Source organism: Flavobacterium ammoniigenes, assembly GCF_020886055.1.
GTDB classification, from domain to species: domain Bacteria; phylum Bacteroidota; class Bacteroidia; order Flavobacteriales; family Flavobacteriaceae; genus Flavobacterium; species Flavobacterium ammoniigenes.
On sequence record NZ_AP025184.1, the window covers coordinates 461,373 to 519,043 of the forward strand.

49 protein-coding genes, 1 tRNA gene and 1 pseudogene (1 of these 51 only partly in view) are annotated in these 57,671 nt (G+C 35.1%); 28 read left to right on the forward strand and 23 right to left on the reverse strand.

Going from position 1 to position 57,671, the window contains the following annotated elements:
* Nucleotides 1-622: 622 nt before the first annotated feature.
* Nucleotides 623-1,998, forward strand: a protein-coding gene (locus LPC21_RS02025) for an IS3 family transposase (RefSeq protein ID WP_420828058.1) whose coding sequence is annotated in 2 segments (ribosomal slippage) — nucleotides 623-958 and nucleotides 961-1,998 — 1,374 coding nt in all. Because the reading frame shifts where the segments join, the coding sequence is not laid out codon by codon here.
* Nucleotides 1,999-2,018: 20 nt separating this feature from the next.
* Here LPC21_RS02025 and LPC21_RS02030 read toward each other — a convergent pair.
* Nucleotides 2,019-2,177, reverse strand: coding sequence for a hypothetical protein (locus LPC21_RS02030; protein WP_229317844.1), 159 nt, complete (start codon nucleotides 2,175-2,177; stop codon nucleotides 2,019-2,021).
* 210 nt (nucleotides 2,178-2,387) lie between these two features.
* On the opposite strand from LPC21_RS02030, the gene LPC21_RS02035 reads away from it, so the two are divergent.
* The 7 genes and pseudogenes from LPC21_RS02035 to LPC21_RS02065 all read left to right on the forward strand — a co-directional run bounded on the left by LPC21_RS02035 (nucleotide 2,388) and on the right by LPC21_RS02065 (nucleotide 7,854).
* The gene (locus tag LPC21_RS02035; protein WP_229317845.1) at nucleotides 2,388-2,756 is read left to right on the forward strand and encodes a hypothetical protein; all 369 of its coding nucleotides are present in this window, start codon (nucleotides 2,388-2,390) and stop codon (nucleotides 2,754-2,756) included.
* A 93-nt stretch (nucleotides 2,757-2,849) separates the two neighbouring features.
* Complete coding sequence (locus LPC21_RS02040) at nucleotides 2,850-3,710, forward strand: DUF3347 domain-containing protein (RefSeq protein WP_229317846.1); 861 nt, start codon at nucleotides 2,850-2,852, stop codon at nucleotides 3,708-3,710.
* Nucleotides 3,711-3,827: pseudogene (locus LPC21_RS10295) on the forward strand (TlpA family protein disulfide reductase); the annotation flags it as partial.
* Nucleotide 3,828: 1 nt separating this feature from the next.
* A complete protein-coding gene (locus LPC21_RS02050; protein WP_338030344.1) occupies nucleotides 3,829-4,197 on the forward strand; it encodes a DUF2911 domain-containing protein in 369 nt (122 codons plus the stop codon).
* A 25-nt stretch (nucleotides 4,198-4,222) separates the two neighbouring features.
* On the forward strand, nucleotides 4,223-4,783 hold the full coding sequence (locus LPC21_RS02055) for a helix-turn-helix domain-containing protein (protein ID WP_229317848.1): 561 nt from the start codon (nucleotides 4,223-4,225) through the stop codon (nucleotides 4,781-4,783).
* A 93-nt stretch (nucleotides 4,784-4,876) separates the two neighbouring features.
* On the forward strand, nucleotides 4,877-5,590 hold the full coding sequence (locus tag LPC21_RS02060) for a heavy-metal-associated domain-containing protein (RefSeq protein WP_229317849.1): 714 nt from the start codon (nucleotides 4,877-4,879) through the stop codon (nucleotides 5,588-5,590).
* 11 nt (nucleotides 5,591-5,601) lie between these two features.
* On the forward strand, nucleotides 5,602-7,854 hold the full coding sequence (locus tag LPC21_RS02065; RefSeq protein WP_229317850.1) for a multicopper oxidase family protein: 2,253 nt from the start codon (nucleotides 5,602-5,604) through the stop codon (nucleotides 7,852-7,854).
* A gap of 173 nt (nucleotides 7,855-8,027) precedes the next feature.
* On the opposite strand, the gene LPC21_RS02070 is transcribed toward LPC21_RS02065, so the two are convergent.
* Nucleotides 8,028-8,101 (reverse strand) — tRNA-Ile (locus LPC21_RS02070).
* A 122-nt stretch (nucleotides 8,102-8,223) separates the two neighbouring features.
* Complete coding sequence (mce, locus tag LPC21_RS02075) at nucleotides 8,224-8,625, reverse strand: methylmalonyl-CoA epimerase (RefSeq protein ID WP_229317851.1); 402 nt, start codon at nucleotides 8,623-8,625, stop codon at nucleotides 8,224-8,226.
* Nucleotides 8,626-8,764: 139 nt separating this feature from the next.
* Here mce and LPC21_RS02080 point away from each other — a divergent pair, with 139 nt between their 5' ends.
* Complete coding sequence (locus tag LPC21_RS02080; RefSeq protein ID WP_229317852.1) at nucleotides 8,765-10,438, forward strand: Ig-like domain-containing domain; 1,674 nt, start codon at nucleotides 8,765-8,767, stop codon at nucleotides 10,436-10,438.
* On the opposite strand, the gene LPC21_RS02085 is transcribed toward LPC21_RS02080, so the two are convergent.
* The 5 genes from LPC21_RS02085 to LPC21_RS02105 all read right to left on the reverse strand — a co-directional run bounded on the left by LPC21_RS02085 (nucleotide 10,433) and on the right by LPC21_RS02105 (nucleotide 17,346).
* Nucleotides 10,433-11,197 carry an amidohydrolase gene (locus tag LPC21_RS02085; protein WP_229317853.1) on the reverse strand — a complete coding sequence of 255 codons (765 nt, stop codon included), beginning with the start codon at nucleotides 11,195-11,197 and terminating at the stop codon, nucleotides 10,433-10,435. The genes LPC21_RS02080 and LPC21_RS02085 overlap by 6 nt on opposite strands.
* 10 nt (nucleotides 11,198-11,207) lie before the next feature.
* Nucleotides 11,208-13,619, reverse strand: a complete 2,412-nt coding sequence (locus LPC21_RS02090; protein WP_229317854.1) for an alpha-L-rhamnosidase-related protein — start codon at nucleotides 13,617-13,619, stop codon at nucleotides 11,208-11,210.
* Nucleotides 13,620-13,719: 100 nt separating this feature from the next.
* A complete protein-coding gene (locus LPC21_RS02095; RefSeq protein ID WP_229317855.1) occupies nucleotides 13,720-14,481 on the reverse strand; it encodes a succinate dehydrogenase/fumarate reductase iron-sulfur subunit in 762 nt (253 codons plus the stop codon).
* An 8-nt stretch (nucleotides 14,482-14,489) separates the two neighbouring features.
* Nucleotides 14,490-16,499 (reverse strand): fumarate reductase/succinate dehydrogenase flavoprotein subunit, encoded by a 2,010-nt coding sequence (locus LPC21_RS02100; RefSeq protein ID WP_229317856.1) that lies wholly within the window; start codon nucleotides 16,497-16,499, stop codon nucleotides 14,490-14,492.
* A 19-nt stretch (nucleotides 16,500-16,518) separates the two neighbouring features.
* Nucleotides 16,519-17,346, reverse strand: a complete 828-nt coding sequence (locus LPC21_RS02105) for a succinate dehydrogenase cytochrome b subunit (protein ID WP_229317857.1) — start codon at nucleotides 17,344-17,346, stop codon at nucleotides 16,519-16,521.
* Between the two features lie 351 nt (nucleotides 17,347-17,697).
* Between LPC21_RS02105 and LPC21_RS02110 the strand changes: the two genes are divergently transcribed.
* The 3 genes from LPC21_RS02110 (at nucleotide 17,698) to LPC21_RS02120 (ending at nucleotide 21,307) form a co-directional block, all read left to right on the forward strand.
* Complete coding sequence (locus tag LPC21_RS02110; protein WP_229317858.1) at nucleotides 17,698-19,059, forward strand: hydroxymethylglutaryl-CoA synthase family protein; 1,362 nt, start codon at nucleotides 17,698-17,700, stop codon at nucleotides 19,057-19,059.
* A gap of 28 nt (nucleotides 19,060-19,087) precedes the next feature.
* Nucleotides 19,088-20,380: an aminopeptidase P family protein gene (locus LPC21_RS02115; protein ID WP_229317859.1), complete on the forward strand. Its 1,293-nt coding sequence runs from the start codon at nucleotides 19,088-19,090 to the stop codon at nucleotides 20,378-20,380.
* Nucleotides 20,381-20,518: 138 nt separating this feature from the next.
* Nucleotides 20,519-21,307, forward strand: a complete 789-nt coding sequence (locus LPC21_RS02120; RefSeq protein WP_229317860.1) for an alpha/beta fold hydrolase — start codon at nucleotides 20,519-20,521, stop codon at nucleotides 21,305-21,307.
* On the opposite strand, the gene LPC21_RS02125 is transcribed toward LPC21_RS02120, so the two are convergent.
* The 4 genes from LPC21_RS02125 to LPC21_RS02140 form a co-directional block, all read right to left on the reverse strand.
* Nucleotides 21,304-24,069 carry a PD-(D/E)XK nuclease family protein gene (locus LPC21_RS02125; RefSeq protein WP_229317861.1) on the reverse strand — a complete coding sequence of 922 codons (2,766 nt, stop codon included), beginning with the start codon at nucleotides 24,067-24,069 and terminating at the stop codon, nucleotides 21,304-21,306. The two genes, LPC21_RS02120 and LPC21_RS02125, sit on opposite strands and share 4 nt — an antisense overlap.
* Nucleotides 24,070-24,132: 63 nt before the next feature.
* Nucleotides 24,133-25,545 (reverse strand): OmpA family protein, encoded by a 1,413-nt coding sequence (locus tag LPC21_RS02130; RefSeq protein ID WP_229317862.1) that lies wholly within the window; start codon nucleotides 25,543-25,545, stop codon nucleotides 24,133-24,135.
* Between the two features lie 208 nt (nucleotides 25,546-25,753).
* Complete coding sequence (locus LPC21_RS02135; protein WP_229317863.1) at nucleotides 25,754-26,401, reverse strand: hypothetical protein; 648 nt, start codon at nucleotides 26,399-26,401, stop codon at nucleotides 25,754-25,756.
* A 181-nt stretch (nucleotides 26,402-26,582) separates the two neighbouring features.
* Nucleotides 26,583-29,732, reverse strand: a complete 3,150-nt coding sequence (locus LPC21_RS02140; protein ID WP_229317864.1) for a UvrD-helicase domain-containing protein — start codon at nucleotides 29,730-29,732, stop codon at nucleotides 26,583-26,585.
* A gap of 178 nt (nucleotides 29,733-29,910) precedes the next feature.
* On the opposite strand from LPC21_RS02140, the gene rbfA reads away from it, so the two are divergent.
* Nucleotides 29,911-30,303 (forward strand): 30S ribosome-binding factor RbfA, encoded by a 393-nt coding sequence (rbfA, locus tag LPC21_RS02145; protein WP_229317865.1) that lies wholly within the window; start codon nucleotides 29,911-29,913, stop codon nucleotides 30,301-30,303.
* Between the two features lies 1 nt (nucleotide 30,304).
* The gene (locus tag LPC21_RS02150; RefSeq protein ID WP_229317866.1) at nucleotides 30,305-31,504 is read left to right on the forward strand and encodes an FtsX-like permease family protein; all 1,200 of its coding nucleotides are present in this window, start codon (nucleotides 30,305-30,307) and stop codon (nucleotides 31,502-31,504) included.
* A gap of 6 nt (nucleotides 31,505-31,510) precedes the next feature.
* Here LPC21_RS02150 and dusB read toward each other — a convergent pair whose 3' ends face one another.
* On the reverse strand, nucleotides 31,511-32,503 hold the full coding sequence (dusB, locus tag LPC21_RS02155; protein ID WP_229317867.1) for a tRNA dihydrouridine synthase DusB: 993 nt from the start codon (nucleotides 32,501-32,503) through the stop codon (nucleotides 31,511-31,513).
* A gap of 172 nt (nucleotides 32,504-32,675) precedes the next feature.
* Here dusB and LPC21_RS02160 point away from each other — a divergent pair, with 172 nt between their 5' ends.
* From LPC21_RS02160 to LPC21_RS02180, 5 genes are all read left to right on the forward strand, one after another.
* A complete protein-coding gene (locus tag LPC21_RS02160; RefSeq protein ID WP_229317868.1) occupies nucleotides 32,676-33,032 on the forward strand; it encodes a hypothetical protein in 357 nt (118 codons plus the stop codon).
* 12 nt (nucleotides 33,033-33,044) lie between these two features.
* Nucleotides 33,045-33,707, forward strand: coding sequence for a GIN domain-containing protein (locus tag LPC21_RS02165; RefSeq protein ID WP_229317869.1), 663 nt, complete (start codon nucleotides 33,045-33,047; stop codon nucleotides 33,705-33,707).
* A gap of 156 nt (nucleotides 33,708-33,863) precedes the next feature.
* A complete protein-coding gene (lepA, locus tag LPC21_RS02170; RefSeq protein ID WP_229317870.1) occupies nucleotides 33,864-35,660 on the forward strand; it encodes a translation elongation factor 4 in 1,797 nt (598 codons plus the stop codon).
* A gap of 121 nt (nucleotides 35,661-35,781) precedes the next feature.
* On the forward strand, nucleotides 35,782-36,828 hold the full coding sequence (gene thiL / locus LPC21_RS02175; protein ID WP_229317871.1) for a thiamine-phosphate kinase: 1,047 nt from the start codon (nucleotides 35,782-35,784) through the stop codon (nucleotides 36,826-36,828).
* Between the two features lie 75 nt (nucleotides 36,829-36,903).
* Nucleotides 36,904-37,437: a DUF3575 domain-containing protein gene (locus LPC21_RS02180; RefSeq protein ID WP_229317872.1), complete on the forward strand. Its 534-nt coding sequence runs from the start codon at nucleotides 36,904-36,906 to the stop codon at nucleotides 37,435-37,437.
* Between the two features lie 66 nt (nucleotides 37,438-37,503).
* Here the strand turns inward: LPC21_RS02180 and LPC21_RS02185 are convergent, their stop codons facing one another.
* The gene (locus LPC21_RS02185) at nucleotides 37,504-39,051 is read right to left on the reverse strand and encodes a glycine--tRNA ligase (RefSeq protein WP_229317873.1); all 1,548 of its coding nucleotides are present in this window, start codon (nucleotides 39,049-39,051) and stop codon (nucleotides 37,504-37,506) included.
* 98 nt (nucleotides 39,052-39,149) lie between these two features.
* Here LPC21_RS02185 and LPC21_RS02190 point away from each other — a divergent pair, with 98 nt between their 5' ends.
* Together LPC21_RS02190 and LPC21_RS02195 are read left to right on the forward strand one after the other, a co-directional pair.
* Nucleotides 39,150-39,833, forward strand: coding sequence for a ComF family protein (locus LPC21_RS02190; RefSeq protein ID WP_338030345.1), 684 nt, complete (start codon nucleotides 39,150-39,152; stop codon nucleotides 39,831-39,833).
* A 91-nt stretch (nucleotides 39,834-39,924) separates the two neighbouring features.
* A complete protein-coding gene (locus LPC21_RS02195; protein WP_229317875.1) occupies nucleotides 39,925-40,533 on the forward strand; it encodes a superoxide dismutase in 609 nt (202 codons plus the stop codon).
* A gap of 236 nt (nucleotides 40,534-40,769) precedes the next feature.
* On the opposite strand, the gene LPC21_RS02200 is transcribed toward LPC21_RS02195, so the two are convergent.
* The 4 genes from LPC21_RS02200 to purN all read right to left on the reverse strand — a co-directional run bounded on the left by LPC21_RS02200 (nucleotide 40,770) and on the right by purN (nucleotide 44,885).
* Nucleotides 40,770-42,668, reverse strand: a complete 1,899-nt coding sequence (locus LPC21_RS02200) for an amidophosphoribosyltransferase (RefSeq protein ID WP_229317876.1) — start codon at nucleotides 42,666-42,668, stop codon at nucleotides 40,770-40,772.
* A 73-nt stretch (nucleotides 42,669-42,741) separates the two neighbouring features.
* Nucleotides 42,742-43,665 carry a PfkB family carbohydrate kinase gene (locus LPC21_RS02205; RefSeq protein WP_229317877.1) on the reverse strand — a complete coding sequence of 308 codons (924 nt, stop codon included), beginning with the start codon at nucleotides 43,663-43,665 and terminating at the stop codon, nucleotides 42,742-42,744.
* A gap of 106 nt (nucleotides 43,666-43,771) precedes the next feature.
* The gene (gene rnhA / locus LPC21_RS02210; RefSeq protein ID WP_229317878.1) at nucleotides 43,772-44,251 is read right to left on the reverse strand and encodes a ribonuclease HI; all 480 of its coding nucleotides are present in this window, start codon (nucleotides 44,249-44,251) and stop codon (nucleotides 43,772-43,774) included.
* Nucleotides 44,252-44,318: 67 nt separating this feature from the next.
* On the reverse strand, nucleotides 44,319-44,885 hold the full coding sequence (gene purN, locus LPC21_RS02215) for a phosphoribosylglycinamide formyltransferase (RefSeq protein WP_229317879.1): 567 nt from the start codon (nucleotides 44,883-44,885) through the stop codon (nucleotides 44,319-44,321).
* 175 nt (nucleotides 44,886-45,060) lie between these two features.
* On the opposite strand from purN, the gene LPC21_RS02220 reads away from it, so the two are divergent.
* From LPC21_RS02220 to LPC21_RS02245, 6 genes are all read left to right on the forward strand, one after another.
* Nucleotides 45,061-45,297: an acyl carrier protein gene (locus LPC21_RS02220; RefSeq protein ID WP_007137004.1), complete on the forward strand. Its 237-nt coding sequence runs from the start codon at nucleotides 45,061-45,063 to the stop codon at nucleotides 45,295-45,297.
* A 178-nt stretch (nucleotides 45,298-45,475) separates the two neighbouring features.
* Complete coding sequence (fabF, locus tag LPC21_RS02225) at nucleotides 45,476-46,729, forward strand: beta-ketoacyl-ACP synthase II (RefSeq protein ID WP_229317880.1); 1,254 nt, start codon at nucleotides 45,476-45,478, stop codon at nucleotides 46,727-46,729.
* Between the two features lie 9 nt (nucleotides 46,730-46,738).
* On the forward strand, nucleotides 46,739-47,479 hold the full coding sequence (gene rnc / locus LPC21_RS02230; RefSeq protein WP_229317881.1) for a ribonuclease III: 741 nt from the start codon (nucleotides 46,739-46,741) through the stop codon (nucleotides 47,477-47,479).
* A gap of 113 nt (nucleotides 47,480-47,592) precedes the next feature.
* Nucleotides 47,593-48,078 carry an IPExxxVDY family protein gene (locus LPC21_RS02235; protein WP_229317882.1) on the forward strand — a complete coding sequence of 162 codons (486 nt, stop codon included), beginning with the start codon at nucleotides 47,593-47,595 and terminating at the stop codon, nucleotides 48,076-48,078.
* A 5-nt stretch (nucleotides 48,079-48,083) separates the two neighbouring features.
* Complete coding sequence (gene pyk / locus LPC21_RS02240; protein ID WP_229317883.1) at nucleotides 48,084-49,517, forward strand: pyruvate kinase; 1,434 nt, start codon at nucleotides 48,084-48,086, stop codon at nucleotides 49,515-49,517.
* A 125-nt stretch (nucleotides 49,518-49,642) separates the two neighbouring features.
* The gene (locus LPC21_RS02245; protein ID WP_229317884.1) at nucleotides 49,643-50,404 is read left to right on the forward strand and encodes a Bax inhibitor-1/YccA family protein; all 762 of its coding nucleotides are present in this window, start codon (nucleotides 49,643-49,645) and stop codon (nucleotides 50,402-50,404) included.
* Nucleotides 50,405-50,460: 56 nt separating this feature from the next.
* On the opposite strand, the gene dinB is transcribed toward LPC21_RS02245, so the two are convergent.
* Nucleotides 50,461-51,543 carry a DNA polymerase IV gene (gene dinB, locus LPC21_RS02250; RefSeq protein WP_229317885.1) on the reverse strand — a complete coding sequence of 361 codons (1,083 nt, stop codon included), beginning with the start codon at nucleotides 51,541-51,543 and terminating at the stop codon, nucleotides 50,461-50,463.
* Nucleotides 51,544-51,610: 67 nt separating this feature from the next.
* On the opposite strand from dinB, the gene LPC21_RS02255 reads away from it, so the two are divergent.
* Nucleotides 51,611-52,078: a CYTH domain-containing protein gene (locus LPC21_RS02255; protein ID WP_229318527.1), complete on the forward strand. Its 468-nt coding sequence runs from the start codon at nucleotides 51,611-51,613 to the stop codon at nucleotides 52,076-52,078.
* Nucleotide 52,079: 1 nt separating this feature from the next.
* Here LPC21_RS02255 and LPC21_RS02260 read toward each other — a convergent pair whose 3' ends face one another.
* The 4 genes from LPC21_RS02260 to pgi form a co-directional block, all read right to left on the reverse strand.
* The gene (locus LPC21_RS02260) at nucleotides 52,080-52,562 is read right to left on the reverse strand and encodes a septal ring lytic transglycosylase RlpA family protein (protein WP_229317886.1); all 483 of its coding nucleotides are present in this window, start codon (nucleotides 52,560-52,562) and stop codon (nucleotides 52,080-52,082) included.
* A gap of 62 nt (nucleotides 52,563-52,624) precedes the next feature.
* Entirely contained in the window at nucleotides 52,625-53,047 is a 423-nt protein-coding gene (locus tag LPC21_RS02265; protein WP_229317887.1) for a hypothetical protein, read from the reverse strand.
* Nucleotides 53,048-53,151: 104 nt separating this feature from the next.
* Nucleotides 53,152-55,905 (reverse strand): TonB-dependent receptor, encoded by a 2,754-nt coding sequence (locus LPC21_RS02270; RefSeq protein WP_338030346.1) that lies wholly within the window; start codon nucleotides 55,903-55,905, stop codon nucleotides 53,152-53,154.
* A gap of 202 nt (nucleotides 55,906-56,107) precedes the next feature.
* Nucleotides 56,108-57,671: the 3' portion of a glucose-6-phosphate isomerase gene (pgi, locus tag LPC21_RS02275; RefSeq protein ID WP_229317889.1), read on the reverse strand. 80 nt of this gene lie beyond the right edge of the window; only the last 1,564 of its 1,644 coding nucleotides appear in the window; the start codon falls outside the window, past its right edge — the gene reads right to left on this strand; the stop codon is at nucleotides 56,108-56,110.

Here is a 57,671-nt window from a genome sequence, read left to right on the forward strand (position 1 = left end):
TCGGCTTTCTATATCAGTTTTGATTTCCAAATTTTTTTTCATTTTTTTTGGAAACTAGCCCTTTTTAATTGGCAAAAAAAACACCTCTCAATCAATGAGAAGTGTTTGAAATGTTTAAATTTTATTTTGGATACATCTTAATTAAATGAAATTAATCGGTTACCCTTAGATTGTTCAGATTGTTCAATTATCGATTGTTTCATCACTGTATCAATTAATTTCTTTACTTGGGTCTCTGTTAAAATGATCTTCCGGATTTTTGATTGATTTTTCATAGTACTATTTGTTTTACTAATAAATAGCTATAAATATGAAATATGTAAATTTTCATAAGATTATTTCAACCTATTTAAGTTGATTTATATTATTAATCGTTAAAATTAAACCTGCTGCTTTTATTATTTTTTAAACATCTAATCGACATCCCAAAACCTTTTTCAGGAAGAAAAAAAGTAGCTTCTGGGGATCCATTATCTAAATTCAAAACTTCTATCATAGATTTTAAATATCTTGTTGTTGACCAGAAATTACCTAAATTCCCAATGTAAATCGCCAGCAAAAAGTGGACTGATTTAGATCAAAACTAAGAGAGTGTTTTCAAAATCTTTAAATTTGAATTATCATGAAAACACCAAAGAAAAAAACAGCAGAAAATTTCATCAAAGACATTCGTAGAAACACACGAAGAATCTTTAGTTCTGAACAGAAAATCCAAATCGTAATGGAAGCTTTACGAGCAGAAATGTCAGTTGCAGAATTGTGTCGTAAGTATTCCATTAATGAATCTCAGTTTTATAAGTGGAATAAAGAGTTTTTAGAAGCTGGTAAAAAGCGATTAGCAGGCGACATAACAAGAGAAGCCACGAGTGATGAAGTAGCAGAACTCAAGAAAGAAAACCAGGCATTAAAAGTCATGATTGCTGATTTGGTTTTACGATACGATCTTGTAAAAAAAAGCTTAGACATGCTGGATTAACTGAAAAGTTTAAGAAATATATGCGACTTACAGTATCCGAAAAGCAAGAAATCATTCATATGGTTACTCGCTCTGAAATTGGTGTTAATCGAACACTTCGTGAGATTGGAATCAACAAGAGTACATTTTACAACTGGTATCATGCGTACAGCGAAAATGGTGTTGAAGGTTTAATTCCAACTCAACGAACATCAAAACGACAATGGAATAGTATTCCACAAGAACAGAAGAATTTAGTTGTAAAATTAGCTTTGGATTATCCTGATTTATCTTCACGTGAATTAGCTTATAAAATAACCGATGAGCAACAAATATTTATATCAGAATCAAGTGTTTACAGAATTTTAAAATCAAGGGGGTTAATTACGGCTCCAGCTCATATTTTTCTGAGTGCGGGAAATGAATTTAAAGACAAAACAGGCTTTGTTCATCAAATGTGGCAAACTGATTTTACCTATTTTAAAATAATAGGTTGGGGCTGGTATTATCTGAGTACGGTTTTGGACGATTATAGCCGATATATTGTGCACTGGGAACTTTGCTCTCACATGAAAGCTGATGATGTAAAAAGAACTGTTGACACGGCAATAAAAAAGGCAAAATTAATCACTAAACAGAAGCCCAAACTTTTGTCAGACAATGGTTCGTGCTACATTGCAGGCGAATTAAAATCCTATTTAAAAGACAATTATCAAATGGAACAAGTGCATGGTAGACCCAATCATCCGCAAACACAAGGAAAGATTGAAAGATACCATAGAACCATGAAAAATGTGGTAAAACTCGATAATTACTTCGCTCCAGAAGAATTAGAAGCTGCTTTGAAAAAGTTTGTTGAACGATACAATAATGAACGATATCATGAATCATTAAACAACTTAACACCTGCAGATATTTATTTTGGAAGAGGAGAAATGATATTAAAAGAAAGAGAAAAATTAAAGAAAATTGCAATTATTAATCGCAGAAATGAGTACCAAAAAATAAAATTAACAACAAATAATAAAAACATTTATCTTTGAATTATTAACTAAATACTCTCTTAGGAAAAGTCCACTTTAGTTTGAAGACATACAGTCAACTTAAAAGTTTTAGGTTTTTTAGATTCTTCCAAAACGGATTCTTTGGTTATTGTGTCCAAAAGGCGTTTTACCTGATCCTCGTTCAAAATGATTTTCAGTCTTTTTTGTTTTGTTTTCATAGCGCTATTTGTTTACCTATAAATAGTCTGAAATAAAAGAAAGGTGTCAATTTACAGGAAGTTTACCTGCTCAATTTTTCATATTGCTTATTGCTTGCTAATAAGTCATTCTTGAAATTAAAACAAAATCTAATTTACAACTTAAAATATAATTAATTGAAACATAAATTTTAACATAAAATTAAAAAAAAATGTTGTTACATTTGTCTTGTGAATAAACAGATACACATACTCATCATAATTCTAGCGATTGGTTTCTTTATGCTTCCAGATTCTACTTATGCGTGTGGAACTAAAGCAGAAAAATCGTGTTGCAAAAAGGAAACAACTTCTAAAACAGAAAAAAAAGACTGTTGCAAAAATAAACAATCAGAAGACAAAGACAATAGCTGTGGTGGAAAATGTGGTCATTCAAACTGCACATCATCTTCAGTAAACTTTAGCATAATTTCGTTGTACGAGATTGAATTTAAAAATGATATTTTTGCTTTTTCTATCGAAAAGCCAAAATTTTATCATTCAAAAACCTTCATTTCTTCGGATTATTCTTCCGTTTGGCTACCTCCTAAAATAAAATAATTCCAAACTTTGACAGCCATAAATCTGTCAAATCAATAGTAAATACTTTACTATCAAAATTATTTATTTAACACAAATTAAACTTTTATAATAATGAAACTAACATCAAATATATTGGTGGCAATCACGGTATTGTTATCATTCACATCCTGCAATGCACAAATTAAAAATGCAACAACTGAAACCGTTAAAATTTATGGAAACTGTGGAATGTGTGAAAAAACAATTGAGAAAGCAGGAAACCTTAAAGATATTGCCAAAATAGACTGGAACGTAGACACAAAAATGGCTACAATTACTTACGATACTAAAAAAACTAATCAAGATGAAATTCTTAAACGTATTGCTTTAAGCGGGTATGATAGTGATAAGTTTCTAGCTCCTGACGATGTTTATAATAATTTGCACGGATGTTGCCAATATGATAGAGTCGCAAAAGTCCCTGTAAATACTAGTGTGAATACAGAGAGCCATACCAATTACGAAAAGCAAACAGAAAAACCAAAAGCTGAGATTCAAGATTTAAATCAACTAAAAGTAGTTTTCGACAATTATTTTGCCTTAAAAGATGAATTAGTAAAAACAGATGGTAACACAGCATCTGCAAAAGCAGCAACATTACTTTTAACAATTAACAAAGTTGAAATGCAAACTTTAAAAACTGAAGAGCATAATGTTTGGATGAAAATTGTTAAAAACATAAAAGAAGATGCTGAACATATATCTGACACAAAAGATATTAAACATCAAAGAGAACATTTTGTCACGCTTTCAAAAAATATTTATGATTTAATCAAAGTTTCAAAACAAGAAACTCCCACTTATTATCAATTTTGCCCAATGGCTAATAATGGAAAAGGTGCTAACTGGTTAAGTAAAGAAAATACAGTTAAAAATCCTTATTATGGTTCAATGATGTTGAATTGTGGGAAAGTTATAGAAACTATCAAATAAATGAAAAAGATAATCATTTTACTTACCCTTTTTACTTTTACAATTCAAGCACAAGTAAAAGTTGGTGATACAATCCCAGCTTTTACTTTATTCGATACTAACGATAATAAAGTTCAAAGTGACACTTTTAAAAACAAAATTATTCTCATCGATTTTTGGGCATCGTGGTGCACACAAAGCTACTTGGATAGAATTTTCGCAGGATGTAATAATAAACTCGCAATTAGTTCCTAAAGGTAAGTATGGGTTTTTTACCATTCCTGATAAAAAAGAATGGACGATTATACTGAATAAGGATTGGGATATGCATCTAGCCGATAACTACAATTCAGAAAATGATGTGATTAGGCTCAAAGTAAATCCAAATAAAAATAAAGATATTACAGAGGCTCTGACCTATAAAGTAAAATCTTTAAATAATAAAAAAGGGCAAGTTAGTATATGTTGGGAATACCTGACTGTTTCATTCCAATTTGAAAATTTTTAAAATAGTTTTTAGAACCTACAAAATAATGAAACTCTACATCAAAAATATGGTCTGCAGCCGTTGCAAAATGGTTGTAAAGTCCGAGTTAGAAAAACTTGGACTTTCACTACTTTCTGTCGATTTAGGCGAAGTGGCAACCGTTGAAACAGTTTCAGAAACTCAAAAGAAGAAAATACAAAAGCAATTAAAACCGCTTGGTTTTGAATTAATAGACGATAAAAAAAGCAGAATTATTGACAAGATTAAAACATTGATTATTGATTTAGTACATAATAAGAATAATGATATTAACGTCAATCTATCTGAATACTTGTCAAGCCACATCTTTCAAGATTACAGCACTTTAAGCAATCTGTTTTCAGAAGTAGAAAACACGAGTATCGAAAAATATTTCATAAATCAAAAAATCGAGAAAGTAAAAGAACTACTAATGTATAACGAAATGACTTTAAGTGAAATTGCTTGTCACCTCAATTACAGTAGCGTTTCCTATTTAAGTAACCAGTTCAAGAAAGTAACAGGCTTTTCGCCTACCTACTTTAAGCAATTGAAGATTAATAAGCGAAAACAAATTGAAGATTTATAAATGTTACAAATCAAAGCCAAAATTTAGCAACAATAAAAAAGTACAAGTGCCGAGATTTGCAACAGTATAAACAAACAATTAAAATTTAAAAAAATGGTACACCAATATCAAGTAATAGGAATGACTTGCAGTAGTTGCGAAGCCAAAGTAAAATCGGCTTTGCTAACTATCGAAAATATTAATGATGTTGCCGTTTCAAAAGATTTAGAAACCGCAACTATCACAATGGATAAACATATTGCATTATCCGACTTGCAAAAAGTTTTAGACAACAAATACCAAATAGCAGCAATCAATCATAACGAAATTGCAGAACAAACAAAATCGTGGTTTGACACCTACAAACCCATTTTACTAATATTTTTCTACATTACAGTAGTTACAACATTAGTACAAACACAAAATACAAAATTCGATTTTATGCAAGCAATGAGACATTTTATGTCAGGTTTCTTTCTAATTTTTTCTTTTTTTAAATTACTAAACCTTAGAGGTTTTGCCGAAAGTTATGTGATGTACGATGTTTTAGCAAAACAAATTCCAGTTTGGGCGTATCTGTATGTATTCATCGAATTAGGTTTAGGAATTGCTTTTCTAATCAATTTCAATCCAATCCTTACTAATTCAATTACAGTAATTGTAATGAGCATTAGTATCATTGGTGTTTTACAATCAGTACTAAACAAAAAGAAAATTCAATGTGCGTGTCTGGGTGCAGTTTTCAATTTACCAATGAGTACGGTGACTATTATAGAAGATGCTTTGATGATTGCTATGAGTGGAATTATGTTATTTATAATGATATAAGAAAAACCTAAATGAAAAATAAAAAAATAAATAAAATATCAATAGTACCCACAGCAATATTGATATTGTTTCTATCTCAATCTATTTTCGCTCAAAAAATTGTACGTTACGATTTATACGTTCGCGATACAATAGTAACTTTTGGCGACAAACCAAAACGTGCTATTGCAGTAAACGGACAAATCCCGATGCCAACATTAACATTTACAGAAGGCGATATTGCCGAAATTTATGTACACAACGAGTTAAAAGAAAGTACCTCATTGCATTGGCACGGATTGATGTTACCAAACAAAGAAGATGGCGTTCCTAATTTGACCCAAATGCCAATAGAACCCAATACTACGCACAAATATACTTTTCCAATTATACAAAACGGCACACATTGGTATCACAGCCATTCAGGTCTACAAGAACAAATCGGAATGTACGGAAACTTTGTTATGCTCAAAAAAGAAACCGACCCAACTTTTAGAAAAGGAATAGACGATTTACCAACAGTTCCCATCATTCTAAGCGAATGGACAGATGTAAATCCTAATAATGTTCACCGAATGTTGCACAACGCAACCGATTGGTTCGCTATTCAAAAAGGCACGACTCAAAGTTATGCCGAAGCAATTCAACAAGGACATTTCAAAACCAAAGTTACCAACGAATGGAAAAGAATGAACGCAATGGACGTGAGCGATGTGTATTACAATAAATTTTTAATAAACGGAAAAAACGAAAGCCAATTGTCGCGATTTAAAGGTGGCGATAAAGTCCGTTTAAGAATTTCAAACGGTGGTGCATCAACCTACTTTTGGCTAACGTATGCAGGCGGAAAAATTACGGTTATTGCCAATGATGGTAATGATGTCGAACCTGTAGAAGTCGATAGATTAATTGTCGCAGTTTCCGAAACCTATGATATTATTGTAACCATTCCAGCCGACAAAACCGCTTACGAACTTTTAGTAACTTCGGAAGACCGAACTAAATCTGCATCATTATATATAGGAGATGGCATCAAACAACTTACTTCCGCCTTACCAAAATTAAAATATTTTGAAGGTATGAAAATGATGAACGATATGATGAAAATGAATGGCAATCTTGACGATATGGGAATGAGTATGTCCTACAATCAAATGGATATGAACGTAGTAATGTATCCCGAAATCACAGGCGAAGCAAAAAGCAAAAGCGACAAAATGGGCGGAATGAAAATGACCGAAGACGATTATAATAGTAATAAACTTTCGGAAATTGTAACGCTAAATTACGCAATGTTAAAATCCCCAACCAAAACAACACTTCCAAAAGACGCACCAATAAAGGAACTAAAATTTGAACTAACAGGAAATATGAACCGTTACGTTTGGAGTTTAAACAATAAAGTAGTTTCCGAAACCGATAAAATTTTAATCAAAAAAGGCGAAAATGTACGCATCACTATCTACAACGGCTCAATGATGCGACACCCAATGCACTTGCACGGACACGATTTTAGAATTATAAACGGGCAAGGCGATTACGCACCACTCAAAAACATCATTGACATTATGCCGATGGAAACCGATATTTTAGAATTCAACGCCAATGTTGAGGGTGATTGGTTTTTTCATTGTCATATCCTTTACCATATGATGGCAGGAATGGGCAGAGTTTTTACCTATGAAAATCAAGCACCAAACCCATTAATTCCAAATCCAAAATTAGCACAACGAAAATTATTTGCCGAAGACCGAAAATTTCATTTTATGGGAGAAAATGATTTTGCAACAAATGGAAACGACGGAATGGCAATGTTTAGCAACACACGTTGGAGCATTGGCACAGAATGGCGATTGGGTTATAATGATATGCACGGCTACGAAACAGAAACTCATATTGGGAGATACATTGGCAAGATGCAATGGATTATGCCTTTTGTAGGTTTCGATTGGAGATACAGAAAAATTGGAAATGGCGAAACAGAAAAAAACCTTTTTGGACAAGAAGGCACCAAAGACGAACGATCTGATTTTAGTGCAGGATTAGAATATACAATGCCAATGCTCATAAAAGCACAAGCCGAAGTTTTTACAGATGGAAATTTCAGATTACAATTTGAACGAATGGACATACCTGTTTCTAAAAGAATAAGAATGGATTTGATGTGGAATACCGATAAAGAATATATGGCAGGTTTACGATACATTATCAAAAGAAATTTTAGTGTCAGAACACATTACGATAGTGATATGGGGTTAGGTTTTGGAATGAATTTTAATTATTGAAAGATATAAAAGTCTTTGTGGAGAGTTTATAACTAACCATTTCTAATAAATCGATATAATTTTAATCGTTAATCTTACTCCAAATAGTGTTGGAAGAGAGTAAAACCATGCTTAAACCATGCTCAAAAAAAAAGGTTCCAAGAAATGAATCTTGAAACCCTTGATTTTACTAGTGGTCCCACCTGGGCTCGAACCAGGGACCACCTGATTATGAGTCAGGTGCTCTAACCAACTGAGCTATAGGACCGGTTAAGAGTGTGCAATATTACTACTATTTTTAATTTGCCACAACTATTTTTAAAGTAGAATTGAAAAAACTAATGGTTTCAAAAATCCACAAAACGAAACCGCTTGATTTTGAAGAAACTATTAGCGAATCTCCTGACACAATTCAATCAAGACGCCATTCGTGCTTTTAGGATGTAAGAATGCTACTAACTTATTATCGGCCCCTTTTTTAGGTGTTTCATTCAATACCACAAAGCCTTCATTTTGAAGTCGAGCAATTTCTGAAACTATGTCTTCTACATCAAAGGCAATATGATGAATGCCTTCGCCTTTTTTCTCGATAAACTTGGCTATAGGACTCTCTGGATGGGTCGCGGCCAATAATTCAATTTTATTGGGTCCGTTCAAAAAAAACGAGGTGGTTACCCCTTCGCTTTCGACTACTTCGGATTTATAAGCAGGAGCGCCAAACAATTTTTCAAAAAGAGTGTTGGACATCTCTAAATCCTTCACCGCTATTCCAACATGTTCTATTTTTCTCATAATTTTGACTTCAATTACGGTTTAAAAATACAGAATTTCAAACCAAATTCCGAATCGATAGGGTATAATATTTCTATAAAAAGTTTCCATTCCATTAAATATAGTTGTTATTTTGTGGCAAGTAATTTTTTAATTTGTTATGGGCAAGTCCTTTTTTAAATATTGTATCGGTGTAGTACTAATTGTCCTAGCTAGTTGTGCCAAAAGAGGCAACATCACTGGCGGCGCAAAAGACACCATCGCACCCGTTTTAAAAGCTAGTTTCCCAAAAAACTTCAATACCGAATTCAAAGGCAAAACCATCAAACTTACCTTTGACGAATTTATCAAGTTAAAAGACTTAAAAAAACAACTCATTATTTCGCCACCTATGAAAAATGAGCCGTTGATATTTCCTAGCACACCTAGTAAAAATATTAGCATAACTATTAACGATACCCTTCAAGACAATACAACCTATAGTTTTAACTTTGGACAAAGTATAACCGACAATAATGAAGGTAATCCATACAGTCAATTCAAATACATTTTCTCTACTGGAAAAACAATTGATTCTTTAGCTATCGGCGGGAAAGTAAAAGACGCCTACTTCAAGGAGGTAGAGCCCTTTGTTTCTGTAATGTTATATGATGTAAGTAACAACTACACCGACTCGATTGTATACAAACAAACACCCCGTTATGTTACCAATACGCTAGACAGTTTAAAGACGTTCAAACTAGAAAATCTAAAAGCCGGTAAATACCTTTTGGTAGCGATGAAGGATTACAATTCCAATAATAAATTTGATCCTAAAAAAGACAAAATTGGTTTTTACAAGCAATTTATTACTGTTCCTAACGATACCGTTTACGAACTCGAATTATTCAAAGAACAGTTGCCTTTTAAAGCTTACAAACCAACTCAAGCGTCAGGAAATCGATTGCTATTGGGTTATGAGGGAAATCTGAAAACAAAAACAAACAGGCCGAAAATCGTTTTGAAAAACAAAGATCAAATACTTCCAGCGGTAATTACACAATTACCTAAAAAAGATTCGCTGCAAATTTGGTATAAACCCATCAAAACAGATTCTTTAGCAATTGCAATTGCACAAGGCAACTACCAAAAAGATTTTACTTTTAAAGTGAAAGACCAAAAAAAAGATACTTTAAATATTAAAATTGGCCAACAAGGTAGTCTAAGAGAAAAAGATTATTTTACTTTGGAAAGCGCTACACCTTTAGTGCAATTTGACACAAGCAAAATGAGTTTGGTGAACAAAAAATCAGAAGCTATTTCATTTACTACTGAATACGATGAGTTCCAACAATTACTTCATTTGAATTTCAAAAGAGAAGCGGATGAAGAATACCAATTCCAATTAAAAACCGGAGCGGTAACTGATTTTTTTGAAAAAGCAAATGACAGTTTGAATTTTAAAATCAACCCCAATTCAATAGAAAGTTATGGGAATCTACTAGTAAACCTACAAAATGCAAAACGATTTCCAATCATTATTGAACTAACAAATGACAAAGGCGAGGCTTTAATTTCTGAATACACGGCAAAAAATACTAGTATAAATTTCAACCTAATTCTGCCTGCAAAATATACCCTGCGTGCCATTTACGACGACAATAAAAACAAGGCGTACGATCCGGGGAATTTTATGGCAAAACAATACGCCGAAGAAGTAATTTATTTTTCTAAAGAAGTAGACGTTCGTGCTAATTGGGATGTGGTACAAGCTTTCGATTTAAGCATTCCCTATACGCCAGAGCCAAAATTAAAAATCAAACCAAAAAAAGGAGCTAAAAAAACGGGATTATAACAATTCGAAAGTGTCTTTATCCTTCAAAAAATCTAGCTTTTTTCGAGTTTCAATCAACGAATTCTTGTCTATTTCAGCTATAAAAACACCCTCGGTTGTTTGAGGTTCAATTACCGGATTTCCTAAATAGTCTACAATTTGACTATGGCCAACATACTCTAAATTATTGTCATCAACTCCTAAACGATTGACACCAATAGTATAACTCATATTTTCAATGGCACGTGCTTTCAATAAAGTGTCCCAAGCATTAATTCTTGTTTTAGGCCAATTGGCTACATAAATAAGTAAGTCGTAATTTTCGGTGTTGCGAGAAAAAACTGGGAAGCGCAAATCGTAACAAATCAATGGACAAATGTTCCAACCTTGGTATTCAAAAATTAATTTATGTTTGCCGCTGGTATAGCTTTGGTCTTCTCCAGCCAAAGTGAACAAATGACGTTTATCATAAAACTGTATGTCTCCTGAAGGAAAAACAAATAGCAATCTGTTATAATAGTTTCCCTTCTCATTAATCACTAAACTTCCTGTTATAGCAAAATTTTTGGCTTTCGCCAATGATTGCATCCATACAATTGTTTCTCCCTGCATTGTCTCTGCAACACGTTCTGGCTGCATCGTAAAGCCTGTGGTAAACATCTCGGGAAGTACAATCAAATCAATACCTGCTTCCAATGTATTAATTTTTTGCTCAATATTTGCTCGATTCGATTTTGGGTCTTCCCAAACTAACGGAATTTGAATTAAAGCTATCTTCATTGTTAAAATACTATTTAAGCAGCTGCAAGGTATTCATTTTTCGAGAAAGTGTAATTTGTTCGTAATCGCCGACTAATTTAGGAGCTACAGTTCTATTGTTTACAACCCATTTTTTGTATTTCCCTTTTGGCTGTGAAAACACTACGGACCAACCCGTTGATTTTTGAGTAATCGCAAATTGATCTTTTGTTGCTTTTTGTACAAAACCAATCGAAATTTCATTGGAACCAATTGGAACATTTTCAATTTTTCCATTGGTCAATGCTTTCGGCAAAGATGGCTTTATTACTATTTCTTTTTTATAGGCCAAAGGTTGAATCCCAAAAAATTGTTTTACTATGGATTCCCCAAAAGCATATATATTCCATGCTTGAGTCATCATCCCATAATCCGGAGAAACTTCATATATAGAACCGGGCAAAGCATAACTAAAGGTTTTGGTTATCTTTTTTAATAATTGGTATGCTTCATCTGGACGACCATAATTATTTTCAGCTACAACTTGAACACCTGTTGGCAAAGTCATTACGGTTCCAGTATAGGTAAATTCTTTTTTATTTGCAGTTGATGCAAATGAATTTTCTTCTTTAATGGCCTCTTCATTACGATCAATTCCAGTAACAAACAAACCGAATGAATTCGTGAATTTTTGAGCTGTATTTAAAGCCAATACAGCCTGGTTCTTAGTGGCAATTCCCGTTTCCATCGGGGTATTGACTACCCAATTATGATACAATACAAATCCTTTTTTAGCGCTTGATGTATCCGACTGAATTTTCAGCTTGGCAGCTTGTAATTCTGTAACAGCCCATTTATTTTTCAATGTATCTGCTCTTACTATTGCCGCATCGGCCAATTGTAACGCTTGTTCTTTTGTCCCAATGAAATCTGCATAAGAATTAAACTCTTTTACCCAAAAATCAGTATTAATTTTTTCTCTGAGTACATCTGCTCTGTTTTGATACGCTATTGATAACGGTTCTTTTCCAACTAATTTTGCCATTTTACTAGCATCAGAAAACGCTTTTTGAGAATAAACTGCGACATCTATCATTTCCGAATTTAAACCGTGAATTTCCATCATCCCACTTCCATCAGGAATAGCATTCCCATCAGCATCGTTTTTATCTATCAACCATGTCAATCCCTTTTCAACCGCAGGAAAATAGTGGCTTAAAAATGCTTTATCTCCTGTCCAACAATACACGTCCCAGATCAAGGATACAAATTGAGGTGTTTCGCAAACATTCCCTAAATTATACACTGCTCCATTAGTAGAAACTTCGTGAACAATCCTGCCATTACCATTGTTTTTTTCTGAAACCTTGTGAAGTAAATCAATAGAACTATATGTCAAATCTTTGCGACCTGTTGCAATTAATCCTTTTAGAGAATAGGCCATGTCGCCGCCAAACCACCAAGGATAATCAGGTAGTCCAGCTACCATGCCTTTGCCCATTCCGGCTACATTTACCGTTAACCAATCCGAATTATATTTCAACCATCTGAATGCCGTTGATAGTTCTTTATCATTTAAAGTTACCTTCGATTTTTCGTTTAATTGCAAAAGTCGTTGCTTCTTTTTCTGAATTAATTTAAACGCATTTGCTCGCACATTTGTATAGGCTTGGGTTGCTTCTGATTTACTTTTTGAAGATCCTGAAATTATAAAGGGAACACTAAATACTCCGTTTGGTTTTAGCATAATCGAATATTGGGTAGATGTTTTAGAAGTGTTGGGCTTGTGTAATTTGGCACCCAAATCTTTTGTGCTATTCCCTTCAAGCGGACTTCCATATACTGTGTACCATGAATTATTAGCATCTTTTACTACCCAGTAGCGATTTTTACTGTCATAGTTTGATTGGTCTTTACCATCAATCATAACGGTTCGTTCTCCCAACCAAACAGGCATTAGGTTCGAAATTGCTTTGATTTCAAATTGAAGTAATATCGGCTTATTGGTTCTATTCTTTAGTACATATTCTATATAAATGACGCCCATATTATCAGGAACAAATTGGACTCTTTCCATTGTAATTTGATCAGAAAAAGTGTTGTAAAGGTGTTTGTTGCCAAAAGGATAATTGATAAACGCATCTGCTTTATCTAAATTAAAATGTTCCTTACCATAGGAAATACTAGCCTCGAAACCGTCTAATAATTTTATTGGATGATGCCAAATACCCCCCATCTCACCTTTGACATGCCAACCCAAATCAGGAAAAGTTCCGTCTTGATTTCCCACCATATACAATTGATCTCCAGCGGTATTGAATGGAGTAGCTAAATGCTGTGGTTTCCCTTTGATGCTTTCCGTTTTATCGAAGACAGAAACGATAGATTTTGAAGTTTGGGCGTTTCCTTTCAACACAATAAATAGAAGAATTCCGCAATAAAAAAGCTGTTTTAAAGAAATCATAGCAGGAGTATTTTTTTTAAAAGTACAAAATTTAGTATTGATAAATAAAAAAACGCATTCCGGAATGGAATGCGTTTTTTATTATAAAAAAGGTAGTAGATTACTTTACGCTAGCTACTAAATATTCTCTATTCATACGAGCGATATTCTCTAGTGAAATTCCTTTTGGACATTCTACCTCACAAGCTCCTGTATTGGTACAGTTACCAAATCCTTCTTCGTCCATTTGACGCACCATGTTCAATACACGGTTAGTGGCTTCCACTTTACCTTGAGGCAATAAAGCATATTGAGATACTTTGGCACCTACGAAAAGCATTGCCGAACCATTTTTACAGGTAGCAACACACGCACCGCAACCAATACAAGCTGCTGCTTCAAATGCTTTATCTGCATCCTCTTTTGCAATTGGCGTTGCATTCGCATCAATTGTGTTGCCTGAAGTATTTACAGATACGAAACCACCCGCTTGTTGGATTCTATCAAAAGCGCTTCGGTCTACCACTAAATCTTTGATTACTGGAAACGCTCTACTTCTCCATGGTTCTACAAAGATAGTATCGCCATCCTTGAACATACGCATGTGTAATTGACAAGTGGTTACCCCTGAATCTGGTCCGTGAGCGCGACCGTTAATGAATAACGAACACATACCGCAAATTCCTTCACGACAATCGTGATCAAAGGCGATTGGTTCTGTTCCTTCATTGATTAATTGCTCATTCAATTGGTCTAACATTTCCAAGAATGAACTCGCTGTAGAAACCTCGTTTAATTTGTAAGTTTCTAATTGCCCTTTGGCTTTAGAGTCTTTTTGACGCCAAATTTTAAGGGTTATATTGATGTTTTTTGCTGAAGACATAATTTTAATTATTTATAATTTCTAGCTGCAATTTTGATAAACTCGTATTTCAATTCTTCTTTGTGAAGCTCAGCCTGAGTGATGTCATCACCTTTGTATTCCCAAGCACCCACAAATGAGAAGTTTTCATCATCACGCAGTGTTTCACCTTCTGCATCTTGATATTCTTCACGGAAGTGACCTCCACAAGATTCATTACGTTGTAAGGCATCCATTGCCATCAATTGACCCAAGTCAATAAAGTCAGCTACACGAAGTGCTTTCTCTAATTGTGGATTCAATTCATCGGCGCTACCTGGTACATTTACTTCTTTGTAGAATTCGGCTTTCAAAGCTGCAATTTCTTCAATCGCTGCTTTTAATCCTGCTTCGTTTCTACCCATACCCACTTTATTCCACATAATCAATCCCAAACGTTTGTGGAAATGATCCACAGATTTAGAACCTTTATTATTTAAGAATTGGTGGATGGTCTCTTTAACTCTGTTTTCTGCTGCTTCAAATTCTGGCAAATCAGTTGATATTTTTCCGGTACGAATATCATCTGCCAAATAATTTGAGATGGTATAAGGTAATACGAAATAACCGTCAGCCAAACCTTGCATCAAAGCCGAAGCTCCTAAACGGTTGGCTCCGTGATCTGAGAAGTTAGCTTCTCCGGCTACGAAACAACCTGGAATTGTAGATTGTAAGTTATAATCCACCCAAACTCCACCCATAGTATAGTGCACTGCTGGATAGATTTTCATTGGCGTTTCGTATGGATTTTCATCGGTGATTTTTTGGTACATGGTAAACAAGTTACCGTACTTTTCTTTCAACCATTCTTTTCCTAAAGTAGTAATTTCTTCTGCTGTTGGATGGTGATTTCCTTTGGCGAAAGCCGCTTGTTTTCCCTTGCTTTGAATCTCAGAAGAGAAATCCAAATAAACTCCTTCATTCGTATCGTTAGCCTCAATTCCTTTACCCTCGTCACATACTTCTTTGGCAGCTCTTGAAGCCACATCACGTGGTACTAAGTTTCCAAATGCAGGATATTTTCTTTCTAAGAAGTAATCTCTTTCTTCTTCAGATAATTGAGTTGGTTTTAATTTTCCAGCGCGAATTGCTTCGGCGTCTTCTTTTTTCTTTGGTACCCAAATACGACCTGAGTTACGTAATGACTCTGACATCAAGGTCAATTTGGCTTGGTTTGTCCCGTGAACTGGAATACAAGTTGGGTGAATTTGAACAAAACATGGGTTAGCAAATAAAGCCCCTTGTTTGTGAACTTTCCATCCTGCTGTTACGTTACTTCCCATCGCATTAGTAGATAGGAAATAAACGTTTCCATATCCTCCTGAAGCAATAACTACAGCATGAGCTGAATGTCTTTCAATTTCACCTGTAACCAAGTTACGAGCAATAATTCCACGTGCTTTCCCGTCTACTTTTACCAAGTCTAACATTTCGTGACGATTGAACATTTCAATACGTCCCAATCCAATTTGTCTTGACAAAGCAGAATAAGCTCCTAATAATAATTGTTGTCCGGTTTGACCTGCGGCATAAAACGTACGTTGTACTTGCGTTCCACCAAAAGAACGGTTGTCTAACATTCCGCCATATTCTCTAGCAAAAGGAACTCCTTGTGCCACACATTGGTCAATAATATTTCCAGAAACCTCAGCTAAACGGTGAACGTTAGCTTCACGAGCTCTGTAATCTCCCCCTTTGATGGTATCGTAAAATAATCTATAGGTACTATCACCATCATTTTGATAGTTTTTTGCTGCGTTGATTCCCCCTTGTGCTGCAATAGAGTGCGCACGACGTGGTGAATCTTGGAAACAAAATGCTTTAACATTGTATCCCATTTCTGCAAGAGAAGCAGCAGCAGAGGAACCTGCTAAACCAGTACCAACAACGATAATATCAATTTTTGGTCTATTGTTTGGCGCTACTAATTTTAAATGGTCTTTATAATCAGTCCATTTCTGTGAAATGTGACCTTCTGGTATTTTAGAATCTAACTTCATAATATCTTCTGATGTTGATTTATTTTAAGAAAAAGTGAATGTAAACTGGAATAATAGCAAACAAAAGCGGTACGATAATCGCAAATGCAGCTCCTGCTTTTTTAATCGCAGGGGTGTATTTTGGATTATTCAAACCAAGCGATTGGAAAGCACTTTGGAATCCGTGTAGTAAGTGAAATGCTAATGTAAACATAGCTAGTACATACAAGATAGTTGCAATTAAACCTGTTTTTGGATCTTTAAAGAACGCAACAGTGATTTTGTGCAAATCTTTGTATCCTTCTTTAATTTTAACATTGGCAGCAGCGTCGAAAAATTCGGTTCTGTTTTCAATTTTAACCATTTGTTGATCAACCTGAGCTTTAGGAAGGTAACCTCCGTCAGTAGTCAAATAAAACTCTTGTTGTTGTCCTGCTTGAGCAATAGTTATTGTTTGCAATGGCATGTTTTTGTCAAAATGCATTACCGCCCAGAAATTGACCATATGTGTTACAATAAATACTAAAATAACAGTTCCTAAAACCGCCATATTTCTTGATGAAAATGAACTTGATGAACCGTCTGTTTTTGCATAAGCAACTGGCCTTGCTTTTTTGTTTTGAATAGTTAACACAATTCCATCAATAGCATGGAATAAAATAGAAATATAGGTAACGTAAGATAATATTTTCACGGCTGGGTTAGTCGTCATAAACAATGCATATTGATTAAAATGCAATGCATCGCTAAAGATTAATTGAAGATTCCCTGCTAAATGTCCTGATAGGAACAAACATAAAAATAAACCTGTAAAAGCCATCCAATATTTCTTTGCAATAGAAGACTTTAGAATTGCAGATTTTGCCATAATAATTTGAATAAATTTTTATTAAATAGTGTGACAAAAATAGGAGAAATCCAATTCAACTACAACCTTTTCGTTGTTATTTATAATGATTTTAAAGTGTTTTAGCGAAAACCCTAATAAATTGATAATTATCAAGGCTTGAAACTAAATTTGATTAAACATTTCCTAATAAAAATTAAATTGAAAATTCGTATTTATCAGCAGTATAATCCTTTAAAATTATTGAATTAATATTTTTTATTTGGATTTATTCTACATTCTGTAAAAATCAAAAAAAGACTAGTTTTATAGGCCTAAAAAAATTGGTATTCGAAGAGCGAATTTTAATTTTACCAATTCAAATAAAAAATAATGAAAATAGGAATTGACGCTATAGCTTTTGACGTTGCTCAACTGCATTTACCCATAAAAACATTGGCATATGCCCGAAATATCGAACCCGAAAAACTTGAAAAAGGCTTGGGTTTAATTAAAATGACCTTGCCAGACGTTCATCAAGACACAGTAGTTTTTGGCGCCAACGCCTTAACCAAACTAGTAGTAGACAACCAAATTGACTTGAACGAAATTGCTAGAATATATGTTGGTACCGAAAGTGCCATCGATAGCTCAAAACCCATTAGTTCGTTTTTAATTGCCTTAATGGAGCAAAAATTCGGAGAAGGTATTTTAGAAAATTGCGACGTAGTCGATTTTACTTTTGCGTGTATTGGCGGGGTAGACGCCTTGCAAAACTGCTTGGACTTTGTGCGACTTAATCCAACTAAAAAAGCCATTGTTGTTACCACTGATTTTGCCAAATACGATTTGAATTCGACTGGTGAATACACTCAAGGGGCAGGAGCATTGGCGATGTTAGTAGCCGCCGATCCTAAAATAATTGCTTTCGAAAACGAATGGGCCACTAGCACTAAAGGCGTTTTTGATTTTTTCAAACCCTACCGAACAATTTCAAAAGAAGCCATCACTGGCAACAACGAAAACAAGGTTTGGTTTGACAATTTAGAAGCCGAAATAGAAATCCACAAAGACCAACCTGTTTTTGATGGACAATATTCCAATCAATGTTATATGGATCGTACACGCAATGCCTACTTTGCATTCAAAAAACTACTAAACACAAATGAAACATTATACGCTACTTGGGAAAGCATCATCATGCACTTGCCGTATTCGTTTCAAGGGCGTCGCATGCTATCAGAAATTTATGCACTTGACGCAGCAAACCCAATTTTGACAGGGAATGAATCAACTGCCGATTATCAAAATAAATTGAAAGAGGTGAGTAAATCTGATGAATATCGTGCATTTGTAAACCAAAAATTACAGCCTGCCGAAATTGCCTCTTCACTAATAGGAAATTTATATACTGGCTCTATTTTTATGGGATTCCTGTCTACTTTAGCCCATTTTGCCAACACTAGTTCAACTATTACAGGGAAAAAATTCGGATTCTTAGCCTATGGAAGTGGTTCCAAATCAAAAGTGTTTGAAGGCACCATTCAAGCTGATTGGAAATTGGCTGTGGCCAAAGCACAACTGTTTGAAACATTGGAACAAAGTCATGAAATTGATTTTACTACTTACGAAAAATTGCATAAAAAAGAGCAGAAACTAAGTGTGAAGACTCCAAAAAGCGAATGGGTACTAGACCGAATTGAAAATGAAAATCCAAATCTAATTGGTGCTAGATATTACAAATGGATTGATTAGATTTGTATTCTAATAAATTCTAATTCGTATGAAATACCATCCAATAGACCGCAATTTATATATAAAAAACCGCGCTAAATTCACGGCTCAAATGAAGCCGAAAAGTGTAGCCGTTTTTAATTCGAATGATATTTACCCTATCAGTGCCGATAGCACCATGCCATTTGCACAACACCGCGATATCTTTTATCTAAGTGGTGTAGATCAGGAAGAAAGTATTTTGTTATTGTTTCCAGACGCACCCTATGAGCATCAAAGAGAGATGCTTTTTTTGAGAGAAACTAACGATCATATTGCGGTTTGGGAAGGTGAAAAATTGACCAAAGAACGTGCTTTTGAAGTGTCTGGAATTAAAACCGTGTATTGGTTAACCGAATTTGAAAAAGTGTTGTTTGAATTAATGACACATTCTGAAACGATCTATATCAACACCAATGAACATTATCGTGCTACTGTAGAAACGGAAACTCGCGAAGCCCGTTTTGTAAAATGGTGGAAAGAAAAGTATCCCGCTCATGCCGTAGCCAAAAGCAATCCGATATTGCAACGCCTTCGTTCGGTAAAAGAAAATGTAGAATTGGAGTTAATTCAAAAAGCCTGCGATATTACTGAAAAAGGATTTAGAAGAGTTTTATCTTTTGTACAACCTGAGGTTGCTGAATATGAAATCGAAGCCGAATTTGCACACGAATTCCTTCGCAATCGTTCCAAAGGTTTTGCGTATACTCCCATTATCGCATCGGGAAACAATGCCAATGTATTACACTATATTGAAAACAATCAAGTCTGTAAAGCAGGCGATTTGATTTTGCTAGACGTAGCGGCTGAATATGCCAACTATTCAAGTGATATGACAAGAACGATTCCCGTTTCAGGTCGTTTTACTGAAAGACAAAAAGCAGTTTACAATGCCGTTTTACGAGTAAAAAACGAAGCAACACAAATGCTAACGCCGGGTACTTTATGGAAACAATACCATGTTGAAGTTGGCAAAGTAATGACATCTGAACTATTAAGTTTAGGTTTGATTGACAAAGCCGATGTACAAAACGAAAATCCGGATTGGCCTGCTTATAAAAAATATTTTATGCACGGCACGTCTCACCACATGGGATTAGATACACACGATTACGGAATTTTGACTGAGCCGATGCAAGCCAATATGGTGTTTACCGTAGAACCTGGAATATACATACCTGCAGAGGGCTTTGGTATACGTTTGGAAGATAATGTGGTCATTCAAGAAAAAGGATCTCCTTTCAACCTGATGCGTAACATTCCAATTGAAGTAGAAGAAATTGAAAGTTTGATGAATGCTTAAATTGAAGAAAAAATAGACCCAAAACGGTTTGCGAAAGTAAGCCGTTTTTTATTTGAATAAGTCAAACTGTACGCAATTTATAGTACATCATTTGAAAAAACTTTGTGCTCTTTGTGTTTATAATTTACCTTTGCAACAATGAAAACAACCCATTTCAAAAACACCATAATCAGCTACACCGACCAAGGCAAAGGAACGGCAGTAGTCTTATTACATGGGTTTTTGGAAAACAAAAAAATGTGGGACGCTTTTATCCCAGAATGGAGCAAAAAATTCCGAATTATCACAATTGATTTATTGGGACATGGCGAAACGGGATGTATGGGGTATGTGCATTCCATGGAAAACAACGCCGATGTTGTTCATGAAGTTCTAGCTGAATTACGTATACGAAGAGCAATTCTAGTAGGGCATTCTATGGGTGGTTATGTCGCTTTGGCTTTCGCTGAATTGTATCCCGATATGATGAAAGGTTTAGTGCTTTTAAACTCCACTTCAAGAGCCGATAGTAACGAGCGAAAAACCAATCGAGATCGCGCAATCAAAGCGGTAAAACAGTCGTTTCAAAATTTCATTTCCTTGTCCATCTCCAATTTGTTTAGTGAAGAAAACAGAGAGCGTCTTTCGGAATCTATTGAAAATGTAAAAAAAGAGGCGCTTAAAACCCCTTTGCAAGGAATTGTAGCCTCATTAGAAGGAATGAAAATTCGAATTGACAGAGAAGTTTTATTGCATTTAACCCCTTATCCTAAACTATTAGTGTTAGGAAAAAAAGACCCTGTTTTAAACTTTGAAGAAACCAAAGAACAAATTGAAGACACACAAGTGCAATTGTTGAGTTTCCCTGACGGGCATATGTCGCACATTGAAAATCAAGATGCACTGCGTGTCGCATTAATGGCGTTTTTTAAATCAGTGAAATCCTAATTTATTTTTTCTTTAAACGGAATTGTTTCGTCCAAAATTTCAGAAAGTAACAGGACAATTTGTTCTAAATAATGATTTAGAATTTCTTCCTCTATATTTTTAGTTTCTTCTTTTCCTGATTTAAAATTGAAAGGCAAAAATCCTTCTTTTAGGTTTTTAAAGGAGATGATTCCAGCTTCAATTGGTACTCCTTTTGCTTCTTTCTCAAACATATAGGCATAGGCCAATACTTGGATGATTTTTTCGTTTTTAATATCGAGCGTCAAATCATCCCAACTGCGTAAAGCGACGGTTCCTTTTTCTACTTTTCCGGTTTTATAGTCAATAATTCGGATGACTCCATCACGGTTTTCAATTCGGTCTACATTTCCTTTGATCAAAACTGGAAAAGGCAATTTCGGATGTTCTAAAAGCCTTTCGTAGGTTTGTTCCAAAGCAATGATTTGAACTTGTTCTCCCTTTTTAACGCTTTCTAATTCTACTTTTAGAAAGTTAGACACATTGCGTTTAGCGACTTCAAAAGCCAATAAATTGCGGCCTTTTTTGATTTCGCCTTCTTTGTAGACTAATTTGAATTGCTTCAAAACTTCGACATCAATTTGCTTGAAGCATTGTTGTAAGTCCGACTCAGAAATCAATCTTCCAATAAAAGGCTCGTAAAGGGTTTTTAAAGTTTCGTGTATAATAGTTCCTAGCGTATTCAAGGCGATGCTTTCTTCTACCTCTTCCACTTCGCGAATGCGCAGTATTTTTTGAAAATAAAAATCTATTGGATTCCGAATGTATTTGGTCAATGCCGAAGGAGAAAAACCCTGCTCTGCAATTTCTTTTAAACGCAACATCACCGCCGCTGACTTTGGCACTTCCATAGGCACATAAGCCGTGTCCGGCAAAACTGCATTGTAAATTTCTTGCGTCAAAGTATGCTTGGGTTGTCTTTCAACATCCAGCTGGGTAATAAATCTGCTTTTTTCGCCAGCATCCATGCCTTCGCTTTCAGTGTTGTACAACAAATATATATTGGTAGCTCGTTGTAGTAAATGATAAAAGTGGTAGGTATAAATGGCGTCTTTTTCTTTGAAAGTGGGCAAGCCTAACTCGCGTTTCACATCATAGGGAATAAATGAATTCGACGATTTGCCGGCGGGAAATTTGCCCTCATTCATTGAGGTGACAATTACGGTATCAAAATCCAAAACCCTACTTTCTAACACACCCATAATTTGCAAGCCATTCAAAGGTTCGCCTTCAAAGGAAACTTCGGCCACATCAATCACTTGTTTGTAAATCGCATACAAGGTTTCAATTTTATCGATATGTTGGTGTTTGGAATAGTAGGTGATCAATTTATTAATCACTTTGAAAATAGCAAAAACAAACGCCTTTGTTATTTTTTCCTCTTCATTATCATTACTCAAATTATTTTTTAAAGTCTCTAGTAAATTAATAATTGTTTCCAAAACGGGCACTGCACCTGTTTCCCATTTTTTGAAAAGCAACAAAAACAATTCGCTAGGATTTGGGTTTAAATCCAATAATTTTTGGTGGGTTATAAACGTATAATTATTGGCATTAATGAGGCGCACTAATTCCCTTGTTTTGGCGTAGGGTTCTATTAATGGATGGGTCAATATATCCAAAACTTCTTTGTAATACAACACATATCCTTTGTTATTTCTTGACAAAGAATTGGTGTGCATTTTAAATAATTTGGCTACCAAAATTTGGGCTGGGTTATTCTTAGCCGAATATCCCATGGTTATATTCAAAGCACCCACCGAAGCCGGTAACGAATACATTAAAGGAACGAGCAAGCTTTCTTCACCCAAAACAACCGCTACTTTATCTAAGGATTTTTCAGGATGATTTTCAATAGTTTGTTCCAATATACTTCCTGCAATTTTGGCTTGCCCCACTGACTTTGGGGTACCAATAACTTGAATATTCTTTGTGGCTGAAAAATCATCTACAATCCATTCAAAAGGATGTGTTTTGTAGTACTTCCAATTTTCTTTAAATCGTCGTAAAAAGTGACCTGCATCATGATACGGATCGTTGAGAAAGGTTTGATCTGCATCCCAATATATTTTGGCTTGACCAACAGATAAAAGTTCTTGAACAATTTTTTCTTCGGCAGCATTTAAAGCATTAAATCCCGCAAAGACAAATTGTTTACTGGGAACGGTATTTAAAAAATGAATTAAATTTTGAACCGCTTCTCTATAAATTAACCCTTGGTATCCAATTCCTTTTGCTAGTAAATGATCGTATAATGATTGGTAATAGTTGGGCAACAACTTCCAAAAATCAATATAGTTTTCGAGTAATTGAGTTTTGTCTTCAACTTCAATACCCCATTTTTTAATATCCTCTATATCTTTCAAATAAGAAAGCACATGTGAGGGTTCTAATAAGTACCGATCAATTTCATTAAAATCTTGTAAAAGGGTTTTGGCCCAATTGGCAAACAATTCAAATGATTGTTGTTGAGCGCTTGGAGTAATGGACAAATAAACTTCATAAAATTCAAACAATTGTTCTATTGCATCTACAGAACGTATTCCAGCTATATGTTGAACAAAATCTTCAATACTTATTATTTCAGGAGAAATCACGGTTTGACTCAACTGATTTTTAACAGCTTCTATTAAAAAAACCTTGGCTCTTTTATTAGGTAGAACAATAACCGTATCTGATAATTGATCAGAATGGTTATCGATTAGTAGCGTAGCGATTTTGTTTAAAAAAGAAGTGTTTGTCATTCTATAAAAATAAAAAAACGCCCTGATAAATCAGGGCGTTTTCTAAAAAATATTTGAGGTGTATTATTTTTGTAATACTACTTCTGTTCTTCTGTTTTTAGCTTTTCCAGCTGCAGTTTTATTAGAAGCAACTGGTTTGCTTTCTCCATAACCAATAGCAGTTAAATTTTCAGCTTTCAAACCTCTTTCGATTAATGCGTTTCTAACAACATCAGCTCTTTCTTGAGATAATTTTTGGTTAGATACCTCTGAACCATCACTATCAGTATGTCCTTCAATACTAAATTTAGCAGTTGGATATTGTTTTAACAAAGTTGAAATCGACTCAATTTTAACCGGTACATCTTCTGATCTAAAAGTAGATTTACCTGTATGAAAGTAAATTGATTTTGCATCAGCACTAATTTTATCTAAGTCAGCCGCTGTTACTTCTGGACAACCTTTGTTGCTCAAAAGTCCCGCCACTTCTGGACAAGCATCATCTTTATCAGCTACGCCATCATTATCAGTATCTGGCCAAGGACAACCTGCGTTTTCTTTAGGCCCTGCAACAGATGGACATTTATCATCTTTATCTGCAATTCCATCTTTATCTGCATCTGGACAACCTTTTAAAGTAGCTAAACCAGCTACTTGTGGGCAGGCATCATCAGCATCAGTAATTCCATCAGCATCAGCATCTGGACAACCATTCAAAGCAGCTAAACCAGCAACCTCTGGACAAGCGTCAATTCCGTCAACAATTCCGTCACCATCTGTATCAGGACAACCATTGAATTGTTTCAATCCAGCAACTTCTGGACAAGCGTCTTCTTTATCATAAATTCCGTCTTTATCAGTATCAGTACCTCCAAATTTGAAAATCAATCCTGCAGTATGTTGAAAATAAGAAGGCGCATCAGGAATGCCAGCAGTTACTCTTTCTCCATATGATTTTTTATATTTTGAAGCTAATTCAAAACCTATATTTTCAGAAATCCAAAAAGTAACTCCAGCTCCTGTGTTAATGGTACCGTAGCTTGCATCTCCTAAAAATGTATAACCACCTCCTAAAGAAAGTGAAGGATCAATTACTTTTGATTTGATTAAAGATTGAAAACTGTATTTAAGAGTAGCATCAATTCCGTAATAAATTAAATCTCCAGGGTTTGAAACTACATATCCATTTGCTGAGCTATAGTTTACAAATTTATCGATTTTGTTTACTGAACCGGAAACACCAAATGAGAAATTGTCCCCAATATATTTATTTACACCAATGTAAGATATAGATGGAAGAATATTCCAGTTTTCTTTTATTGCAAATGGTTGCGAAAAATGGCGGTCTAGCCAGTTATTCCCTCCGCCAGCGCTTGTTTTAGTGTCAATTGCGTTAACTCCAAAAGAGAAAGCCCATGGATTGTTACTATCTTGTGCGTTTGAGCTTAAACCCAAAATCATCATTGTTACAACTACAATTTTGTTAAAATGTTTCATATTTGATTTATTAAATTACTTATAAGTTATTTATAACAAAAGTAGGGCGTAATTATTAAACAGCAAAATTATTATTTGGTTAAATATCCTACTTTGCTATTTATGAACAATTTAGAATCATTTAAATTATATCAATTAGATGTAATTAAAAAAAGCATCTTTATTAATAAAGATGCTTTTTTTAATTGTATGACTAATTTATAATTGCCTACTTTTCTCCAAATTTTACTACTAATCCTAATGAATGTTGCATCATTGAAGGCGCATATGCCGCTTTTAAAATTTCTCTTTCTTCAAATGATTTAACATATTTAGTAGCATATTCTAAACCTACTGTTTTTGATGCCCAATAAACAACTCCAATTCCAGGGCTAACTGTTTGATATGAGTTATCTCCTAAAGTAGAATAGCCTAATCCTAATGAAATTGAAGGGTCAATTTTTTCAGATTTTAAAGCAGATTTTAAACTATATTTAACAAAACCTTCTATTCCATAGTACTTAAGATCTCCAGGGTTAGATACTTTATATCCTGTGTAATCACGAGTAACATATTTAGATACTTTATTTAAAGATCCTGAAAGCCCAATAGAGAAATTATCTCCTACGTATCTTGATACTCCAACATAAGATAGCACAGGTAATACATTCCAATTATCTTTTACTGAATATGCTTGAGAAAAATGACCGTCAAACCAGGTACCACTTGGCCAATTGTTTCCGCCTCCTGCACTTGTTTTGGTATCCAAAGCATTTACTCCAAAAGAAACTGCCCATGGATTGTTACTATCTTGTGCCTGAGCATTTAATCCAACAATCAATACAACAGCAATGATAATTTTGTTAAGATGTTTCATAGTTTATTTTAATTTATGATTTCTATAATTAATTTTAAAATTCTTAACAAAAATAGAATCATATTTTAGAAAAGCAAAACATTTATCAATAAAATTCAAATCGGTTATTTTAAGCCCTATTTATATTCGTTGATTTGTATTTGAAATCCTCTAAAAATTCCTTTTGTTTTTTTTCATAAAATTAAACCTTTGATACAACTATTTGCCTTCCAATATAAATTAGCACTTTTTCAACTACTTCAAATCCCATTTGTTCAATCACATTTTGATAATGATTTAATTGTGTTATGTATTTTGGATTTGGAACACCTGTTTTATAATCCAATAAGAATACTTTTTTATCAGGAGTTACCACCATTCGATCCGGCTTGATAATTTTCCCTTCTTTTTGAATAATCGTTTGCTCATTTAATACCCTATTGCCTTCGGCGAAATGATTAATTAGCGATTCGTGATTTACGATTTCAAAAATTGTTTGATATACCACCTCCTTTTGACCAAGTTGAATCAATCCGTCTTCTATGGCTTTAACAATAGCTAAATCTACATCGTTTTTACATTTTACAAAGGATAAAATTTCGTGAATTACATTGCCGTACGCTATCGCTTCTTGCTGATGTGTTCCCCACATTAGCGCTTCTCGTTGTGCAATTTTTATATTCTTTGGATTCAAAACTTCATTTACAGAAGGAATTATTTTAGAACTATCTTCGTGTTTATCCTCTGAAGATAATTTGATTAAATTCCCAAACTCATATTCTAGAATTTCTTCTTTATAAACCCCTTGCTCCAATAAATAATTGACAAAAAAAGCACACATGTTGTTTTTCGGCACTTCTCCTTTACTCGAGAGATTTTTACTAGAAATAATATACAATTGCTCTTCGGCACGCGTTAAAGCAACATACAAAACATTAATATTATCTAGTAATTCTTCTTGTTTTTTAATCGTGTATAATTCTAATGCATCCCCGCCAAAACCTTCCACCGCACTGCTATTGTCAATTAATACTTTGGGCAATCCAACAGTTGCTTCTTCTGCATTCAGCCATAATTTATCTTTGGGTTTGCGGCTATAATCTTCTTCGGCAAAAGGCATAATCACCACCGGGAATTCCAATCCTTTGGACTTATGAATGGTCATAATTCGGACAGCATTAGTTCCTTCGGGCGACGGAATACTGAATTTATCGGCGCTTTTATCCCAAAAATCCAAGAAATCAGCAACTCCTGCTTGATTGCGAATGTCTCTTTCCAATACAATATCTAGAAAATACTGTACATAACTGGAAGTACGAAGTTTAGGATTCAAAAACTTACTCACCATAATCTCTACCGCTTCATACAAGGACTTTTTTCGGAGATTTTGAAAGGATAAATCCAAATTAAATTGCAATAACCAGTGTTCAAATTCAGTTTCATCAACCAGCTCTTTACCTTTAGCAATAAAATCATGCACCGGCAAATGGTCTTGAGCATGTAACCCCAAATAATGTAAAAAATGGGCTTTGGCATCTATATCCGAACTGTTTTTTAAGTATTTCAATACCTGAATAATGAAACGGACTTCAGTAGCGTTTTGGATCATTAAGGTTTCGGACGATAATAGCGGAACACCTTGCTCTGTCAAAAAATTAGCCACTGCAATTCCTTGTCCGCGTTTGCGAGTCAAGATGACAATATCTTTGTACTCAAAACCTTTTTCAAGTACTTGGTTGATCGTATCTAAAGTAGCTTGCACATACTTTTCGGTTTTATCAACTCCTACTTCTTCTGATTCTGCTGTATCCGGTAGGAACGAAATATTGACATAACCTCCTGTCTTGGAATTTACCTTTTGATGGCTGTGATTTTCATACAAATCTTTGTAATCCGGATGTTGGAATTCGTTAGCCAATTGCTTAAAAAAACTATTGTTGAATTCTATTATTTGTGAATACGAACGGTAGTTGTATTCCAATTGTGTTACTTTCTTGTCGGGATTGTTGAACGGATTTTGGTCTTTACTCAACTCGATAAATTGTTCCGCTTTTCCACCACGCCAGCGGTAAATGGACTGTTTAGGATCGCCCACAATCATCAAAGTCCCTTTATCTCCGTATTCATCTTGGCCTGAAAGCGCATTGTCAATAAGCGGAATCAAATTTTGCCATTGCATTTCCGATGTGTCTTGAAATTCGTCAATAAAAAAATGACGGTAGCGTTCGCCCAGACGCTCGTAAATAAATGGTGCCGGTTGGTTTTGAATTTCGCGGTGAATTAACGCATTGAATTCGGTTATGGAAAGAATGTTTTGTTCTTGTTGGATTTTGGCCAATTCATTACTCACCGTATTTAATAACGACAAAGGCGTGATGTTTTTTAAGAAGGCTTTGTAAAAATAAATTTTCTCAAACAAGGCATAGACTTTGGACAAAATGGACAACAAATCAGGAATAATTGCTTCAATCAATTCGCGATCTTGAGCTGTTTTGTTAATGGCAATATCGTCTACTTCCTTGAATGTTTTGTTTTTTGGATTGAATTTCCCGGCTTGAATACTTGCAATATGATTCGGAAAAGTACCTCGTGAAAATGACTTAGGATCAATTTCTTTTTGTTCAATTAAAGCTGCAGCCTCATTACCAAAAGTGACGGTTTCTTTTTCTAATTCGGCACAAACAGCAGCGAGTTTTTTCTTGATTTCAAGAAATTCAGTAATGGATTTGTCCTGAAAATGGGTGATTTCATTTCGGTTGTTTTCATTCAAAACTAATTTTCCGGTTTCCAGAATCTCGCGCGAAATGTCCCAAGATTTGTCATCGTCGGTCTTTTCCATGGTGAAATCAACTAATAAATTAGTCAAGATTTCGTCTTCACCCGCTTGCGCAATGATGGCATCAACGGCCTCAATCAGTAAATTTTCAGTATCCAAAGTAACCTCAAACGTCATGGGTAAATTCAAATCGTGTGCAAAAGCACGAATGACTTTGTGGGTAAATTTATCAATGGTCGAAATATCAAAAGCCGCATAATTATGAATTAGGTGCTTGATGATTTGTTGCGCTTTGGTTTTAATTTGGATGATGGAAAGTCGCGTATCTACGGAAACGTCTTGCATCAATTCTTGTGCTTTTGAAGATGGCGTATCTTTAGCAAATTCAGACAAACTTCCTACGATACGGCTTTTCATTTCGTGTACCGCCTTGTTAGTAAAGGTAATGGCCAAGATATTTCGATAGGCATCGTTTTTGGGCGAGCTCAGGATAATTTTTAAATATTCTTTGACCAAGGCATAGGTTTTTCCTGAACCGGCTGAAGCATCGTATATCGAAAAGGAGTGTCTTTGCATAATGGGTATATCAATCTATTCGGGTGCTAAAAACAAAACCCTAGCCCTGATTGAAGCGACATCCTTTCCTGCTGGGGTTCAGCAGGAAAGATAAAGCGAAAAGCAGGAATAGCTTCTTGAAATTTTGGTTCGATTTAAAATTTGCACGAATAAAGTTTAAAAGTAGTATTTTTGCATCATGGAAACAAATAGACAGAAAAAAATAGGTGGCGTTATCCAAAAAGATTTGGTGGATATCCTGCAAGGTGAAGTGAGAAAAAATGGAATAACCAATTTGATTATTTCAGTATCCAAAGTAGCAGTTACTTCAGATTTATCTGTTGCTACTGTCCATTTAAGTATTTTTCCTCAGGAAAAAGCCCAAGAAACTTTAGTGGCTATCAAAACCAATACTACATTAATTAAACACGATTTGTCGCAACGCGTGCGTTTGCAATTGCGTAAAGTGCCTAATTTGGTTTTCTTTATTGACGATTCATTAGATTATATCGAAAAGATTGACAAAGCATTAGCCAACCGAGACAACCCTATTGAAAACAGAGATCTTTTAGAAAAACGCAGACAATCGTAAATTGAACTTTCCATTTTACATAGCCAAACGATACAGTAGTAGCACAAGCAAAAACAATGCTATCAACATTATTAATCGTATTGCTAGTGTGGGAATTATCATTGGAGCACTCGCTCTTTTTGTAGTACTATCGGTATTTAGTGGATTGAAAGAATTTAGTCTTTCTTTTGCCAATGCGATAGATCCTGACTTAAAACTCAACTCGACATTAGGTAAGTCTATTTTGATTTCGCCCGAACAAGATCGGAAAATCAAACAAATTGAAGGAATTGTTTCCTATTCCAAAATTATTGAGGAACGGGTTTTATTCACTTTTGATGGCAAACAAGAAGTAACCTACCTAAAAGGAATTGATAGTTTGTTTTCCAAAGTCAATCCCATTGAAAAAAATCTTTTTAACGGCCAATGGTTAGCGCCTAATACCAATCAAGTCGTGGTGGGTTACGGCATTGCGCAGCAATTCTCGATGGGCCTTTTGGACTTTAACCGACCTTTGGAAGTTTTTGTTCCAAAGCCTGGCAAAGGCGCCATCGACAATCCGGAACAAGCTTTTAATGAATCCGATTTGTTGCCAATTGGCATATATACCATCAATGAAGATTTGGATTCTAAATATGTTTTTGCTGATTTGGGTCTTGCCCAAGAATTATTGGAATACCAACCCAATCAAGTATCAGGATTGGAAATTAAAATTCAGAAAGGCGCCAATGAAAAAGCAATCATCGAGCAATTACAGACCATTTTCAATAATACTATTACAGTAAAAAACAGAGCGCAATTGAACGAATCGCTTTATAAAATGTTGAATACCGAAAATATTGCGGTTTACTTGATATTCACATTGGTGATTGTGGTCGCGCTTTTCAACTTAATTGGCGCATTGATTATGATGATTTTGGACAAAAAAGGCAACCTAAAAACTTTATTCAACTTAGGAGTCGAAATCAAAGATTTGCGAAAAATATTCTTGCTTCAAGGCACTTTGTTGAGTGTTTTTGGAGGAGTAATTGGTTTGCTTTTAGGTATTGGACTGGTGGTGTTACAACAACAATTTGAGTTAATTATGATTACACCAACCATGGCTTATCCTGTAGTCTTTACGCTAGAAAATGTTGCGATTGTTTTGGGAACGATTATTTTGCTTGGATTTATTGCCTCATTAATAGCAAGTAGTCGTGTGAGCAAGAAGTTGTTGGATTAACTCCAATTACACAAACTCATAACCTGCATACACCTCTTCGATTTCTTTCATTACGCTAAACAAATCGTCCACCTCATCGGTAGTAACTAATTTTTGTTTGTAGTCTTTGAAGGAATGAATGCCTTTAAAATAATTGGTGTAATGACGGCGCATTTCTACAATTCCCAGTCGTTCACCTTTCCATTCCATGGACCACATTAAGTGGTTTCGAGCCGCTTCTACTCGATCAATAACAGAAGGAGTTGGTAAGTGTTCGCCGGTTTTAAAGTAATGTTTGATTTCGTTAAAAATCCAAGGATACCCAATGGCGGCACGACCAATCATTATACCATCAATACCGTATTCGTTTTTATAGCGCAAGGCTTTTTCGGGCGAGTCAATATCGCCATTTCCAAAAATAGGCATGGTGATTCTAGGATTATTTTTCACCCTAGCAATGTGTGACCAATCGGAATGCCCTTTGTACATCTGAGCACGCGTTCGTGCATGAATTGACAAGGCCTGAACGCCAATGTCTTGCAACCGTTCTGCCACTTCGTCAATATTGATTGAGCTTTCGTCCCAACCCAAACGGGTTTTAACTGTTACGGGTAAATCGGTACTGTCAATTACGGCTTTGGTCAACCGAATCATTAAATCTACATCTTTCAAGACGCCAGCACCTGCCCCTTTGCATACTACTTTTTTTACAGGGCAACCAAAATTAATGTCAATTAAATCCGGATGGACAGTCGACACTATTTTGGATGATAACGCCATCGCTTCTTCATCGCCTCCAAAAATTTGAATGCCAACCGGACGCTCGTAATCAAAAATATCGAGTTTTTGACGGCTCTTGATCGCATCACGAATCAAGCCTTCGGAAGAAATAAATTCCGAATACATCATATCGGCGCCATGTGTTTTACATAATCTACGGAATGGCGGATCGCTCACGTCTTCCATAGGCGCAAGTAGTAAAGGAAAATCAGGTAATTCTATGTTGCCGATCTTGATCAAAGTGCTAATTTTTGGCAAAGATAGTTAAGTTAATTTAGTTATGAAATTTAAACCCTAGCCTGACCTTCATTTGAAATTAATAATTAGTTTTACGAAAAATTCTTACCGGTAGCACCGTTTGATTTTTATATTAACCAAAGCCTAATTCCAGGTTTACTAAATTACCCTTTTAATGAAAAAAATAATTGCAGCTAGTTTTCTATTCGTATTTATTACTTCTTGTAGCATTTTCAGTACTTTAAATTCAAACACTTCAATTAAGCCTAATGAAAGTTTTGTGCTTGGTAATAATGAACATGGATCATTCAAAGTAGTTCTAAAGAATATTTCAAATCATGATTTAAGACTAGTTATGGCACCCGTTTCAGGCGGTACTCACTCTCCCCTTATTGTTTCTCCAAACGAAACTATAAAACTAAAAACTGACAAAAACACGGCGTTAATTATTGAAAATAAATCAACCGAACCAGCCAATGTAGCTTTAAAAGTAACAGGCGATATTGGATTATCAATGGGTTATAAAAACTAACATTTAACAATTATGGTAAAATTAATTTCAACTTTCGTTTTAGTATTCAGTACTATTATTTGTAATTCGCAAATTAAAGGTTCTGGAAAAACCAGCACCAAAACCTACGATTATAAAAATTTTGACAAAGTCTATTTTGAAGATATAGATGGCAACATCGAAGTAGAAATTGGAAAAACTTGGAGTGTTTCTGTCACTATTGATGACAACCTAGAAAGTATTTTACAATTCAAAGAAAATCCATCTGAACATGAATTGAAAATTCAATTTAAAGGCAACCGAAAGAATCGTATGTATATTGAAAATACAAATACTATTATAAAAATTACAATGCCAGAAGCAAGTGTAATTAAAAATGCAGGGAATAGTGATTTGACAGTAACTCATATTTTTGGAAGGTATTTTAGATTGAAGAATTACGGAAACGGAAATACCACTTTAAATGGAACAACAGACCAACTTGATATTGAAAAAATCGGGAATGGAGATGTTATTTCCGAAACGCTAGTGGCAAAAAAAGCGAAGGTTAAAAACATAGGAAATGGTAATGTAGTAGTTAATGTGTCTGAAGAAGTCTCTGGAAAACTATTCGGAAACGGAGATATCATTAATAAAGGGCAAGCAAAATTTAGTTCCAATTCTACTAAAATTGGGAATGGAAAGCTGATTGACTAGCATTTCATATTGCTAAAAATCAAATCTCATTTTTGATTTTTCGTGCTTTAATTTGAAAAAAACTATCAAAGTTTTACCCTATATTTGCAGACCAATAGCATTTTAATTGCTATTGTCCCGAAGTTTCGGGATTGAACTTGATATTGAAAGTGAATAATGAAACATATTAGAAATTTTTGCATAATTGCCCACATTGACCACGGAAAAAGTACGCTTGCCGACCGATTACTTGGTGCCACTCAAACCGTAACTGCTCGTGAAGAAAAAGCGCAATTGTTGGACAATATGGACTTGGAGCGTGAACGTGGAATTACCATTAAAAGTCACGCTATCCAAATGGAATACACCTACCAAGGTCAAGAGTATATCTTGAACTTGATTGATACTCCGGGCCACGTAGATTTTTCATATGAAGTTTCTCGTTCTATTGCGGCCTGCGAAGGCGCTTTATTGATTGTAGATGCAGCGCAAAGTATTCAAGCACAAACCATTTCTAATTTATACTTGGCTTTAGAAAACGACTTGGAAATTATTCCGGTTTTGAATAAAGTTGATTTACCAAGCGCTAACCCCGAAGAGGTGAGCGACGATATTATCGATTTATTAGGTTGTAAACTAGAAGATATTATTCATGCTTCAGGGAAAACAGGTTTTGGAGTTGAAAATATTCTAGCTGCCATAATCGAAAAAATTCCAGCGCCTAAAGGAAGCAAAGACGAGCCTTTACAGGCCTTAATTTTTGACTCCGTTTACAATCCTTTCCGCGGAATCGAAGTTATTTTCCGTGTCATTAATGGCGAAATCAAAAAAGGACAAAAAATTAAATTCATGGCCACAGGTAATGAATATTTTGCGGACGAAATCGGCACCCTAAAATTAAATCAGGTTCCGAAACAAGTCATTTCAGCTGGAGATGTTGGCTACTTGATTTCAGGAATTAAAGAAGCTAAAGAAGTAAAAGTAGGGGATACTTTAACCGATGCCAAAGAACCTACTCAAAATATGATTACCGGATTTGAAGACGTAAAACCAATGGTTTTTGCTGGAATTTATCCTGTAGACACCGAAGATTATGAAGACTTACGTTCATCAATGGAAAAACTTCAATTGAATGATGCTTCCTTAGTTTTTGTGGCTGAAAGTTCGGCCGCTTTAGGTTTTGGTTTCCGTTGCGGATTCTTAGGAATGTTGCATATGGAAATTATCCAAGAGCGTTTGGAACGTGAGTTTGACATGACGGTAATTACCACGGTGCCTAACGTTTCGTATTTGGCTTACACCAAAAAAGATCCAGAAACGCCACTTATCGTGAACAATCCATCGGACTTACCGGAACCTTCTAAATTAGACCGAGTAGAAGAACCGTATATTAAAGCCACTATCATTACTAAAGCCGATTTCGTTGGCAACGTAATGAGTTTGTGTATTGAAAAACGTGGGTTAATTACCAATCAGACTTATTTGACTACGGAAAGAGTAGAATTGAATTTCGATATGCCTTTGGCCGAAATCGTATTTGATTTTTACGATCGTTTGAAAACCGTTTCTAAAGGATATGCGTCGTTTGACTATTCGCCAATTGGAATGCGAACATCTAAATTGGTCAAATTAGATGTACTATTAAACGCCCAAACGGTAGATGCCCTTTCTGCTTTGATTCACGAAGATAATGCCTACAATATTGGTAAAAAAATGACCGAAAAATTACGCGAGTTGATTCCAAGACAACAATTTGATATTCCAATTCAAGCCGCTATTGGAGCTAAAATTATTGCGCGTGAAACGATCAAAGCCTTACGTAAAGACGTTACGGCTAAATGTTATGGAGGTGATATTTCGCGTAAGCGTAAATTATTGGAAAAACAGAAAAAAGGAAAAAAACGTATGCGTCAAGTAGGTAACGTTGAAATTCCGCAAGAAGCCTTTATGGCAGTATTGAAATTGAACGATTAATAAAATACGATATTCAAAGTTAAAACCCAATGACGAAAGTTGTTGGGTTTTGTTTTTCAATTTAGGAATCTATGCCTAAAAAACTTTGTACCTTTGCCGCTTTAAACTTTGCTACATCATTATGATTGAAGATAAAAACCCACAACGCACCAGCATTTCGCAATTAGGCGAATTTGGATTGATTGATCACTTGACTAAAAACTTTGCCATCACGCAAGCTTCAACTTTAAAAGGAATTGGAGACGATGCCGCAGTCTTGGATTTCAAAGACAAAAAAGTAGTTGTTTCAACAGATATGCTAGTGGAAGGAGTCCATTTTGACTTGGCCTATATGCCTTTGAAACATTTAGGATACAAAGCAGTTGTTGCTAATGTGTCTGATATTTGCGCTATGAATGCCAAAGCGACACAAATCACAGTTTCTATTGCGGTATCCAATCGTTTTCCGCTAGAAGCCTTAGAAGAATTGTTCGAAGGAATTACTTTGGCTGCCAATGAATACAAAGTGGATGTTATTGGAGGGGATACTACCTCCTCGCAAAAAGGATTGATCATTTCGATTACCGCTATAGGTGAAGCAGACGAAGCTGAATTAACCTATAGAAATGGAGCCAAATCTACTGATTTGTTAGTAGTAACGGGCGATATTGGCGCGGCTTATATGGGCTTGCAAGTTTTGGAAAGAGAAAAACAAGTGTTTTTAGTCAACCCCAATTCGCAACCTGATTTGGATGCCTATACCTATTTAATTGAACGCCAATTGAAACCGGAAGCAAGAAAAGACGTGCGTACATTATTGCACGCTTTGGAAATTAAACCCACTTCTATGATTGATATTTCTGACGGCTTGTCGTCTGAGATTATTCATTTGTGCAAACAATCAAAAGTAGGATGTAATTTATACGAAGACAAATTACCCTTAGATCCTCAGTTCATTAATGTGTGCGAGGAATTTAATATCGACAGTACTACGGTGGCGATTAATGGAGGCGAAGATTTCGAATTGCTTTTCACCATAGCCATGGAAGATTTTGACAAAATAAAAGGCAATCCCAACTTCTCTATTATTGGTCATATGACCCAAGAAAGCGAAGGTATCCATTTGGTTACCCGAGCCAACACTAAAATTGCGTTGAAAGCCAGAGGATGGAATGCTATTGCAGAATAATTTTATTTATATACTACACTATTTATCTAAAATTAATTTTTAATTTTATTTCGCATAAACCCAAATCTTAAACAAATGAAAAAAATTTTAATTGCCCTATGTTTATCTTCATTTTTCTTTGGTTATAGCCAGGAAAAAGAATTCACATCAATTGAAAAAAATGAACTCAAAGCCAATGTGTTTTTGTTTGTTCTGAGTCCAATTGAAATCACTTACGAACGGATTTTAAATGAAGATTCAGGAATTGGTGCTTCGGTATATTTTATGAAAAAAGGAGATGCCGATATTAATTTTAGTTTATCACCTTATTATCGTGCCTATTTTGGAAAAAAAAGAGCCGCTGGTTTCTTTGTAGAAGGTTTTGGTATGTTAAACTCTGGAAATACAGGATACCATTCAATCTATGATCCAATAAGAGACGATTACATCTACACTAAAAAAGATAACTTTACCGATGTTGCCTTAGGATTTAGTTTGGGTGCAAAATGGGTTCACAAGAAAAAATTTATTTTCGAAATAAGTGGTGGTATTGGAAGAAATTTACTAAACAGTGATAGTCCTGATGTTATAGGAAGAGGTGGAATCAATTTAGGATATCGCTTTAACTAAATAAAAAAGTCCCAAACTCAATTGAATTTGGGACTTTTTTTATCATGTGTTTCGTCTAACCGAAACTTAGTCATTCATTTTCATCAGCCAATTCTTCATTGACACTTCATTTTCGATAATGTTTTTCAAGTCGGCAATTTGAACACGATCTTGTTTCATACTATCTCTATGACGAATCGTTACGGTTTGGTCTTCGATCGTTTGATGATCCACCGTAATACAGAAAGGAGTTCCCAAAGCATCTTGTCTTCTGTAACGTCTTCCTACCGCATCTTTCTCATCATACGTTACATTAAAATCCCATTTCAAATCGGCAATAATTTGATGTGCAATTTCTGGTAATCCGTCCTTTTTAACCAATGGTAAAATGGCTGCTTTAGTTGGCGCCAAAACGGCTGGCAAACTCAACACAGTTCGTGTAGAACCATCTTCTAAAGTTTCTTCTTTTAAAGAAGTTGCAAAAACGGCCAAGAACATTCTGTCCAATCCAACAGATGTTTCTACTACATACGGTACATAATTTTGGTTCAATTCGGCATCAAAATACTGTAATTTTCTACCAGAAAATTGTTCGTGTGCTTTCAAATCAAAATCGGTACGCGAGTGGATTCCTTCTAATTCTTTGAATCCAAAAGGAAAATCAAATTCGATATCGGCAGCCGCATTGGCGTAATGTGCTAATTTTTCGTGATCGTGAAAACGGTATCTTTCTTTTCCTAATCCCAATGACAAATGCCATTTCAAACGGGTCGCTTTCCAATGTTCATACCATTGCATTTCTTCGCCTGGACGCACAAAAAATTGCATTTCCATTTGTTCGAATTCACGCATACGGAAGATAAATTGACGCGCTACAATTTCGTTTCTGAAGGCTTTGCCCGTTTGAGCAATACCAAAAGGTACTTTCATTCGCCCTGATTTTTGAACGTTCAAGAAATTGACAAAAATTCCTTGTGCCGTTTCTGGACGCAAGTACAAGTCCATCGCAGAGTCTGCAGAGGCACCTAATTTAGTTCCAAACATCAAATTGAATTGGCGCACTTCGGTCCAGTTTCTTGATCCTGACTCCGGACATGCAATTTCCAACTCTTCGATTAAAGCTTTTACATCTTCTAAATCTTCATTTCCTAGAGAACGAGCCATTCTTTCCAGAATTTCTCTTTCCTTGGCTTTGTATTCCATCACACGGGCATTGGTGGTCACAAACTCTTGTTCGTTAAACGCCTCTCCAAAACGTACACGTGCTTTTTCGATTTCTTTGATTGCTTTTTGATTTAGCTTTTCGGCATAATCTTCAATCAAGACATCGGCTCTATATCTTCTTTTTGAATCTTTGTTGTCAATCAACGGATCGTTAAACGCATCCACGTGACCTGATGCTTTCCAAGTGGTTGGGTGCATCAAAATCGCGGCGTCCAAACCAACGATATTCTCGTTCATTTGCACCATTGATTTCCACCAATATTCGCGAATATTTTTCTTTAATTCAACTCCGTTTTGTGCATAATCATATACTGCACTCAATCCATCGTATATTTCGCTTGACGGAAAAATAAATCCGTACTCTTTTGCGTGCGAAACGACATTCTTAAATAAATCTTCTTGTTTTGCCATAGTAGTGCAAAAATATAAAAAGTGTCCTTAAAAAAAAGGAAATAGTTAAAGTTTGAATCGCTGATTTCCTTATTTTTATCTATCCTAACCCAAATCCTATGTTCCAAAGCCTCCTCCATTTATTTTTTCCGCCCACTTGTGCGGGTTGCCAATCTGTTTTAATGAGCAACGAAAATGTAATTTGCACCAAATGCCGGCACGAAATACCGCTCACTCAGCACCATAAAAATCCAGAAAACGATGCTTATAAAAAATTTTATGGTCGCATTCCGGTTGAACAGGTTTCGGCTTTAGTGTATTTTCACAAAAAAGGAATTGTCCAAGAATTGATTCATAGTTTAAAATACCGTGGACAAGAAGCTATTGGAACTGTTTTAGGCGAATGGTATGGCGAAGAATTAAAAAGCAGCCAATTGCTTCAGACAGTAGATGCAATTATTCCAGTGCCTTTACATCCGAAGAAATTACGAGAAAGAGGCTACAATCAGGTGACTGAATTTGGAAATGCCCTAGCCAAAAAATTAGAGATTCCGGTGAACAATTCGATTTTGTATCGGCAAGTGTATTCCAAAACACAATCGCAAAAAAATCGGTTGGGTAGAACTGAAGGTATCGATACTATTTTTGATGTTTCGTTTGACGAAAAAGACCATAATAAACATTTCCTTTTGATTGACGACGTGATTACTACAGGGGCAACATTAGAAGTTTGTGCCAAAGCGTTGTTAAAGATTCCTGGAACCAAGATTAGCATTGTTTGCATGGCTATGGCCGATTCTTAAAAAAAAATTATACCCCAATTGCTTTTTCTATTTCAAGTTAATTGACTAATTTTGAATTCACTTTTTAATTTTCACTTAAAATAATTATATCATGGCTTTTGAATTAGCACCATTACCTTATGCTTACGATGCATTAGAACCGCACATTGATGCACGCACTATGGAAATTCACCATACAAAACACCACAATGCATATACTACTAACTTGAATGCAGCTATTGCTGGAACCGATTTAGAAGGTAAAACCATTGAAAACATTTTAATCAATTTAGACAAAACCAATGCAGCTGTTCGTAACAACGGTGGTGGTTTTTACAATCACAATTTGTTCTGGTCTGTAATGACTCCAAACGGTGGTGGTTTACCTACAGGTGAATTATTAGAAGCTATCGAAGCATCTTTTGGTACATTTGAAGAATTCAAAGCTAAATTTGCCAAAGCGGGAGCTACTCAATTTGGTTCTGGATGGGCTTGGTTGTGCGTTCACAAAGGTGGAAAATTAGACGTTTGTGGCACTCCAAATCAGGACAATCCATTAATGCCAGAAGTAGGTTGTAGCGGAACTCCAATTCTTGGAATGGATGTTTGGGAACACGCTTACTACTTGCACTACCAAAATAGAAGACCTGATTATATCGAAGCATTCTTCAATGTAATCAATTGGACAGAAGTAACAAGACGTTTTGTTTTAGACAAATAATCTTTTATTGAATAAATAAAAATCCGCTGATGACCTCAGCGGATTTTTTTATTGAATCATTGTAAGTTCTATATAAAAAATAAAAGAGGAGGAATTACTTCCTCCTCTTTTGCCCCAAATCTACCATAACTTTAACCTTCTAATGTAAATGGTAGCGTAAAGATATCTTTACCAATATTGTTTTATATTTATTTTAGACGAACGTCTTAAATCATCGACAAAGCGTTTCTTTTGATCTAATAAGCTCTCGCGTCTTTCCCTTCGTAGAAATTCATGAAAGCTCGGTTTACAACTCGGTTTCCTCCTGGAGTTGGATAATCCCCTGTAAAATACCAATCCCCTAAATTTTTAGGACAGGCAATATGCAAGTCTTCAACCGTTTGGAAAATGATTTTTACTTCGGCATTGATTTCAGGGGAACTCAACATCTCTGCAATTTTATCTGAGATTTCCTCTGGTGTAAAAGGCTCATAAATAGCTGTTACATAATTGACAACTTCCGCATCTTTGAAATTTTCTTGCGCTTTACACTTGGCATACACCTCATCCACTATATGGTATAAGTTGCGCTCTTTTAACAAAGCTAAAGCCGCTCTAAAGGCAACCAAACCTTCTAGTTTTGCCATATCAATTCCGTAACAATCTGGGTAACGAATTTGTGGTGCCGAAGAGACAATCACGATTCGTTTTGGTTTCAAACGATCCATCATTTTAATGATACTCATTTTCAACGTAGTCCCACGAACAATACTATCATCGATAATAACCAAATTATCGGTAGGTTTAATCACGCCATAAGTTACATCATAGACGTGAGCCACTAAATCGTCACGGCTACTATCTTCTGTAATAAAGGTTCTTAATTTAGCATCTTTGATCGCCACTTTTTCCGTACGAATTTTAACCTTCAAAAGTTCTTGTAAGGTTTGTTCCGTTAAGGTACTTCTATTCTTTAAAATATAATCATTTTTTCTTTGGTTCAAGAAATCCTGAGCTGCTTCTACTAATCCGTAAAAAGAAGTTTCGGCTGTGTTTGGAATATACGAAAACACGGTATTATCTGTATCTTGATCAATTGCTTTTAAAACCGATGGCAAGATTAATTTTCCTAAATTTTTTCTTTCTTGATAAATCTCTGCATCACTTCCTCTTGAAAAATAGATGCGCTCAAATGAACAGGCTTTTTTCTCAATAGGAGTTAAGATTTGTTTCATTGAAATAGCACCGCCTTTTTTAATAATCAAGGCGCTTCCTGGATCAATTTCTTGAACACTTTCGAAAGGCACATTGAATACGGTTTGTATCACTGGGCGTTCTGAAGCTACCACCACTACTTCATCATCTTGATAGAAATAAGCTGGTCGAATTCCCGCTGGATCTCTAAACACAAAGGCATCTCCGTGTCCTAACAATCCCGCCATAGCGTATCCTCCATCTAAATTTTTAGAAGAACGATTTAATATTTTAGCAATATCCAAACGATCGGCAATAACGGGAGAAGCTTCTCTTTTATTCAAGCCCATCTCTTTGCATTCTTGGTACAATTGCATTACTTCTTTATCTAAGAAATGACCAATTTTTTCCATTACCGTTACGGTATCGGCCATTTCTTTTGGATGTTGTCCTAGTTCAATAAGATTTTGGAATAATTCTTTAACATTGGTCATATTAAAGTTTCCTGCCAAAATTAAGTTTCGGTGCATCCAATTGCTTTGACGCAAGAATGGATGTACACTTTCAATACTATTTTTACCAAAAGTTCCATAACGAACGTGACCTAAAAACAACTCCCCTAAATAAGGAATGTTCTCTTTTTGTAACGCCACATTGTTAGCATATTCAGGATGATTGGTCATCTCTTCATTGATACGCTCGTTGATTTGAGCAAATACATCTTGAATAGGTTGTGAAGCGTTGGAACGCACACGACTAATGTATCGCTGTCCAGGTTCTACATCAAACTTAATACTGGCAAAACCGGCTCCGTCTTGTCCTCGGTTGTGTTGCTTTTCCATCATCAGATACATTTTTTGTATCCCGTAGAAAGCAGTTCCGTATTTTTCTTTGTAGAATTCAAGCGGTTTCAAAAGCCTTACTAAGGCAATTCCACATTCGTGTTGTAAAGCGTCGCTCATTGGTGTATTGTAATTGGTTGTGTTGTTTTATTTTTTTATAAAAAATGCCCCGAAAATTTCGAGGCATGAGTCATTATAATTCGATATCAAATTGTGTCAATGATTTGAATTGTTGCAATCTAGACACTACTTCTTTTTTGTCCAAGGCAAGCATTCTTTCTGTTCCAAATTTCTCCACACAGAACGAAGCTAAATTAGATCCGTAGATTACGGCATTTTTCATATTGTCAAACGATACGTTTTCGCTTTGCGTAATAAATCCTGTGAATCCACCTGCAAAAGTATCTCCCGCTCCTGTTGGATCAAATACTTCTTCTAAAGGTAATGCTGGTGCAAAAAACACTTCTTCGTTGTGAAATAATAAGGCGCCGTGTTCTCCTTTTTTGATGACCACATATTTAGGGCCCATGGTATGGATTTTAGCCGCTGCTTTTACTAATGAATATTCGCCTGACAATTGTCTCGCTTCTTCATCATTAATTGTAATTACATCGATACGTTTCATTACCTCTAATAATTCAGGCAATGCGCAGTCCATCCAAAAGTTCATGGTGTCTAAAACGACTAATTTTGGTTTTACTTCCATTTGATCCAAAACACTGCTTTGTACCAAAGGATGTAAATTGCCTAGCATTACTACATCGGCATCTTTGAAATTTTGAGGAACTTTAGGTTGGAAATCGGCCAACACATTGAGTTCGGTAGCCAATGTATCTCTGGAGTTCAAATCGTTGTGGTACAAACCACTCCAAAAAAACGTTTTACCGCCTTTAACGATTTCAAGACCTGAAATGTCAATATTTCGAGCCGTCAATAAATCCAAATATTCTTGTGGGAAATCGTCTCCAACTACAGAAACAATAGCCGATTGTAAATTGAAAAAAGAAGCTGAAAGCCCAATATAAGTTCCTGCTCCACCTAAAATTTTATCTGTTTTACCAAACGGAGTTTCAATCGCGTCGAAAGCCACCGTTCCAACAATCAATAATTTGTTCATTATTTTAGTTTCGAAATTAAGGGGCAAAGATAGTTTATAAGTTTTAGAGTTGCAAAGGTTCAAAGTGGCAAAATGAAGAGAATTTCACAATCTTTAAAAAGTGGAATTACAACAACTTTTCGTCTTCTTTTTCGTAAAATTCATCCACCGAAAGTTGTTGTTGAGTTGACGCCATTACTGCTAATTCATCGCATCGCTCGTTTTGAGGATGGTTATTATGCCCTTTGATCCATTTAAAATCGACTTGATGTTTTTTATAAATCAATAAAAATCGTTTCCATAAGTCAGGGTTTTTTTTACCTACGAATCCTTTTTTCTCCCAGCCAAAAACCCATTTTTTCTCAACCGAATCGACTACATATTTAGAATCCGAAACCACGAGTACTTTCGTATTGGGATTTTTAAGTTTCTCCAATCCTACAATAACGGCTAACAATTCCATTCTGTTATTTGTCGTATGACGGAAACCTTCAAAGAATTCTTTTCTGTACGGTTGGCCCACCCATTCCATCACCACGCCATAACCCCCTGGGCCGGGATTGCCTTTAGCAGCGCCGTCAGTATAAATATGGACTTGGTGGGACATTAGTAAGGGTATATTAGGTTATGGGTTTATAAGTTTATTCATTGAATAGGATTCAGATTGCTATGAACTATCCTTTAATTATCAATTTTTCAATAACTGCCGGAAAATGGTCTTGTTCCAATTCGTGAATTTTAGCCGCCACTACTTCTGGAGTATCGCTAATTAAAACAGTGACCTCTTTTTGAAAAATAATGTTTCCTTCGTCGTAATTTTCATTCACATAATGAATGGTGATTCCTGTTTTGGATTCTTTATTTTCTACTACAGCGCGGTGTACGTGCATGCCGTACATGCCTTTTCCTCCGTATTTAGGTAATAATGCTGGATGAATATTAATTATTTTGTTGGGATACTCTGCTACAATGGATTCTGGAAATTTTAATAAAAATCCAGCTAAGACAATTAAATCAGGTTGAATAGCATTAATTTCTTGTAGTACTTTTCCTGTTTCTAAATCGTTTTTGGTAAAAAACAGAGAAGGAACTTGGTATTTTTCGGCGCGTTGTATTACTTGAGCATCCGCTTTATTAGTAAATACCGCTTCCACTGAAGCAGATTTGGTTGCTTGAAAATAACGGATGATGTTTTCCGCATTTGTACCCGAACCAGAAGCAAAAATTACAATTTTAATCATGTTTTCAACCTATTTAGTATGCAAAAAAAGGGATAAAAAACGGAAAAAAATAGCATTCGTAAACCTTTGTTAAAATAAATTTTATATTTTCGTTCGCACATTTATTAACTAAATAGTTGTTTTAAAATAAAGTTTTTTATTTTTGCCAACAAATTAAATTTTAAAATTAAAGATTATGTCAGACATTGCATCAAGAGTAAAAGCGATTATCGTAGACAAATTAGGTGTTGACGAAAACGAAGTTGTAACAGAAGCAAGCTTCACTAACGATTTAGGAGCTGACTCCTTAGACACTGTAGAGCTTATCATGGAATTCGAAAAAGAATTTGATATTCAAATTCCAGACGATCAAGCAGAAAACATTGCTACAGTAGGTCAAGCAATCTCTTACATCGAGGAAGCTAAAAAATAATACTCAAACACCCGATACTTTATTGTACTCGGGTGTTATTATTTTTCATAAATTTAAATTCGAGATTGACTTTCAATCAAAAAAACATATATAATTCAGCACCCACAGCTCTTTTGTAATACTAATACAAAAAAGAAATCGTGGGTTTTGTTTGTTTAAAGATAAAAATACAGAAGCTATGGAATTACGTCGCGTAGTTGTTACAGGTTTAGGAGCATTGACTCCTATTGGAAATAACATTCAAGAATATTGGAACGGACTAATCAACGGTGTTAGCGGCGCTGCTCCTATCACTTATTTTGATGCTTCAAAATTCAAAACGCAATTTGCTTGCGAATTGAAAAATTTTAATGTTGAGGATTTCATAGAGAGAAAAGAAGCTCGTAAAATGGACCGCTATGCGCAATATGCGGTAGTTTCTTCAACAGAAGCAATGAATGATGCTAATTTTGATTTAGAAAAATTAGACAAGGATCGCGCAGGAGTTATTTGGGGATCTGGAATTGGCGGATTGGAAACATTTCAAATCGAAGTGTTGAATTTTGCCGCTGGTGATGGAACTCCAAAATTCAATCCCTTCTTTATACCAAAAATGATTGGCGATATCGCTTGTGGACACATTTCAATTAAATATGGTTTGAGAGGACCTAACTTTGGAACTGTTTCAGCTTGTGCCTCTTCGACCAATGCAATTATTGATGCTTTCAATTACATTCGTTTGGGCCATGCTGATGTCATGGTAACAGGTGGATCTGAAGCAGCAGTTACCATTGCTGGAATGGGAGGTTTTAATGCAATGCATGCACTTTCAACTCGTAATGATGATCCGAAAACAGCTTCAAGACCAATGGACAAAGACCGTGATGGATTTGTACTTGGAGAAGGCGCTGGAGCATTAATTTTAGAAGAATACGAACATGCTAAAGCACGTGGCGCCAAAATATATTGTGAAATTGGCGGAGGCGGAATGTCAGCTGATGCGTATCACATTACGGCACCACATCCAGAAGGATTAGGAGCTAAAAATGTAATGTTAAACTGTTTAAGAGATGCTGGGTTACAACCAACAGATGTTGACGGAGTTAACATGCATGGAACTTCAACTCCTCTTGGAGATTTAGCAGAGTCGAAAGCCATCGAACAAGTTTTTGGAGATCACGCTTACACGATGAACTTGAATTCAACTAAATCGATGACGGGCCACCTTTTAGGAGCTGCTGGAGCAATTGAAACTATTTCGTCTATTCTTTCATTGAAATACGGAATTATTCCTCCAACCATCAACCATTTCACAGACGATGAAAACATCGATCCAAAATTAAACTTCACTTTTAACAAAGCTCAAAAAAGAGACGTTAAAGTATTGATGAGTAATACTTTTGGCTTTGGTGGACACAATGCCTGTGTATTGGTTAAAAAATTAGATATCTAAAATAGTACTATGCGTATTATTAAAAAAATATTTTCAAAATCCCGTTCTCTTGAAGACGGGATTTTTTTTGGTGCTATCGAAAAAATTCTTGGTTTTGCCCCTAAAAATATTGATATTTATAAAAAAGCATTCACCCATCGCTCCTCCAACATTCTAGACGAAGTGGGTAATCCACTTAATTACGAACGATTAGAGTTTCTTGGTGATGCGATGCTAAGCGCGGTAATTGCAGGTCACCTCTTCAATAAAGCACCAACAGGTGACGAGGGATATTTAACCAAAATGCGTTCCAAAATTGTGAGTAGAGAACATTTGAACGAATTGGGCAAAGATTTAAATCTAGTTCAATTTGTTGAAAGTAAAGTACCTGTTCAGCACTTTGGCGATAACATTCACGGCAATATTTTTGAATCCTTAGTGGGTGCTATCTATTTGGACAGAGGATATGAGTATTGCGAAAAATTCATTCAAAAAAGAGTCATCATTCCTTATGTAGATATCACTCGATTAGAGGGCAAAGTTATTAGTTACAAAAGCTTAGTGATTGAATGGTGTCAAAAAGAAAAAAGACAATTTCACTATGACATTTTTGAAGATAATGGTATTGACGGCGAACGGCTTTTTGGTGTTAAACTAAGTATAGACGACAAAGTAATTGCCAAGGCCAGAGCTACTTCCAAAAAGAAAGCAGAAGAAAAAGCGTCACAAAGGGCCTATTTTGCATTTCAAGAAAAAATAGACAAAAAATAATACGATTTTCTTCAATCTATAACGTTTTCGTTGATAATTTAACAAAAACATCAAGCTATTCAAGTGGCATCCTGCGTTAGAAATAGTATATTTACACCTCATTTTACGATGTAATGGCAATACATAAATTAGATCTTGACGAATTTGACGAAATAGATTATCATTTAATTGCTATACATACCACATTGGAAGATTATCGATTGGCGTATTTTATCAATCAGCATCTTCCGGTCAATTTGAGTAAAAGTAATGAAGAAATTCTGATTAGTATCAAACAAGGAGAAACTCAATTTTCAAGATTTTACTTTGATGATGAAGATAATTTTATCTCTTGGAATTTAATTCAAAACAAGAATGAAGTTATTGGGCAAAATGAGATAATAAACCAAGATTTATTTTCTAATAGTAGTCAGGAAGTGGCCACCAAAGTGTTTTTACTTCCCGAACTGAAGAAAGTGGATTATTTTTTAAAAATTGAAAGTGACGATGATCTTGAAATAGCAGGAATCGTAAAAAAACTAAAATCAATAAAAAGTCTTTCAACTGTTTATGTGGTAGAGACTGAAACTATAAAATCTAAAAACAATTTAATTTTTTAATAGAAATGCTTAAAACAAACAAAAAAACAAAAATTGTAGCCACACTTGGACCTGCATGTAGTACAAGAGAAATCATCAAAGACATGATTGAGGCAGGAGTTAATGTGTTTAGAATAAATTTTTCGCATGCTGATTATAATGATGTTAAAGAACGCATTAGCGCTATCCGAAGCATCAATGAAGAATACGGTTACACAACAGGTATTTTAGCTGATTTACAAGGTCCAAAACTTCGTGTTGGAGTTATGGAAGAAGGTGTAGTGGTGAACGATGGTGATTTAATTACATTCACTACTGCTGAAGATATCATCGGAACCAAAGAAAGAGTTTTCATGAAGTACCAAAACTTTCCAAACGATGTGAATCCAGGAGAAAGAATTTTGTTAGATGATGGAAAATTAATTTTCGAAATTGTTTCAACTGACAAGAAAACCGAAGTGGTTGCTAAAGTGATTCAAGGTGGTGAATTGAAGTCTAAAAAAGGAGTTAACCTTCCAAATACTAAAATTTCACTTCCTGCTTTAACTGAAAAAGATATTGCAGATGCCATTTTTGCTATTGGTCAACAAGTTGATTGGATTGCCCTTTCATTCGTGAAAACACCAAGAGATTTACAAGACCTTCAAGAATTAATTGCTGAGCATTCTGAATTTAAAATTCCAATTATTGCCAAAATCGAAATGCCAGAAGCATTAGAGAATATGGACAAAATTGTAGCTTATTGTGATGCTTTAATGGTAGCTCGTGGTGATTTAGGAGTAGAACTTCCAGCTCATGAAGTACCGTTGGTACAAAAAGAATTAATTGTTAGAGCTAAAACAGCTCGTATTCCAGTAATTGTGGCAACGCAAATGATGGAAACGATGATTACAAGTTTAACTCCAACACGTGCTGAGGTTAATGACGTAGCCAACTCGGTTATGGACGGTGCCGATGCGGTAATGCTTTCTGGAGAAACTGCAGCAGGTAATTATCCTGTTCAAGTTATCCAAAAAATGACTCAAATCATTGAAGCAGTAGAAGATTCTCCGCTAATCAAAGTACCTCAAAATACCCCACAAGTTAGAACGAATCGTTTTATTACTAAAACAATCTGTCAACATGCAGCACAAATGGCTAACGTAATCAAAGCAAAAGCAATTTGTACCTTAACAAATAGTGGCTATACGGCATTCCAAATTTCATCTTGGAGACCATCAGCTCATATTTTAGTGTTTACATCCAATAAAAGAATCTTAACACAATTGAACCTATTATGGGGAGTTAAATCTTTTTACTATGCTAAATCAGTAAGTACAGATGACACAGTAACTGATGTGAATGAAATTGCAAGACAAAAAGGATTTGTTGAAAAAGGAGATTTCTTAATCAACTTAGCAGCAATGCCAATAACTGATAAAGGAATGGTAAATACTTTACGCGTTTCTGAAATAGAATAATATTTATTTAATATCTATAAAAAGCCCTCTACAAGAGGGCTTTTTTATTGTCAAAATTTTATGAATAATTAAACATTTAGTTGTCAAAATATATTTACTTTTGATACATTAAATCTAAAAATATTATGAGTACAAATTCTAAAAACCCGTTCTTAAACAATAGAATCTTTACTTCATCCAAAGAAGAGGTTCATGAAGCAACCATAATTGGTCACGAACAAACAATGACTATTGCTGGTACGATGAATAAAAGTTTAATTTTGTTTTTACTATTAACTGCAGCAGCCATGATTACTTGGTGGATGGCAGCTAACGGACAAAGTCCAATGGTGCCAATGATTGGAGGTGCTATTATGGGCCTTATCTTAGTTGTAATCGCTAGCTTCAAACCACAACTATCCGGTTATTTAGCGCCTGGTTATGCCATTTTTGAAGGTTTATTTATTGGGGGTATTTCGGCCATTTTTGAATTAAAATTCCCAGGAATTGTTACTCAAGCTGTTGGGGCTACATTAGTAACTTTTGCCGTTTGTTTAGGCTTGTATAAATTCAAAATCGTTCAAGTAACCGAAAGATTTAAATCTATTGTAATTGCCGCAACTTTAGCTATTGCTACTTATTATTTGATTTCGTGGTTGGTTTCTTTGTTTACTAGTTTTACACCTGTACACCATGGAAATTCAATGATGAGTATTGGAATCAGTGTTTTTGTTATTGTAATTGCTGCAATGAATTTATTCTTGGACTTTGACCAAATTGAAGATGGTGCCAATAGAAAAATGCCAAAATACATGGAATGGTATGGCGCAATGGGATTGATGATTACCCTAGTTTGGTTGTATATGGAATTCTTGCGATTATTGTCAAAATTAAACAGCAGAGACTAAACTCAACGCTTCAAGATAAACTAAACCCCATCACGTTTTCATGATGGGGTTTTTTATTAAAAAGCAAACTGCAATTGTACTACCACAGTTTTCTTTTGTTCGGTATTTAAATTACTCAATGAAATTCCAAGTAACCGAACGGAATCTTTCATTCGCTCTTGATACAATAGCTCTTTTACATTTTCAAGAATCAAGCCTTTATCCGCAATAAAATAAGGAACCGTTTTACTTCGCGTTTGCTGCGAAAAATCGCTGTATTTAATTTTTAAGGTTACTGTTTTACCGGCAATATTTTGTTTTTTCAACCTTCGTTCTAAACTAGTTGCGATTTTTTCAAGTTGTTCCAACATGAAAATTTCAGAAGATAAATTGGTGTCAAAAGTATGCTCCGCTGCTACTGATTTTGTAATACGATCGGGTTTGACTTCGCTATTGTGAATGCCACGTACAACATGGTAATAAAAGGCACCTGATTTTCCAAAGTGGGTTGATAAAAATTCCAATGATTTACTTTTTAATTCCAATCCGGTAAATATTCCCAATTGGTACATCTTTTCAGTAGTCACTTTGCCGACCCCATAGAATTTTCGAATTGGTAATTCTTCTAAAAAGGGAAGCACCTCATCTGGATTAACCGTTTTTTGACCGTTGGGTTTGTTATAATCACTGGCTATTTTGGCTACAAATTTGTTGACTGAAATTCCTGCCGAAGCTGTCAAACCCACTTCATTCAAAATCCGGGTTCTTATTTCTTTTGCCAATAGCGTCGCACTTGGATTTCCTTTTTTATTTTGGGTCACATCTAAATAGGCTTCGTCAAGTGAAAGTGGCTCAACCAAATCAGTATAATCATGAAAAATGGCATGAATCTTTTTTGAGATTTCTTTGTAACGATCAAAACGAGGTCGAACAAAAATAAGATCTGGACAATTTTTTTTGGCCATTACGCCACTAATTGCACTTCGTACCCCAAATTTTCTAGCTTCATAACTGGCTGCTGCAACAACTCCTCTGTTTTCCGAACCGCCTACAGCAATTGGTTTACCTCGTAATTCAGGATTGTCCATTTGTTCCACAGAAGCATAAAACGCATCCATGTCGATGTGAATGATTTTTCTATTGGAATTAATTTCGAGCATAGCACAAATTTATACAAAAAGGATTAGGAGAAAACAACTAACTTTGAAATCAGGAAACGAAATAGAAATGATTGAAATAGAAAGAAAGTTTTTAGTTAGTTCAGATGCATTTAAAAGCTGTGCTTTGCGCAAAAACCATATTGCTCAAGGCTATTTGAATTCAAATCCAGAACGTGCCGTACGGGTGCGTATTAAAGGTGAGAAAGGATTTTTGACTATTAAAGGGAAATCAAATGAAAGTGGACTATCTCGTTATGAATGGGAAAAAGAAATTTCAGCAACTGAAGCACAAGAATTGTTAGCGCTTTGCGAAAAAGGAGTGATAGAAAAAACCCGCTATGAAATACCTTTAGGGCACCATCTGTTTGAAGTGGACGAATTTCATGGAGAAAATGAAGGACTAATTATAGCTGAAGTAGAACTACAATCAGAAAACGAAATTTTTGAAAAACCAATTTGGTTAGGAAAGGAAGTTAGTCATGACGAACGCTATTACAACTCCTATTTAAGTCAACATCCTTTCACGAGTTGGTAATTTAGTTTTCTACAATTTCAATTTTAACGCGCATCATTCCGCTTCTTTTATTATCAGCTAAATCCATAAAAGCGCGTTTGGTTAAGTCAATCTCTTTCGACCGAACAAAAGGACCTCTATCTGTAATTTCGACAATAACTGATTTACCGTTAGCCTCGTTAGTTACTTTAACTTTGGTTCCAAATGCTAATTTTTTATGCGCTGCAGTATAGCCGTTATTGCTGAATTTTTTTCCGCTAGTAGTGCGTCTTCCATTAAATTTATCAGCATAATAAGACGCAATAACTGACTTTTTAAAAGCTTTTAACTGAAGTGGTTTTGATGGGATAGTATCCGCTGCCAATACAATGTCTGTAAGCGAAGTTTTATTTTTTTTAACTGTATCTTTTGCTATAGATTGCTTTTGTTTACTCTGTATTGGTGTTTGACTCCAAACCAAACCCGCCACAAAAACAATACACAATAGTATCAAACCTTTTTTCATGTTTGGTGTTTTTTAATTTAAGAAATCAGGGTAAAAAAAAGCCCTTTTCAGGACTTTGTTTGTTAGAACCATAAACTCCATGGAATTCTACTTAAGATGAGTACCAATCCTAGACCATAAAAAATGGCAATAGATTTGAATTTTGCTTCACTAGTGGTTGCTTTTTTATGTTTAGACCAACCAATAGTTATTAATACTATGGCTATGATATTAACTAAAGGATGTTCTAATGAAGTTAAACGGAAGGCTTCGTTTTTCATTTGTCCAAAAACAGCGAACCCTAGCGGAGATAAAAAATACAACACTAAACCAACTAACAATTGAACATGAGTTCCTATTAAAGCAAACAAAGCAATTTTACGGTCTTTCGCAGTAAATTCTTTCTGAGATGATTTCCCAATAAAAGAGTTTACCACCGCTATAACTAAAACCAAAATAGCTAAATACGCCCAACCTGAATGAAATTTTTGTATGAAATGGTACATAATTTTTATTTTATTGAATTTCAAATATAGTAAAAAATTGGTACAAAAAAAACGGCAACTCCTTTTTGTAGGAGTTGCCGTTTGTATGTAGTAACTTTCTTTACTTAGAAATTATAACGTAATGTTAAGTTCCAAGTTCTTCCAAAACCGAAGAATACTTGGTTAGCATCAGCTACACCATTAAAGGTTTTTCCTGCAGATGCATACGTTGCTCCAGAAGTACCTGTAACAAAATCACTTGCGAAAATATTAGATCTTGACTCTGCAATGTATACTTCGTCAAAAACGTTATTGATGTTTAATCTGAAATTCAATGATTTAGATTTGTCAGTTCCTAACAATACTCTGTATGAAATTCCAGCATCAACAAGTCCATAAGAAGGTAATTCTAATGTTCCTTTGTTTGTTGCAGAAGTTTGTTTAGTAGGATCTAAACTTGCAAATAATTTATCAGATAATCTGTAGTTAGCATCAACATTAAAGCGTGGCGCTAATTCATAAGCTGCACCAATACTTGCTGTCATTTGAGCAACATCACCAACTCTTGTTCCGTCTACGAAATAAGTAGTTGTTGTTCCACCAGAAATATTGTTGTTATTTACGTCAAATCTTCTTCCAGTGATATTGCCTTCATATACCCATTTACCTAATGAGAACATTCCGTTCAATTTTAATTTATCACCTACTTTAGCATTCAAGTCTACTTCTACTCCTGAGTGTACTTGAGTAATTCCTGCAAAATCATAATAACCTCCTGGGTTAGCAACATCTGCATCATTAGCTCTCTGGTATCTGTCTTTCCATGTAGTATGGTATACATTCACATTAGCATTGAATACTGCAGATCGGAAACCGTATCCAGCTTCTAAACCTAATACTTTTTCATTAGTTAAGTTTTCGTTAACTAAAGATTTGTTATTTGGATATACTGCATTAAAGAAAGGTTGTTTTGAATAATACCCTGCATTTACAAATACATTATGGTTATCATTGATGTTATAGTTAGCTCCTCCTTTTACGTTACCACCTAACAAGTTTTTGTAGTCTGTAGATGATAATGGGTTTGGAGTTAAGTACAAGAAATAATCATCTCTTCTAAATCCTTGATTAGAAACAGCCCCTTGGAAAAATGCTGTTAGTTTTTCAGTAGAATACTCTAATTGAGTAAAGGCTCCATACCAGTTTACTAAACCATCATTGTTGTAGTTGATTTTAGCTGTTTGGTAATCCAAATTAAAGAAAGGATTTAAGTTTGGTCTTGCAGCATAAGTTCCAGTTAATACTCTGTTTGCATTGTTCACGTCTGTATTATCTGCATAGTTAGTTGAACCTAACATATCAACAATGTTTTGATAGTGAATCCCTCTATATGTTCTTGCATCAATACCAAAATCCAAAGTAAATCTTTCAGATAATTTAGTGTTCAAGTTAACTACACCACCATACCAGTTGTGAGAGTTGATAGAAGAAATTTTTGTAATTCCGTTTGTAGTATTATTTGATGTAGATGAGCTGTTTTGGTAAGCTCCATTTACTAACGTTCTTGTAGAAGTTCCTGCAGTTCCAGGAATAACAACGCTTTGTCCAGAGTTCCATGCTTTGATCAAATCAACATTGATGATACCATTTGGAAATCTTAAGTTATCAGAGAAAAATCTATTTCCTCTCATTGCTCCAGCACCGTTAGATCCTCCACCACGACCCCAAGAACCATACACTACTGTAGATAACTTAGTTTTGTCGCTGATTTTATAATCCCAGTTGATAGAAGCAATTGGTTTATGGTAATAGTTAGTTCTAAAGTTGTACTCTTTACCTTCTAAAATACCCCAATCGTTGTTGTATCTTCTGTTTGGCTCTCCATTAGTACCATATTTAATAAACTGCGCAATTGTTGGAGCAGTAGATCTTTGATTGTGCCACTGTGGAGCACCTGTAATAGTAAACTCTAAATCATGTTTAGGATTGATTTTATATCCAATTCCAATGAAGTAGTTTCCTCCTTCAAATTTAGTACCGTCAATATATCCGTCTCCTGATGTTTGACTTAACAAAATAGAAGTTGACAATCCATTTTTCATTACACCTGTTGAGTAAGAAAATGCTTTTTTCAAGTAGTTGTCATTGGCAAAACCAACTGAAACGCTTCCGCCTTCTTTCATATCTGCTGAACGAGTTACTACGTTAATAGTTCCCCCTACAGATGAAATAGCTAATTTAGAAGATCCTAAACCTCTTTGTACTTGCATTGCTGAAGTTACATCAGACAAACCTGCCCAGTTACTCCAATATACAGAACTGTTTTCCATATCATTAACAGGAACCCCGTTAATCAATACAGCAACATTCTTTTGATCAAAACCACGAATGTTAATTCTTGAATCTCCAAAACCACCACCTGATTTAGTAGCATATACAGAAGGTGTATTCGCTAAAATTTCAGGAAATTCTTGAGATCCTAATTTTTCTTGAATTTCAGCTGCTTTAATAGTAGAAACTGCCACTGGCGTTTTTCTATCTTTAGCAACGTCCACTACTGAACTTCTTACTACAATTTCTTGTAATTGATTATCATCAGCAACTAAAGCAACAGTTCCTACATTAGCAGCACCGTTGAATTTTACTGTTTTTGGTTTGTAACCAATAAAAGAAATTACTAATTCTCCTGAATTAGCAGTTGTATTGATAGAGAATTTTCCATCAAAATCTGTTGAAACAGCAATTTTTGTTCCTTTAATAACAATATTTGCTCCAGGTAAAGAACCTTTACCATCTGTAACAGTTCCTGTAACTTTTCCTTGAGCAAAAGCAGTAGAAACTATTAAAAACATTAATCCTGTAAGTAACCAGTTTTTCATTGTTTTCATTGTTGTTTTGTTAATTTATTTTTGGCAAAATTATAACATTTTTATATCAATACGTTAATACAACGTTAAAAAATTCACCTTTTTTGTGTTTTTATTCAACAACTCTTGATTTTTCAAGACGTTGCGAGAGCTAAATGTATAAAAAAAGCGCCTTGATTTAAATCAAGGCGCCTTACACTATTTACTACTTGTGTTATTTATTTTTTAAAAAATGATTCAATAAAAATGAAGTAGAACTGTCATGGTTTTTTACTGTTTTAGAATTGATTTCATCTAAAATTGAATTGGCCAATTGTTTTCCTAATTCTACTCCCCATTGATCAAAACTAAAAATATTCCAAATTACTCCTTGAACAAATATCTTATGTTCATACATCGCGATCAAAGAACCCAAGGATTTTGGAGTTAACTTTTGAATTAATAAAGTATTGGTAGGTTTGTTTCCAGTAAATACTTTAAAAGGCAACAAAGCCGCTGCTTTTTCTTTTGATAATCCTTGTTGGTCAAATTCAGCTTGCACTTGGGCTTCGGTTTTTCCATGTAACAAAGCTTCTGTTTGGGCAAAAAAGTTAGACATTAATTTGTCATGATGATTGTCATCGCCGTACAATGGTTTAACAAATCCAATGAAATCAGCTGGAATGATTTTGGTTCCTTGGTGAATCAATTGAAAAAAGGCGTGTTGCGAGTTCGTTCCTGGCTCTCCCCATATAATAGTTCCTGTTTGATAGTTAACCGGACTTCCATCACGTCCCACACTTTTACCATTACTTTCCATGGTGCCTTGTTGTAAATAAGGGGCTAGTTTTTGTAAATATTGGGTATAGGGAATCAAAGCTTCACTTTCGGCACCAAAGAAATTATTATACCAAACACTCAATAAGGCTAGAGTTACCGGTATGTTTTGGTCAAAATCAGCAGTCTTAAAATGCTCGTCCATTTCATTGGCTCCGCCCAACAAAGCATCATAATTATCAAATCCAATTGCCAAACTTATAGATAGCCCTACGGCACTCCATAAAGAAAAACGACCCCCAACCCAATCCCACATTGGAAAAACATTGTCAGGATTAATTCCAAACGCTGTTACTTTATCTAAATTAGTTGAAACAGCAACAAAATGCTTCGCCACATCTTCTTGTTGGGCCGATTTCAAGAACCATTCTTTAATGGTTTCTGAATTAGTCAAGGTTTCTTGAGTCGTAAAGGTTTTAGAAACAATTACAAATAAAGTGGTTTCTGGATTGATTTTTTTGATAATTTCATTGACATGATCACCATCTACATTGGAAACAAAATGAACATTCAAATGATTTTTATAAAACTGCAAAGCCTCAACTGCCATGGCTGGTCCTAAATCAGACCCTCCAATACCAATATTAACAATGTCGGTAAAGGTTTTTCCTGTATATCCTGTTCGGTGACCCGAAACCACTTCATTGGTAAACGCCTTAATTTTATTTTTTACGGCATACACTTCCGGCATTACGTTTTGACCTTCAACGGTAATTACTGCCGATTCTTTAGCGCGTAATGCGGTATGAAGAACTGCTCTATTTTCTGTTTGATTGATTAATTCTCCCTCAAAATAAGAAGCAATCGCTTCTTTCAATCCTACTTGATTGGCTAAGTCAAGCAACAATGTGATCGTTTCTTGATTGATTCTGTTTTTAGAATAATCCAAAAGAAAATCATTCCATTTCAAATTGAATTTTTCAACGCGGGAGGCATCTGCTTGAAATAAATCTTGCATAGAT

Coding starts and splice junctions, on each gene's coding strand:
- LPC21_RS02185 (WP_229317873.1), bottom strand. CDS start 39,051: ATGGCAAAACAAGAAGATTTATTTAAGAATGTCGTTTCGCACGCAAAA.
- LPC21_RS02260 (WP_229317886.1), bottom strand. CDS start 52,562: ATGAAAAAAGGTTTGATACTATTGTGTATTGTTTTTGTGGCGGGTTTG.
- LPC21_RS02065 (WP_229317850.1), top strand. CDS start 5,602: ATGAAAAATAAAAAAATAAATAAAATATCAATAGTACCCACAGCAATA.
- rnhA (WP_229317878.1), bottom strand. CDS start 44,251: ATGTCCCACCAAGTCCATATTTATACTGACGGCGCTGCTAAAGGCAAT.
- LPC21_RS02135 (WP_229317863.1), bottom strand. CDS start 26,401: ATGAAACATCTTAACAAAATTATCATTGCTGTTGTATTGATTGTTGGA.
- LPC21_RS02255 (WP_229318527.1), top strand. CDS start 51,611: ATGATTGAAATAGAAAGAAAGTTTTTAGTTAGTTCAGATGCATTTAAA.
- LPC21_RS02265 (WP_229317887.1), bottom strand. CDS start 53,047: ATGTACCATTTCATACAAAAATTTCATTCAGGTTGGGCGTATTTAGCT.
- LPC21_RS02080 (WP_229317852.1), top strand. CDS start 8,765: ATGGGCAAGTCCTTTTTTAAATATTGTATCGGTGTAGTACTAATTGTC.
- LPC21_RS02130 (WP_229317862.1), bottom strand. CDS start 25,545: ATGAAACATTTTAACAAAATTGTAGTTGTAACAATGATGATTTTGGGT.
- LPC21_RS02090 (WP_229317854.1), bottom strand. CDS start 13,619: ATGATTTCTTTAAAACAGCTTTTTTATTGCGGAATTCTTCTATTTATT.
- lepA (WP_229317870.1), top strand. CDS start 33,864: ATGAAACATATTAGAAATTTTTGCATAATTGCCCACATTGACCACGGA.
- LPC21_RS02060 (WP_229317849.1), top strand. CDS start 4,877: ATGGTACACCAATATCAAGTAATAGGAATGACTTGCAGTAGTTGCGAA.
- LPC21_RS02095 (WP_229317855.1), bottom strand. CDS start 14,481: ATGTCTTCAGCAAAAAACATCAATATAACCCTTAAAATTTGGCGTCAA.
- LPC21_RS02245 (WP_229317884.1), top strand. CDS start 49,643: ATGAGTACAAATTCTAAAAACCCGTTCTTAAACAATAGAATCTTTACT.
- purN (WP_229317879.1), bottom strand. CDS start 44,885: ATGATTAAAATTGTAATTTTTGCTTCTGGTTCGGGTACAAATGCGGAA.
- LPC21_RS02180 (WP_229317872.1), top strand. CDS start 36,904: ATGAAAAAAATTTTAATTGCCCTATGTTTATCTTCATTTTTCTTTGGT.
- LPC21_RS02235 (WP_229317882.1), top strand. CDS start 47,593: ATGGCAATACATAAATTAGATCTTGACGAATTTGACGAAATAGATTAT.
- LPC21_RS02110 (WP_229317858.1), top strand. CDS start 17,698: ATGAAAATAGGAATTGACGCTATAGCTTTTGACGTTGCTCAACTGCAT.
- LPC21_RS02100 (WP_229317856.1), bottom strand. CDS start 16,499: ATGAAGTTAGATTCTAAAATACCAGAAGGTCACATTTCACAGAAATGG.
- LPC21_RS02040 (WP_229317846.1), top strand. CDS start 2,850: ATGAAACTAACATCAAATATATTGGTGGCAATCACGGTATTGTTATCA.
- fabF (WP_229317880.1), top strand. CDS start 45,476: ATGGAATTACGTCGCGTAGTTGTTACAGGTTTAGGAGCATTGACTCCT.
- LPC21_RS02055 (WP_229317848.1), top strand. CDS start 4,223: ATGAAACTCTACATCAAAAATATGGTCTGCAGCCGTTGCAAAATGGTT.
- LPC21_RS02115 (WP_229317859.1), top strand. CDS start 19,088: ATGAAATACCATCCAATAGACCGCAATTTATATATAAAAAACCGCGCT.
- pyk (WP_229317883.1), top strand. CDS start 48,084: ATGCTTAAAACAAACAAAAAAACAAAAATTGTAGCCACACTTGGACCT.
- rnc (WP_229317881.1), top strand. CDS start 46,739: ATGCGTATTATTAAAAAAATATTTTCAAAATCCCGTTCTCTTGAAGAC.
- LPC21_RS02030 (WP_229317844.1), bottom strand. CDS start 2,177: ATGAAAACAAAACAAAAAAGACTGAAAATCATTTTGAACGAGGATCAG.
- LPC21_RS02190 (WP_338030345.1), top strand. CDS start 39,150: ATGTTCCAAAGCCTCCTCCATTTATTTTTTCCGCCCACTTGTGCGGGT.
- LPC21_RS02120 (WP_229317860.1), top strand. CDS start 20,519: ATGAAAACAACCCATTTCAAAAACACCATAATCAGCTACACCGACCAA.
- LPC21_RS02195 (WP_229317875.1), top strand. CDS start 39,925: ATGGCTTTTGAATTAGCACCATTACCTTATGCTTACGATGCATTAGAA.
- mce (WP_229317851.1), bottom strand. CDS start 8,625: ATGAGAAAAATAGAACATGTTGGAATAGCGGTGAAGGATTTAGAGATG.
- LPC21_RS02165 (WP_229317869.1), top strand. CDS start 33,045: ATGGTAAAATTAATTTCAACTTTCGTTTTAGTATTCAGTACTATTATT.
- dinB (WP_229317885.1), bottom strand. CDS start 51,543: ATGCTCGAAATTAATTCCAATAGAAAAATCATTCACATCGACATGGAT.
- LPC21_RS02200 (WP_229317876.1), bottom strand. CDS start 42,668: ATGAGCGACGCTTTACAACACGAATGTGGAATTGCCTTAGTAAGGCTT.
- LPC21_RS02205 (WP_229317877.1), bottom strand. CDS start 43,665: ATGAACAAATTATTGATTGTTGGAACGGTGGCTTTCGACGCGATTGAA.
- LPC21_RS02085 (WP_229317853.1), bottom strand. CDS start 11,197: ATGAAGATAGCTTTAATTCAAATTCCGTTAGTTTGGGAAGACCCAAAA.
- LPC21_RS02105 (WP_229317857.1), bottom strand. CDS start 17,346: ATGGCAAAATCTGCAATTCTAAAGTCTTCTATTGCAAAGAAATATTGG.
- LPC21_RS02220 (WP_007137004.1), top strand. CDS start 45,061: ATGTCAGACATTGCATCAAGAGTAAAAGCGATTATCGTAGACAAATTA.
- LPC21_RS02125 (WP_229317861.1), bottom strand. CDS start 24,069: ATGACAAACACTTCTTTTTTAAACAAAATCGCTACGCTACTAATCGAT.
- thiL (WP_229317871.1), top strand. CDS start 35,782: ATGATTGAAGATAAAAACCCACAACGCACCAGCATTTCGCAATTAGGC.
- LPC21_RS02160 (WP_229317868.1), top strand. CDS start 32,676: ATGAAAAAAATAATTGCAGCTAGTTTTCTATTCGTATTTATTACTTCT.
- LPC21_RS02140 (WP_229317864.1), bottom strand. CDS start 29,732: ATGCAAAGACACTCCTTTTCGATATACGATGCTTCAGCCGGTTCAGGA.
- LPC21_RS02270 (WP_338030346.1), bottom strand. CDS start 55,905: ATGAAAAACTGGTTACTTACAGGATTAATGTTTTTAATAGTTTCTACT.
- rbfA (WP_229317865.1), top strand. CDS start 29,911: ATGGAAACAAATAGACAGAAAAAAATAGGTGGCGTTATCCAAAAAGAT.